Origin of the sequence: Streptomyces griseus subsp. griseus (assembly GCF_000720255.1) — a bacterium.
Classification (GTDB): Bacteria; Actinomycetota; Actinomycetes; order Streptomycetales; family Streptomycetaceae; genus Streptomyces; species Streptomyces griseus_I.
This window is the reverse complement of record NZ_JOJE01000011.1, coordinates 55,637-113,307: the sequence shown is the minus strand read 5'-3', so window position 1 is coordinate 113,307 and position 57,671 is coordinate 55,637. Positions and strand designations below refer to the sequence as shown.

The 57,671-nt window shown below is 70.2% G+C and carries 50 protein-coding genes, 1 tRNA gene and 1 pseudogene (2 of these 52 running past the window's edge); 24 read left to right on the top strand and 28 right to left on the bottom strand.

The annotated features are described in order from the left end of the window. Positions 1-669, top strand: partial view of an IclR family transcriptional regulator gene (locus IG99_RS16930; protein WP_324606135.1) — the 3' portion only. Its footprint begins 69 nt before the window's first position; the window shows 669 of its 738 coding nt (coding positions 70-738); the start codon falls outside the window, past its left edge; it ends in the stop codon at positions 667-669. A 99-nt stretch (positions 670-768) separates the two neighbouring features. Next, on the top strand, positions 769-1,206 hold the full coding sequence (locus tag IG99_RS16925; protein ID WP_037674817.1) for an SsgA family sporulation/cell division regulator: 438 nt from the start codon (positions 769-771) through the stop codon (positions 1,204-1,206). 104 nt (positions 1,207-1,310) lie between these two features. Here the strand turns inward: IG99_RS16925 and IG99_RS16920 are convergent, their stop codons facing one another. After that, positions 1,311-2,951, bottom strand: coding sequence for a YibE/F family protein (locus IG99_RS16920; RefSeq protein WP_037674815.1), 1,641 nt, complete (start codon positions 2,949-2,951; stop codon positions 1,311-1,313). A gap of 241 nt (positions 2,952-3,192) precedes the next feature. On the opposite strand from IG99_RS16920, the gene thiC reads away from it, so the two are divergent. Then, a complete protein-coding gene (gene thiC / locus IG99_RS16915; protein ID WP_037674813.1) occupies positions 3,193-4,977 on the top strand; it encodes a phosphomethylpyrimidine synthase ThiC in 1,785 nt (594 codons plus the stop codon). A 102-nt stretch (positions 4,978-5,079) separates the two neighbouring features. Here the strand turns inward: thiC and IG99_RS16910 are convergent, their stop codons facing one another. The 3 genes from IG99_RS16910 to IG99_RS16900 form a co-directional block, all read right to left on the bottom strand. Then, entirely contained in the window at positions 5,080-5,949 is an 870-nt protein-coding gene (locus tag IG99_RS16910) for a membrane protein (RefSeq protein WP_037674812.1), read from the bottom strand. Between the two features lie 193 nt (positions 5,950-6,142). Next, on the bottom strand, positions 6,143-7,228 hold the full coding sequence (locus tag IG99_RS16905; RefSeq protein ID WP_037674810.1) for a metallophosphoesterase: 1,086 nt from the start codon (positions 7,226-7,228) through the stop codon (positions 6,143-6,145). A gap of 225 nt (positions 7,229-7,453) precedes the next feature. Beyond that, positions 7,454-8,566: a LacI family DNA-binding transcriptional regulator gene (locus IG99_RS16900; protein ID WP_078947753.1), complete on the bottom strand. Its 1,113-nt coding sequence runs from the start codon at positions 8,564-8,566 to the stop codon at positions 7,454-7,456. A 399-nt stretch (positions 8,567-8,965) separates the two neighbouring features. On the opposite strand from IG99_RS16900, the gene hisC reads away from it, so the two are divergent. From hisC to IG99_RS16875, 5 genes are all read left to right on the top strand, one after another. Then, the gene (hisC, locus tag IG99_RS16895) at positions 8,966-10,045 is read left to right on the top strand and encodes a histidinol-phosphate transaminase (RefSeq protein WP_037674807.1); all 1,080 of its coding nucleotides are present in this window, start codon (positions 8,966-8,968) and stop codon (positions 10,043-10,045) included. 132 nt (positions 10,046-10,177) lie between these two features. Continuing rightward, positions 10,178-11,689, top strand: coding sequence for a cytochrome ubiquinol oxidase subunit I (locus IG99_RS16890; RefSeq protein WP_037674805.1), 1,512 nt, complete (start codon positions 10,178-10,180; stop codon positions 11,687-11,689). A gap of 20 nt (positions 11,690-11,709) precedes the next feature. Then, a complete protein-coding gene (cydB, locus tag IG99_RS16885) occupies positions 11,710-12,714 on the top strand; it encodes a cytochrome d ubiquinol oxidase subunit II (RefSeq protein WP_037674803.1) in 1,005 nt (334 codons plus the stop codon). A 12-nt stretch (positions 12,715-12,726) separates the two neighbouring features. Next, complete coding sequence (cydD, locus tag IG99_RS16880; RefSeq protein WP_037674801.1) at positions 12,727-16,353, top strand: thiol reductant ABC exporter subunit CydD; 3,627 nt, start codon at positions 12,727-12,729, stop codon at positions 16,351-16,353. Between the two features lie 91 nt (positions 16,354-16,444). After that, positions 16,445-17,500 (top strand): M23 family metallopeptidase, encoded by a 1,056-nt coding sequence (locus IG99_RS16875; protein WP_037674799.1) that lies wholly within the window; start codon positions 16,445-16,447, stop codon positions 17,498-17,500. Between the two features lie 23 nt (positions 17,501-17,523). Here the strand turns inward: IG99_RS16875 and IG99_RS16870 are convergent, their stop codons facing one another. The 4 genes from IG99_RS16870 to IG99_RS16855 all read right to left on the bottom strand — a co-directional run bounded on the left by IG99_RS16870 (position 17,524) and on the right by IG99_RS16855 (position 21,821). Next, positions 17,524-18,396 carry an HAD-IIB family hydrolase gene (locus IG99_RS16870; protein WP_037674798.1) on the bottom strand — a complete coding sequence of 291 codons (873 nt, stop codon included), beginning with the start codon at positions 18,394-18,396 and terminating at the stop codon, positions 17,524-17,526. A gap of 78 nt (positions 18,397-18,474) precedes the next feature. After that, positions 18,475-19,377, bottom strand: coding sequence for an LLM class flavin-dependent oxidoreductase (locus tag IG99_RS16865; RefSeq protein WP_037674796.1), 903 nt, complete (start codon positions 19,375-19,377; stop codon positions 18,475-18,477). 41 nt (positions 19,378-19,418) lie between these two features. Further along, complete coding sequence (locus IG99_RS16860) at positions 19,419-19,877, bottom strand: hypothetical protein (protein WP_037674794.1); 459 nt, start codon at positions 19,875-19,877, stop codon at positions 19,419-19,421. 183 nt (positions 19,878-20,060) lie between these two features. Continuing rightward, complete coding sequence (locus tag IG99_RS16855) at positions 20,061-21,821, bottom strand: SDR family oxidoreductase (protein WP_037674792.1); 1,761 nt, start codon at positions 21,819-21,821, stop codon at positions 20,061-20,063. Positions 21,822-22,079: 258 nt separating this feature from the next. Between IG99_RS16855 and IG99_RS16850 the strand changes: the two genes are divergently transcribed. The 5 genes from IG99_RS16850 to IG99_RS16830 all read left to right on the top strand — a co-directional run bounded on the left by IG99_RS16850 (position 22,080) and on the right by IG99_RS16830 (position 25,923). Beyond that, positions 22,080-23,054: an ABC transporter ATP-binding protein gene (locus tag IG99_RS16850; RefSeq protein WP_037675169.1), complete on the top strand. Its 975-nt coding sequence runs from the start codon at positions 22,080-22,082 to the stop codon at positions 23,052-23,054. After that, positions 23,044-23,952, top strand: coding sequence for an ABC transporter permease subunit (locus IG99_RS16845; RefSeq protein ID WP_037674789.1), 909 nt, complete (start codon positions 23,044-23,046; stop codon positions 23,950-23,952). The genes IG99_RS16850 and IG99_RS16845 overlap by 11 nt, the downstream gene beginning before the upstream one ends. Then, complete coding sequence (locus IG99_RS16840) at positions 23,949-24,860, top strand: ABC transporter ATP-binding protein (protein ID WP_037674788.1); 912 nt, start codon at positions 23,949-23,951, stop codon at positions 24,858-24,860. The genes IG99_RS16845 and IG99_RS16840 overlap by 4 nt, the downstream gene beginning before the upstream one ends. Positions 24,861-24,870: 10 nt before the next feature. Next, entirely contained in the window at positions 24,871-25,590 is a 720-nt protein-coding gene (locus IG99_RS16835) for an ABC transporter permease subunit (protein ID WP_037674786.1), read from the top strand. 93 nt (positions 25,591-25,683) lie between these two features. Then, on the top strand, positions 25,684-25,923 hold the full coding sequence (locus IG99_RS16830; RefSeq protein WP_037674784.1) for an SGM_3592 family protein: 240 nt from the start codon (positions 25,684-25,686) through the stop codon (positions 25,921-25,923). A 196-nt stretch (positions 25,924-26,119) separates the two neighbouring features. On the opposite strand, the gene IG99_RS16825 is transcribed toward IG99_RS16830, so the two are convergent. The 9 genes from IG99_RS16825 to IG99_RS16785 all read right to left on the bottom strand — a co-directional run bounded on the left by IG99_RS16825 (position 26,120) and on the right by IG99_RS16785 (position 36,072). Next, positions 26,120-26,932, bottom strand: coding sequence for an HAD family hydrolase (locus IG99_RS16825; protein WP_037674782.1), 813 nt, complete (start codon positions 26,930-26,932; stop codon positions 26,120-26,122). After that, a complete protein-coding gene (serS, locus tag IG99_RS16820; RefSeq protein ID WP_037674780.1) occupies positions 26,929-28,206 on the bottom strand; it encodes a serine--tRNA ligase in 1,278 nt (425 codons plus the stop codon). Before serS ends, IG99_RS16825 begins: the two co-directional genes overlap by 4 nt. 527 nt (positions 28,207-28,733) lie before the next feature. Further along, positions 28,734-29,666 (bottom strand): prephenate dehydratase, encoded by a 933-nt coding sequence (gene pheA / locus IG99_RS16815; RefSeq protein WP_037674778.1) that lies wholly within the window; start codon positions 29,664-29,666, stop codon positions 28,734-28,736. Positions 29,667-29,756: 90 nt separating this feature from the next. Then, the gene (efeB, locus tag IG99_RS16810) at positions 29,757-31,040 is read right to left on the bottom strand and encodes an iron uptake transporter deferrochelatase/peroxidase subunit (protein ID WP_037674777.1); all 1,284 of its coding nucleotides are present in this window, start codon (positions 31,038-31,040) and stop codon (positions 29,757-29,759) included. An 8-nt stretch (positions 31,041-31,048) separates the two neighbouring features. Further along, positions 31,049-33,046, bottom strand: a complete 1,998-nt coding sequence (locus tag IG99_RS16805) for a copper resistance CopC/CopD family protein (RefSeq protein ID WP_037674775.1) — start codon at positions 33,044-33,046, stop codon at positions 31,049-31,051. Positions 33,047-33,059: 13 nt separating this feature from the next. After that, on the bottom strand, positions 33,060-33,527 hold the full coding sequence (locus IG99_RS16800) for a copper chaperone PCu(A)C (protein WP_234311869.1): 468 nt from the start codon (positions 33,525-33,527) through the stop codon (positions 33,060-33,062). Further along, positions 33,524-34,186: an SCO family protein gene (locus IG99_RS16795; protein ID WP_037675165.1), complete on the bottom strand. Its 663-nt coding sequence runs from the start codon at positions 34,184-34,186 to the stop codon at positions 33,524-33,526. Before IG99_RS16795 ends, IG99_RS16800 begins: the two co-directional genes overlap by 4 nt. Positions 34,187-34,287: 101 nt before the next feature. Further along, positions 34,288-35,022: a YcnI family copper-binding membrane protein gene (locus IG99_RS16790; RefSeq protein WP_037674773.1), complete on the bottom strand. Its 735-nt coding sequence runs from the start codon at positions 35,020-35,022 to the stop codon at positions 34,288-34,290. A gap of 174 nt (positions 35,023-35,196) precedes the next feature. Continuing rightward, the gene (locus IG99_RS16785; protein WP_037674772.1) at positions 35,197-36,072 is read right to left on the bottom strand and encodes a hypothetical protein; all 876 of its coding nucleotides are present in this window, start codon (positions 36,070-36,072) and stop codon (positions 35,197-35,199) included. Positions 36,073-36,324: 252 nt separating this feature from the next. Here IG99_RS16785 and IG99_RS16780 point away from each other — a divergent pair, with 252 nt between their 5' ends. The 3 genes from IG99_RS16780 (at position 36,325) to IG99_RS16770 (ending at position 38,697) form a co-directional block, all read left to right on the top strand. Then, positions 36,325-36,774, top strand: coding sequence for an ATP-binding protein (locus tag IG99_RS16780; protein ID WP_037674770.1), 450 nt, complete (start codon positions 36,325-36,327; stop codon positions 36,772-36,774). Positions 36,775-36,848: 74 nt separating this feature from the next. Next, entirely contained in the window at positions 36,849-37,805 is a 957-nt protein-coding gene (locus tag IG99_RS16775) for an intradiol ring-cleavage dioxygenase (protein WP_051865476.1), read from the top strand. 64 nt (positions 37,806-37,869) lie between these two features. After that, positions 37,870-38,697 carry a triphosphoribosyl-dephospho-CoA synthase gene (locus IG99_RS16770; RefSeq protein ID WP_037675160.1) on the top strand — a complete coding sequence of 276 codons (828 nt, stop codon included), beginning with the start codon at positions 37,870-37,872 and terminating at the stop codon, positions 38,695-38,697. Positions 38,698-38,734: 37 nt separating this feature from the next. Here the strand turns inward: IG99_RS16770 and IG99_RS16765 are convergent, their stop codons facing one another. Next, positions 38,735-40,207, bottom strand: coding sequence for an aminopeptidase P family protein (locus IG99_RS16765; protein ID WP_037674768.1), 1,473 nt, complete (start codon positions 40,205-40,207; stop codon positions 38,735-38,737). Positions 40,208-40,295: 88 nt separating this feature from the next. Then, entirely contained in the window at positions 40,296-41,801 is a 1,506-nt protein-coding gene (locus tag IG99_RS16760) for a PP2C family protein-serine/threonine phosphatase (RefSeq protein WP_078947752.1), read from the bottom strand. Between the two features lie 504 nt (positions 41,802-42,305). Between IG99_RS16760 and IG99_RS16755 the strand changes: the two genes are divergently transcribed. Both IG99_RS16755 and IG99_RS52010 read left to right on the top strand, forming a co-directional pair. Next, a complete protein-coding gene (locus IG99_RS16755) occupies positions 42,306-42,971 on the top strand; it encodes a bifunctional DNA primase/polymerase (RefSeq protein ID WP_037674765.1) in 666 nt (221 codons plus the stop codon). Positions 42,972-43,026: 55 nt separating this feature from the next. After that, a complete protein-coding gene (locus IG99_RS52010) occupies positions 43,027-43,797 on the top strand; it encodes a hypothetical protein (RefSeq protein WP_037674763.1) in 771 nt (256 codons plus the stop codon). A 277-nt stretch (positions 43,798-44,074) separates the two neighbouring features. On the opposite strand, the gene IG99_RS16745 is transcribed toward IG99_RS52010, so the two are convergent. From IG99_RS16745 to IG99_RS16735, 3 genes are all read right to left on the bottom strand, one after another. Continuing rightward, a complete protein-coding gene (locus tag IG99_RS16745; protein WP_037674762.1) occupies positions 44,075-45,043 on the bottom strand; it encodes a DUF5926 family protein in 969 nt (322 codons plus the stop codon). A gap of 487 nt (positions 45,044-45,530) precedes the next feature. Continuing rightward, positions 45,531-46,169 carry an ATP-binding protein gene (locus IG99_RS16740; protein ID WP_037674761.1) on the bottom strand — a complete coding sequence of 213 codons (639 nt, stop codon included), beginning with the start codon at positions 46,167-46,169 and terminating at the stop codon, positions 45,531-45,533. Positions 46,170-46,366: 197 nt separating this feature from the next. Beyond that, positions 46,367-47,203, bottom strand: coding sequence for a glycerophosphodiester phosphodiesterase (locus IG99_RS16735; protein ID WP_037674760.1), 837 nt, complete (start codon positions 47,201-47,203; stop codon positions 46,367-46,369). A gap of 321 nt (positions 47,204-47,524) precedes the next feature. Between IG99_RS16735 and IG99_RS16730 the strand changes: the two genes are divergently transcribed. After that, on the top strand, positions 47,525-49,102 hold the full coding sequence (locus IG99_RS16730) for a S1C family serine protease (RefSeq protein ID WP_037674758.1): 1,578 nt from the start codon (positions 47,525-47,527) through the stop codon (positions 49,100-49,102). A gap of 113 nt (positions 49,103-49,215) precedes the next feature. Here IG99_RS16730 and IG99_RS16725 read toward each other — a convergent pair whose 3' ends face one another. After that, the gene (locus IG99_RS16725; RefSeq protein WP_078947751.1) at positions 49,216-50,802 is read right to left on the bottom strand and encodes an MFS transporter; all 1,587 of its coding nucleotides are present in this window, start codon (positions 50,800-50,802) and stop codon (positions 49,216-49,218) included. A gap of 168 nt (positions 50,803-50,970) precedes the next feature. Between IG99_RS16725 and IG99_RS50300 the strand changes: the two are divergent. After that, a pseudogene (locus IG99_RS50300) lies at positions 50,971-51,126 on the top strand (ribonuclease BN); the annotation flags it as partial. A 59-nt stretch (positions 51,127-51,185) separates the two neighbouring features. On the opposite strand, the gene IG99_RS52380 reads toward IG99_RS50300, so the two are convergent. Continuing rightward, positions 51,186-51,347 (bottom strand): DUF7848 domain-containing protein, encoded by a 162-nt coding sequence (locus IG99_RS52380; protein ID WP_463607314.1) that lies wholly within the window; start codon positions 51,345-51,347, stop codon positions 51,186-51,188. A 221-nt stretch (positions 51,348-51,568) separates the two neighbouring features. On the opposite strand from IG99_RS52380, the gene IG99_RS45490 reads away from it, so the two are divergent. The 4 genes from IG99_RS45490 (at position 51,569) to IG99_RS48745 (ending at position 54,409) form a co-directional block, all read left to right on the top strand. After that, on the top strand, positions 51,569-52,624 hold the full coding sequence (locus IG99_RS45490) for an ice-binding family protein (protein ID WP_078947750.1): 1,056 nt from the start codon (positions 51,569-51,571) through the stop codon (positions 52,622-52,624). An 858-nt stretch (positions 52,625-53,482) separates the two neighbouring features. Further along, a complete protein-coding gene (locus IG99_RS16715; protein WP_037674756.1) occupies positions 53,483-53,731 on the top strand; it encodes a hypothetical protein in 249 nt (82 codons plus the stop codon). Between the two features lie 169 nt (positions 53,732-53,900). Beyond that, positions 53,901-53,987, top strand: a tRNA-Ser gene (locus IG99_RS16710). 275 nt (positions 53,988-54,262) lie between these two features. Next, complete coding sequence (locus IG99_RS48745) at positions 54,263-54,409, top strand: hypothetical protein (protein WP_158973193.1); 147 nt, start codon at positions 54,263-54,265, stop codon at positions 54,407-54,409. A gap of 489 nt (positions 54,410-54,898) precedes the next feature. Here the strand turns inward: IG99_RS48745 and IG99_RS16705 are convergent, their stop codons facing one another. From IG99_RS16705 to IG99_RS16690, 4 genes are all read right to left on the bottom strand, one after another. After that, positions 54,899-55,573, bottom strand: a complete 675-nt coding sequence (locus tag IG99_RS16705) for a hypothetical protein (protein ID WP_234311868.1) — start codon at positions 55,571-55,573, stop codon at positions 54,899-54,901. A 270-nt stretch (positions 55,574-55,843) separates the two neighbouring features. Further along, positions 55,844-56,392 carry a DinB family protein gene (locus tag IG99_RS16700; protein WP_037674752.1) on the bottom strand — a complete coding sequence of 183 codons (549 nt, stop codon included), beginning with the start codon at positions 56,390-56,392 and terminating at the stop codon, positions 55,844-55,846. A 330-nt stretch (positions 56,393-56,722) separates the two neighbouring features. Beyond that, entirely contained in the window at positions 56,723-57,157 is a 435-nt protein-coding gene (locus IG99_RS16695) for a hypothetical protein (protein ID WP_037674750.1), read from the bottom strand. Positions 57,158-57,168: 11 nt separating this feature from the next. Then, on the bottom strand, positions 57,169-57,671 hold the 3' portion of the coding sequence (locus tag IG99_RS16690) for a bifunctional DNA primase/polymerase (RefSeq protein ID WP_037674748.1). It continues 427 nt past the right edge of the window; the window shows 503 of its 930 coding nt (coding positions 428-930); its start codon lies off the right edge, out of view; the stop codon is at positions 57,169-57,171.

Below are 57,671 nucleotides of genomic sequence, written 5' to 3'. Positions count from 1 at the left end.
GCCAAACAACTGGCGCGCGAGACCGGCCTCGCGCTCCCTACGGCCTACCACCTCCTGCGCACCCTCGTTCACGAGGGCTATCTGCGCCGTGAGAAGGGGCTGTTCTTCCTCGGTGAGGCGGCCGAGCGGCTGAGCAGCAGCGGGGCGGCGCAGAAACGTCGCAGCACGGTCACCGACGCCCTCGCGCGCTGGCGCGATTCCCTCGGTGTGCCTGTGTACTACGCCGTCTACCGCGAGGGCGAGATCGAGGTCATGTGCGTCTCGGACACCCCGGCCAACCCGGCGGTGGAGGAGTGGGCCGACTTCCGCGAGACCGGTCACGCGCACGCCGTCGGGCAGTGTCTGCTCTCCCAACTCGACGAGAACGCCCGCCGCGACCACCTCACCCGCTACCCGGTGCAGTCCCTGACGCCGTACACGGTGCGTGACGGCCATGCCCTGATCCGGCGGTTGGAGCGCATCCGGCGGATGGAACCCGTGGTCGAACGACAGGAGTACGCGCTGGGGACGGTGTGCGCGGCCGTCCCGATCACGTTGGGCACCACGGCGGCGACGGTGGCTGTCTCTCTCCCCTCCCATCAGGCCGACCGGTTGCTTCCCGTGGTGCACCGTCTCCAGGACGAGATGGGACAGCTCCTGGGGTCGCTCGCACTCTCTATCACTATCTGAAAACTCACTCCTTGTGATCTCCTGTGTACGTTCAGCAAGATGCCACCAAGTGTCAGGGGTTCATTCCCGGCCAGTTGACGGCAGATGACAGGACAGGCGATGCGCGAGTCCGTACAGGCAGAGGTCATGATGAGCTTTCTCGTCTCCGAGGAGCTCTCATTCCGTATCCCGGTGGAACTGCGGTACGAGGCCTGTGATCCCTATGCCGTACGGCTGACCTTCCACTTGCCCGGCGATGCACCGGTGACCTGGGCGTTCGGGCGCGAGCTGCTGATTGACGGGGTGGGTCGGCCGTGCGGCGAGGGTGACGTGCGGGTTTCGCCCGTCGAACAGGACTCACTGGGCGAGGTACTGATCCGCCTTCAGGTCGGATGCGATCACGCGTTGTTCCGCTCGTCCACGGCGCCGCTCGTGGCCTTCCTCGACCGCACCGACAAGCTGGTACCACTGGGCCAGGAAGGTGCGCTCGGCGACTTCGACGCGCACCTCGACGAGGCCCTGGACCGCATCCTGGCGGAGGAGCAGAGCGCCGGCTGAGGGGGCTTGCGGCCATGGCGGAGGCGGAACGCTTCAGCTGTGGGCGGGGGGTCAGCAGGAACGCTTCTTCTTTCAGGGGTGGCGCGGGGCAGCGCCCCGGCACCTCAGCGCTTGCGCCGCCGCCCCCTCGCGCCACGCACCGGAATCGGCCCGGTGTCCGCGGTGGCCGGCACCATCGGTACCGCCTCGCCCGCCCGGTCCGCCGAGACGACCAGGGCCGCCAGCGCCGTGGTGACCGGAACCGACGCGACCAGACCGATCGATCCCACCAGCGTGCGCACGATCTCCTCCGCGACCAGCTCACTGTTGGCGACCGTACCGACGCTGCTCTGCGCGATCGAGAAGAGCAGCAGCAGCGGCAGCGCGGCGCCCGCATAGGCGAGGACGAGCGTGTTGACGACCGAGGCGATGTGGTCGCGGCCGATGCGGATACCGGCGCGGTACAGCCCTCGCCAGCCCATCGTCGGGTTGGCTTCGTGTAGCTCCCAGACCGCCGACGTCTGGGTGACCGTCACGTCGTCAAGGACACCGAGCGAGCCGATGATCACGCCCGCCAGCAGCAGACCGCTCATGTCGATCTCGGGGTACAGGCCGTGGATCAGACCGGTGTTGTCGTCGGTGTTCCCGGTGAGCGCGGCCCAGTCGATGAACACCGAACCGAGGACGCCGATCAGCAGCAGCGAGATCAGCGTGCCGAGCACCGCCACGGAGGTCCGGGCGGACAGGCCATGGCACAGGTACAGGGCGGCCAGCATGATGGCGCTCGACCCGACCACTGCCACGACCAGCGGGTTCGAGCCCTGGAGGATCGCGGGCAGGATGAAGAAGTTCAGCACCAGGAAGCTGATGGCCAGCGCGACCAGCGCCATCACACCACGCAGCCGACCTACGACCACGACGGCGAGGGCGAAGATACCCGCGAGCACCGTCATGGGGAGGCGGCGGTTGACGTCCGTGACCGAGTACTGCAGGTCCTTCGGAGCCGAGGGCTCGTAGGCGACGACGACCTTCTCGCCCTCGCTCAACTGCCGTGACTGGTCGGGCTGGATGATCTCCGTGAACGTACGGCCCTTGTCGTCGCCCGTGACGACCCGGATCGTCGCCTTCTTGCAGGTGCCGTCCGCCTGCTGCTGGGCGGAGGAGCCCTCGGCGGTGGAGGTGTCGCCGGTCGGGCTGCCCCCCGAGGCGTTCACCGACTTGCAGCTCACGCTCTCGACCTTGGCGACCGTGGCCTCCTGGGTCTGCCGGTCGAAGCCGACCCCGGTGCGCTCGTGCGCCGGGGCGCCTCCGGGCCACAGCACGGCGAGCCCGACCACCACCGCCGCGGCGAAGGGGATGAGGATCGCCGCGATGACCTTGCGCAGGTGCTTGGAGACGGGGGTGGCCGGACCGTGGCTGTGACTGTGCGAGTGACCGTGACCGTTGCCACCGTGCCCGTGCCCGTGCCCGTGCCCCTGCCCCTGCCCCTGCCCCTGCCCGGGTCCGTCGCCGTGCCCGTGCCCTTGCCCGTGGCCGTCCCCGTGGTCACCCGGGCCGCGGCCGTCGCCGGGGCCATGCCCGGGGCCGCCGCCGGTGTTCCCGTGGGCCCCGTGCTCGTTCCCGTTGGCGAAGTCGTAGTCCCAGCCACTGCCCCGGCCTGGCCCGCCGCCGTAACCAGCCTCGCCCCCACGGCCGTTGCCGCTTCCGTCGCCAGGTCGGCGAGGCGGCTCCTGCGGCGGGAACGGGTACTGCTGTCTCGTGGTCACCGCCCGATCATCGCAAGAACGGCCGAGGCCCACTGTTCACCGCGCCACAAAGGACGCTAGCGTGGAGGCACCTTTGCACACGCGGGAGCTCGGAGCACCGGGCTGAGAGGACGCTGACCTCCGTCTTTGCGATGTTTCACGTGGAACACGTGATGTTCCCCATGAAACGCCGCCCGATGGAAGCCGCTGCGTCGACCGCCGAACCTGTTACCGGGTAATGCCGGCGTAGGGAGTAGGTCTCATGACCAACAAGGACGCGCGCACGCCTGCCTCCACGGAGAATTCTGCCGACGGGGAGGCCGGGAAGTCCATCGGCTGGCACAAGGCGTACGTCGAGGGCTCACGCCCCGACCTGCGGGTGCCGGTCCGCCAGGTGCACCTCACCAACGGGCAGACGGTGACGCTCTACGACACCTCCGGCCCGTACACCGATCCACTGGCCGAAACCGACGTCCGCAGGGGCCTGCCCCCGCTGCGGGAGAACTGGATCACCGCCCGCGGTGACACCGAGGAGTACGCGGGGCGTCCCGTCCGTCCCGAGGACGACGGGATCAAGCACACCTCGCCGCGTGGCGGGCTGCGCAACCTCGACGCGGTCTTCCCCGGACGGCCCCGGCAGCCGCGCCGCAGCCGTGACGGCAAGGCGGTCACGCAGCTCGCGTACGCGCGCCGGGGGGAGGTCACACCCGAGATGGAGTACGTGGCCATCCGGGAGAACGTCTCGCCAGAGGTGGTGCGAGAGGAGATCGCGGCGGGCCGCGCGGTGCTGCCGGCCAACGTGAACCACCCGGAGATCGAGCCGATGATCATCGGCAAGCGGTTCCTGGTGAAGGTCAACGCGAACATCGGTAATTCCGCGGTGACCTCCTCCATCGAGGAGGAGGTCGAGAAGATGACCTGGGCGACCCGCTGGGGCGCCGACACGGTCATGGACCTGTCCACCGGCCGCAACATCCACACCACTCGGGAGTGGGTGCTGCGCAACTCCCCCGTCCCCATCGGCACGGTCCCGCTCTACCAGGCACTCGAGAAGGTCGACGGCAGGGCCGAGGAGCTGACCTGGGAGATCTACAAGGACACGGTCATCGAACAGGCCGAGCAGGGCGTGGACTACATGACGGTCCACGCGGGTGTCCGCCTGCCGTACGTCCCGCTCACCGCCAACCGCAAGACCGGCATCGTCTCCCGTGGCGGCTCGATCATGGCGGCCTGGTGCCTCGCGCACCACAAGGAGTCGTTCCTGTACGAGAACTTCGAGGAACTCTGCGAGATCCTCGCCGCCTACGACGTCACGTACTCGCTGGGCGACGGTCTGCGGCCGGGCTCGATCGCCGACGCCAACGACGAGGCGCAGTTCGCGGAGTTGCGCACGCTCGGGGAACTCAACACGATCGCCAAGCGTTTCCACGTACAGACCATGATCGAGGGCCCGGGACATGTCCCGATGCACAAGATCAAGGAGAACATCGACCTTCAGCAGGAGATCTGCGATGAAGCTCCGTTCTATACGCTCGGCCCGCTGACCACGGACGTCGCGCCGGCGTACGACCACATCACCTCCGGCATCGGTGCCGCGATGATCGCCTGGTGGGGCACGGCCATGCTCTGCTACGTCACGCCCAAGGAGCACTTGGGCCTGCCCAACCGTGACGACGTCAAGACCGGCGTCATCACCTACAAGATCGCCGCCCACGCGGCGGACCTGGCCAAGGGGCACCCGGGTGCGCAGGAGTGGGACGACGCGCTGTCCGACGCCCGCTTCGAGTTCCGGTGGGAGGACCAGTTCAACCTGGCTCTCGATCCGGACACGGCGCGCGAGTTCCACGACGAGACGCTGCCGGCCGAACCCGCCAAGACGGCTCATTTCTGCTCGATGTGCGGACCGAAGTTCTGCTCGATGAAGATCTCCCAGGACATCCGCCGTGAACACGGTGGCAGCCGCAAGGAGGTCGAGGAGGGGATGGCCCAGAAGTCGAAGGAGTTCGCGGCCGCGGGCAACCGCGTGTACCTCCCGTTGGCCGACTGACGGAACTCCTCGACGGACCCGGTGCGTTCAGGAATGGCCGGAAGCCGACGGTTTGTCGGGTGTGCGGCTTGCGCTCCCCTGGGCGGGGGCGCAAGCCGAGGGTTACTCCGGAGGGTGTTCCGGGCCCCCGAAGTCCGGGCTGGTGTAGTCCGGACTCGAGAAGCTCGGGCGCGGGCCGCGGACGCCGTCGTCGGCGGGGCTGGTGAAGCCGGGTCGACCGTATCCGAGGTGCGGGATGCGGCCGGTCGGCGTCGGCGGGGCCGTGCGGTGCAGCGCGGACATGCTGCCGGGGTCGGCGAGGGCCTCCCGCAGGAACGGCAGTATGCCGCGCTCCAGGAGGGCCTCGCGCCAGGCGTCCCTGGCCCGCGTCACCTCCTCGCTCAGCTCGCCGTACGCATCGATCGTCGGTGAGGGCTGGTTGCGCAGGGCGGTGAGCAGCAGCCCGACAGTGGCGACGAGGATCGCCGCCGCGGTCATGGCGCCGAACACCCAGCCGGCGGTGATCAGGGTTTGGGCGAACGCCGGTTCGGGGTCGAGCATCTTCAGGATGTAGCCCACGAGCAGGAAGATCGCCGCGGCGGTTCCCGCGAGGACGGGAGCCAGGACCGCGACGACGGCGATGGCGCCCGCGCCGGAGGCCTCGGCGACCTCGCCCACGGTGGCGGCGAGCCCCATCGCGCCCGGCTCCGACTCCGCCGAGCCGGCTTCGCGGGCCGACGACGGGGTGGACGGTTCCGGATGGCGCAGTTCCTCGCGGACCTTGACGTAGTGCTGGTACTCGGTCGCCGCGGCCGCCGTGATGAGTGCGGTGGCGTTGAGCGCCATGGTGCGCAGTTGTTCGGGGTTGAGCCGCTGTCCGACAGCGGTCAGTTCCGGGCGTTGTGGTGCGGAGCGCAGCGCCTCGTCGAGGATCCGCTCGTACTCCTGGCGGTCCTCACTGTGCAGGTGCTGCGGAACGCTGTTCATGTGCATCCCCCGATGCTCCGTAGGGCTTGGGGCTCGCATGCCAACGAGCCGTCGGGCAGAAACGGAGGGGAGCCTGCTACGGATAAGGCGATGGTAGAGCGGTGACGGCACACGTTGACAGGGGGTTTGCCGAAATTGGCCCCTGGCCTGCGCCGTCACCCGCCCTTCCGACGTCGGGGGACGCCTGCCCCGGGAAGGTTCAGATATCCAGGGGAAGTTGCTGGACCAGCAGCTTTCCGGCCATGGTCACCCCGCCGTCCATCGCGATGGCCAGCCCGTCGGCGTAGACGTGCGGTCCCTCGACCACGGGACCGGAGGAGTCCTCGCCCTCCTCCGAGCCGACCTCGCCGAGCAGGTAGGGGATGGGGCTGTGGCCGTGAACGATGCGGGTGCCGCCGTACATGTCGAGCAGGGAGCGCACGGCGTCGGCACCGCCCTCGTCGCGGAAGGAGAACCGCTTGGTGAACTTGCGGAACAGGTCCCACACCTCGTCCGCGTCGTTGCGCGTGAGCGTCTCGCGGATGGTGTCGTTGACCGCCTCGATGGAGTCGCCGTAATCGAGGTAGGCGGTCGTGTCGGAGTGGACGAGCAGATGCCCGTCGACCTCTTCGACCGCGTCGAGCCGGGCCATCCACTGCAGGTGGTGGTCCTGGAGGCGGTCCATGTCGGACTTCTGGCCGCCGTTGAGCAGCCAGGCCGCCTGGAAGGTGGCGGTGCCCGCGCCGGAGTTGACGGGCGTGTCGCCGAACCGCTTGGCGCCGAGCAGCAGCAGCTCGTGGTTGCCCATGAGGGCCTTGCAGTAGCCGCCGGCCGCGGCGGCCTCGGCGGACAGCCGCATCACGAGGTCGATGACGCCGATGCCGTCCGGGCCGCGGTCGGTGAAGTCGCCGAGGAACCACAGCCGGGCGGTGCCGGCGCTCCACTGGCCCGCCGCATCGATCAGGCCCTTCTCCTGAAGGGCAGCCACGAGCTCGTCGAGGTAGCCGTGCACGTCACCGACGACGTACAAGGGGCCCTGGCCGGTGGCGGACTGCGGGGCCGCGGCGAGGACCGCCGGGTCAACCGTCACCTGGAGTGTGTCACCCCGGTTGATGACGGGCAGATCGCGCTGCGTCGGGGTGTACCCGTCCGGGTGCTCCACAGGCTCCTCGACCGGGCGTACCGCGTCGCCCGGGTGCGTGCTGTGGTCGTACGGACCGGTCTCGTGGACGTATGCGGGCACCCGGAAGTCGCGCACCGTCGCCGTGCGCTCCACCTCGGGTCCCTGACCGGCCCCCTGAGTCATCAGACCCCTCCACCATCGCGCCGCATCTGCACCGCATTGGACTGCCTGGTCGCAGCGGCCCGCGGTGTCGTGGGCCCATCATAGGAATGCGGATCGCGCCGTGTGATGACCCAGGGGTGGTGAATCGAAGCCGAGCTCCCTTTCATCGCGGCATTCGCCCCGATTGGGCCGGGCTTCGTCCACTCCTGGGCACAGTCCGCCCACATCGCGGCCCACACCCTCGCGCTACTCCTCCTCGGGTGCCCGGGGCGGGCTGACCGTCGTCCGCGGGGGGCGACGCTGGGAGGAGGTGCGCACGATCAGCTCGGTAGGTATCACCTGCTCGACCGGTTGGTCCGACTCGACCCCCTCGATGGCGTCGATGAGGAGCTGGACCACCGCCGTGCCGATGCGGCGCGGCTTCAGCGAGAGCGTGGTGACGGGCGGCTCGGTGTTGGCGTACACGGTGGACTCGCTGCAGCAGACCAGCAGAAGGTCGTCCGGGACGCGCAGCCCGTAGCGGCGGGCGGCGGCGAGCAGGTCGGTGCCGTTGGGGTCGAACAGCCCGTAGACCGCGTCGGGGCGGTCGGGGCGGGCGAGCAGCCGGTCGGCGGCGACGGCTCCCGCGCACGGATCGTGCGCCGGGTAGGCCTCGTAGACCGGATCCTGTCCCACGCGCTCGCACCAGCGCAGGTATGCGGTGGTCGACAGGTGGGTGTACGTGTCGGTCGTCGTGCCCGTCAGCAGGCCGATGCGGCGGGCGCCGGCGTCGGCCAGGTGGTCGAGGATGCCCAGGACGGCGGCCTCGTGGTCGTTGTCGACCCATGCCGTGACCGGGAGCGCTCCGGCCGGGCGGCCGTCGGAGACGACGGGTAAGCCCTGTCGGACCAGTTCGCTGACCACCGGGTCCTGGTCGGAGGGGTCGATGACGACCGTGCCGTCCAGGGCGACGTTCGACCACACGTCGTGGCGCGAGGTCGCCGGCAGGATGACGAGCGCGTAGCCGCGGGCCAGCGCGGCCGACGTCGCGGCGCGCGCCATCTCGGCGAAGTACGCGAACTCGGTGAAGGTGAAAGGTTCATCCCCGTACGTCGTCACGGTCAGGCCGATGAGGCCCGACTTGCCGGTACGGAGGGTTCTGGCCGCGGCCGAGGGGCGATAGCCCAGCCGGTCGGCGACCTCACGGACATGGCGTCGGGTGGCGTCCGGGAGCCTGCCCTTGCCGTTGAGGGCATCGGAGACGGTCGTGATGGAGACCCCGGCGGCGGCGGCCACGTCTCTGATGCCCGCCCGGCCCGGCCGGCTGCCTCGGCGTGAGGTTTCCGCGCGGCTCACCTGGTGCTTCCCTGCTGCTGTCATGGCGAGCCGATAGTAGGGCTCATGCGGTGGGGTAGGGCGGACGCATATGCACGCGTTGACAGGCACGTTTCTGCATGGTCGTCAGGCGTCAACTACCTTTAAAATAAAGGCTGTTGAACGTTTCACACACAAGACGTGGCGTGGTAGCACGCATGAGCCTGCCAACTCTCTGATGTTTCGAAGAGGTCTCAACTCACCTTGACGAGGGATGCGCGCCACGGAGTGAGCTACCGGCGCATAGATATATGTACGGCGCGCCCCCGGATTGGTACGCCTTCGTACGGTGATGCCCCTGATGCCGACGAGACCGACGGCGATTGCCGCTCGCCAGTACGCAGCGGCGCTCAATCCTCATAGGGTGAGAAGCATTGGAAGCCGGTGGTCATGAGGAGGACTGCGGTGAGCGAGACGAGTCCCAAGCTGCGCGCCGAACTGGAGGGAATCCCCACCTACAAGCCGGGCAAGCCCGCTGCGGCCGGCGGTCCGGTGGCGTACAAGCTGTCCTCCAACGAGAACCCCTATCCGCCCCTGCCCGGTGTGATGGAGACCGTGACGGCGGCTGCCTGCAACTTCAACCGCTACCCGGACATGGCGTGCACGGGCCTGATGAACGAGCTGTCCGAACGCTTCGGCGTCCCGCTCTCCCACCTGGCCACCGGAACCGGCTCGGTCGGTGTGGCCCAGCAGCTGGTCCAGGCGACCTCCGGCCCCGGTGACGAGGTGATCTACGCCTGGCGCTCCTTCGAGGCGTACCCGATCATCACGCAGATCAGCGGCGCGACGTCGGTGCAGGTGCCGCTGACGCCGGGCGATGTGCACGATCTGGACGCGATGGCCGAGGCGATCACCGACCGGACCCGGCTCATCTTCGTCTGCACCCCCAACAACCCGACGGGTACGGTCGTGAAGCGGGCCGAGCTGGAGCGGTTCCTGGACCGGGTGCCCGGCGATGTCCTGGTCGTCCTCGACGAGGCGTACCGGGAGTTCATCCGCGACCCCGAGGTGCCCGACGGCGTCGAGCTGTACCGGGAGCGTCCCAACGTCTGTGTGCTGCGGACGTTCTCCAAGGCGTACGGTCTCGCCGGGCTGCGCGTCGGCTTCGCGATCGCCCATGAGCCGGTCGCGGCGGCGCTGCGCAAGACGGCGGTGCCGTTCGGGGTGAGCCAACTCGCGCAGGAGGCCGCGATCGCATCACTGCGCGCCGAGGACGAGCTGCTCGGCCGGGTCGGCTCCCTGGTGTGCGAGCGCGCGCGAGTGGTAGAGGCCCTGCGTGCCCAGGGCTGGACGGTGCCCGAGACCCAGGCCAACTTCGTGTGGCTGCGACTGGGGGAGCGCACGGTCGACTTCGCGGCGGCGTGCGAGCAGGCCGGCGTCGTGATCAGGCCGTTCCCCGGCGAGGGCGTGCGGGTGACGATCGGGGAGACCGAGGGGAACGACATCTTCCTCAAGGCGGCGGAAGCGTTCCGCAAGGATGTGTAGTTCCTGGCTTGTGTGATCTGGGTCCCTGTTTCACGTGAAACAGGGACCCCCCTTTGAGCTGCCCCAGACAGGTGCTGCATAATGGCTTGTGAATGTGAACGCATTCACAAGCGTGAGGTAAGGAGCGGCGACGTGGACCTGGCTTTGGCGCCGGAGACCCTGGCGCGCTGGCAGTTCGGCATCACGACCGTCTACCACTTCCTGTTCGTCCCCCTGACGATCTCGCTGGCCGCCCTCACGGCCGGCCTCCAGACCGCCTGGGTGCGTACGCAGAAGGAGAAGTACCTCAGGGCCACCAAGTTCTGGGGCAAGCTCTTTCTGATCAACATCGCGATGGGAGTGGTCACCGGGATCGTGCAGGAGTTCCAGTTCGGCATGAACTGGTCCGACTACTCCCGCTTCGTCGGCGACATCTTCGGTGCCCCGCTCGCCTTCGAGGCCCTGATCGCCTTCTTCTTCGAGTCCACCTTCATCGGTCTGTGGATCTTCGGCTGGGACAAGCTCCCCCAGAAGATCCACCTGGCCTGCATCTGGATGGTCTCGATCGGCACGATCCTGTCGGCCTACTTCATCCTCGCGGCCAACTCGTGGATGCAGCACCCGGTCGGCTACCGGATCAACAAGGAGAAGGGACGGGCCGAACTCACCGACTTCTGGGCCGTCCTCACCCAGAACACCGCGCTCAGCCAGGCGTTCCACACCCTGTCCGCGGCCTTCCTGACCGGCGGCGCCTTCATGGTCGGCATCGCGGCCTTCCATCTCGCCCGCAAGAAGCACGTCCGTGAGATGAAGACCTCGCTGCGGCTCGGACTGGTCACGGTCGTGATCGGTGGCATGCTCACCGCGATCAGCGGTGACGTCCTGGGCAAGGTGATGTTCGAGCAGCAGCCGATGAAGATGGCGGCGGCCGAAGCCCTGTGGGACGGCGAGGCACCGGCGCCCTTCTCGGTCTTCGCCGTCGGTGACGTCGACAAGGGGCACAACAAGGTCGCCATCGAGATACCCGGCCTGCTGTCCTTCCTGGCCAACGACGACTTCAGCTCGCACGTGCCCGGTATCAACGACGTCAACAAGGCCGAACAGGAGAAGTTCGGGCCGGGCGACTACCGGCCCAACATCCCGGTCGCCTACTGGGGCTTCCGCTGGATGATCGGCTTCGGCATGACGTCCTTCGCGATCGGCCTGGCCGGACTGTGGCTGACCCGCAAGAAGTTCCTGCTGCCGCAGCACCTGCGGGTGGGCGACGACGAGGTGCCGCACCTGGTGCTGCTGCCCGGGGGGAAGGCACTCGGCCCGACGCTGACGAAGTGGTACTGGCGCATCGCGATCCTCACCCTGGGCTTCCCGCTGATCGCCAACTCCTGGGGCTGGATCTTCACCGAGATGGGCCGCCAGCCGTGGGTCGTCTACGGCGTGCTCCAGACCCGCGACGCGGTCTCCCCCGGCGTCTCCCAGGGCGAGGTCCTCACCTCGCTGATCGTCTTCACCGCCCTGTACGCCATCCTCGCCGTCGTCGAGGTCAAGCTGCTGGTGAAGTACGTCAAGGCCGGGCCCCCCGAGCTCACCGAGGCCGACCTCAACCCGCCCACGAAGATCGGCGGCGACTCCCGTGACGCCGACAAGCCGATGGCCTTCTCGTACTAGGCCGAGGGAGCTGCACAGTCATGGAACTGCACGACGTCTGGTTCGTCCTCATCGCCGTCCTGTGGACCGGCTACTTCTTCCTGGAGGGGTTCGACTTCGGAGTCGGCGTCCTCACCAAGCTGCTGGCTCGTGACCGGCTCGAGAAGCGAGTGCTGATCAACACCATCGGCCCCGTCTGGGACGGCAACGAGGTGTGGCTGCTGACGGCGGGCGGCGCGACCTTCGCCGCGTTCCCCGAGTGGTACGCCACCCTGTTCTCCGGCTTCTACCTGCCGCTGCTGGTGATCCTGGTCTGTCTGATCGTGCGGGGCGTCGCCTTCGAGTACCGCGTGAAGCGGCCCGAGGAGAACTGGCAGCGCAACTGGGAGACGGCGATCTTCTGGACCTCGCTCATCCCCGCGTTCCTGTGGGGCGTGGCCTTCGGCAACATCGTGCACGGCGTGAAGATCGACCAGAACTTCGAGTACGTCGGCAGCGTCGGGGACCTGCTCAACCCCTACGCGCTCCTCGGCGGACTGGTGACGCTCACCCTCTTCACCTTCCACGGGACGGTCTTCACGGCGCTCAAGACCGTCGGGGACATCCGGGAGCGGGCACGGAAGCTGGCCCTGAAGATCGGCGTGGTCACCGCCGCGCTCGCGCTGCTCTTCCTGCTGTGGACCCAGGTCGAGAGCGGTGACGCCAAGAGCCTGGTCGCCCTGGTCGTGGCGGTGGGCGCCCTGGTCGCGGCCCTGGTGGCGAACCAGGCGGGTCGCGAGGGTTGGTCGTTCGCGCTCTCCGGTGTCACCATCGTGGCCGCCGTGGCGATGCTCTTCCTGACCCTCTTCCCGAACGTCATGCCGTCCTCGCTCAACGCGGACTGGAACCTCACGGTCACCAACGCCTCGTCGAGCCCGTACACCCTGAAGATAATGACCTGGTGCGCCGCGATCGCCACGCCGATCGTGATGCTGTACCAGGGCTGGACCTACTGGGTGTTCCGCAAGCGGATCGGCACGCAGCACATCGCCGAAGCCACTCACTGAGGTGTGTTTCACGTGAAACCGATCGATCCACGTCTCCTCCGGTACGCCCGGGCCACCCGTCGCTTCCTGGTGGCGGTCGTCGGTCTGGGCGCCCTCGGGGCGGGACTGGTCATCGCGCAGGCGATGCTCATCGCCGAGGTGGTGGTCGGCGCGTTCCAGCACGGAACGCCGGTCGCCGGACTGCGCACTCCCCTGCTGCTGTTGGCGGCCGTGGCGATCGGTCGCGCGCTGGTCTCCTGGCTCACCGAGCTGGCGGCCCACCGTGCGAGCGGGGCGGTGAAGTCGGAGCTGCGCGGCCGGCTGCTCGAGCGGGCCGCGGCTCTGGGCCCGGGGTGGCTGAGCGGGCAGCGGACCGGATCGCTGGTGGCTCTTGCCACGCGGGGCGTCGACGCCCTCGACGACTACTTCTCGCGCTATCTGCCGCAGCTGGGGCTCGCGGTGGTCGTGCCGGTGGCGGTGCTGGCGCGGATCGTGACCGAGGACTGGGTCTCCGCCGCGATCATCGTGGGCACACTGCCCCTGATCCCGGTTTTCATGATGCTGATCGGCTGGGCCACCCAGTCCCGCATGGACCGTCAGTGGCGGCTGTTGTCCCGGCTCTCCGGGCACTTCCTGGACGTGGTCGCAGGGCTGCCGACCCTGAAGGTGTTCGGGCGGGCCAAGGCGCAGGCCGAGTCGATCAGGCGCATCACCGGCGAGTACCGCCAGGCGACCATGCGGACCCTGCGGATAGCCTTCCTCTCCTCCTTCGCGCTGGAGCTGCTGGCGACGCTCTCGGTGGCCCTGGTCGCCGTGACCATCGGTATGCGGCTCGTCCACGGCGAGATGGACCTCTACATCGGCCTGGTCGTCCTCGTGCTCGCTCCCGAGGCGTACCTGCCGCTGCGGCAGGTCGGCGCGCAGTACCACGCGGCGGCGGAGGGGCTCGCGGCGGCCGAGGAGATCTTCGCCGTCCTGGAGACTCCAGTGTCGGCTTGCGGCACGACCGTCGTACCGGCGGGCGGGCTGGCCTTCGAGAGCGTTACGGTCCGCTTCCCCGGGCGGTCCGTGGACGCCGTGTCGGACGTGTCCTTCACCGTCGGTGGAGGAGAGACGGTGGCGCTGGTCGGGCCCAGCGGTGCGGGCAAGTCCACACTGCTGAACGTGCTGCTGGGGTTCGTGCGGCCCAGCGAGGGGCGGGTGCTCGCCGGGGGAGTGGATCTCGTCGAGGCAGACCTGAAGCAGTGGCGGTCACGCATCGCGTGGGTGCCGCAGCGGCCGCACCTGTACGCCGGGACGATCGCCGAGAACGTACGGCTGGCCCGTCCCGACGCCGACGACACCACCGTCCGCCGGGCGCTGGCGGACGCCGGAGCGCTGGAGTTCGTCGAAGCCCTGCCCGCCGGGGCGGAAACCGTGCTCGGGGAGGACGGGGCCGGACTGTCCGCCGGGCAGCGGCAGCGGCTCGCGCTGGCGCGGGCGTTCCTCGCGGACCGGCCCGTGCTGCTGCTGGACGAGCCGACGGCCGCGCTGGACGGGGAGACGGAGGCCGAGGTCGTGGCCGCGGTGCGGCGGCTGGTGGCCGGGCGGACGGTGCTGCTGGTGGTGCACCGGCCGGCGCTGCTGGGAGTGGCGGACCGGGTGGTGCGGCTGGCGGAGGCCGAGGTGCCCCGTCTCACCGACGCCGAGCGCGGTGAGCCAAGGGGCGCTGACTCCGAGGCCGGCGGTTTCCGGGCACGTACGGGTGCGGTCGGCCAGGTGAGTCGCGAGCCGGTGGACAGCGGGTCCGTCGTAGGCGCGGCCGACGAGCCGGTGGGCGGTGCCTCCGTCGTCACCGCGGGCCAGGGGCCTGTGACCCGCGCGTCCGCAGACTCGGCCGGCACGGAGCTCCCCGCGACCGCAGGGCGCGTCCTCGCGCGGGTGCGTGCCATGTCCGGGGCCGGACGCGGGCGGCTCGCGCTCGCGCTGCTGCTCGGGAGCCTGGCGCTCGGCAGTGCCGTAGGACTCATGGCCACCTCCGGGTGGCTCATCTCGCGCGCCTCGCAGCAGCCGCCCGTGCTGTATCTGATGGTGGCCGTCACGGCGACGCGGGCCTTCGGCATCGGGCGGGCCGTCTTCCGGTACGCGGAGCGGCTGGTCTCGCACGACGCGGTGCTGCGGATGCTGGCCGACACCCGGGTCGCCGTGTATCGCCGGCTGGAGCGACTGGCGCCCGCCGGACTGAGCCGGGCCCGGCGCGGCGACCTGCTGTCACGGCTCGTCGCCGACGTGGACGCGCTGCAGGACTACTGGCTGCGCTGGCTGCTGCCCGCAGGTGCCGCCGTCATCGTGTCGGCCGGGTCGGTGGCCTTCACGGCGTGGCTGCTGCCCGAGGCGGGCGCCGTGCTCGCGGTGGGGCTGCTGGCGGCCGGTGCCGGCGTCCCGCTGGTCACCGGTGCCGTGGCACGGCGCGCCGAGCACCGGCTCGCCCCCGCCCGCGGGGTGCTCGCCACCCGTGCGGCCGACCTGCTCACCGGCACCGCGGAGCTGACCGTCGCAGGTGCCCTGCCCGCCCGTACCGAGCAGGCGCGGCGGGCCGACGCCATGCTCACCCGGATCGCCTCACGGGGTGCCACGGCCACCGCGCTCGGCGACGGACTGACCGCTCTGGTCTCCGGCCTCACCGTCGCCGCCGCCGCGCTGGTGGGCGCCCAGGCGGTGGCCGACGGGCGGCTGGGCGGCGTGGCCATGGCCGTCGTCGTCCTCACCCCGCTCGCCGCGTTCGAGGCCGTCCTCGGGCTGCCGCTCGCCGTGCAGTACCGGCAACGGGTGCGCAGGAGCGCGGAGCGGGTGTACGAGGTCCTGGACTCCCCCGAGCCCGTACGCGAGCCGGAGCGGCCCCGGAAGGCACCCGTGTCGCCGTTCCCGCTCGTGGTCAAGGGCCTGGCCGCCCGGCACGCCGAGCAGGAGCGGGACGCCCTCGCCGGGTTCGACCTGACGCTCGATGCGGGGCGGCGGATCGCCGTGGTCGGGCCGTCCGGGTCCGGCAAGACGACGCTCGCCCAGGTGCTGCTGCGCTTCCTGGACGCGGACGCCGGCACGTACACGTTGGGCGGTGTGGACACGAAGGCGCTGAACGGCGATGACATACGGCGGCTCGTGGGGCTGTGTGCGCAGGACGCGCACCTCTTCGACAGCTCGGTGCGCGAGAACCTGCTCCTGGCGAAGAAGGACGCCACCGAGGACGAACTGCGCGGCGCGCTCGACCGGGCCCGGCTGCTGGAATGGGTCGACAGCCTGCCCGACGGACTCGACACGCTGATCGGCGAGCACGGGGCACGGCTCTCCGGTGGGCAGCGCCAACGCCTGGCGCTGGCCCGCGCTTTGCTCGCCGACTTCCCCGTGCTGGTGCTGGACGAGCCGGCCGAGCACCTCGACCTGCCGACCGCCGACGCGCTCACCGCCGATCTGCTGGCCGCGACCGAGGGCCGTACGACTCTGCTCATCACCCATCGGCTGGCCGGTCTGGAGGCGGTGGACGAGGTGATCGTGCTGGACGGGGGGCGGGTCGTGCAGCGCGGCTCCCACACGGAACTGGCCGCGGCGGAGGGGCCGCTGCGGCGGATGCTCGAGCGGGAGGAGGAGGCGGAGCTGTTGGTGGGTGCGCGCCGTCCACGGTGAGCCGGGGACTGAGCCATCCGGGCGGGGTGGTTCCCCCAGGCGTACGACTTGAACGGGCGGGAGCCCACCGGGCTGGGTCACGATCGCTGACATGCGCTCATTTCGCCGCCATCCATGGCTCATTGCGGTACTGGTGTGTGCGGCGGCGGTGCTCGCGGCCCGGCCCGCGACCGGCGACGGGGATGCCGGGTATGGCTCCGAAGCCGACCTCAGTGTTCAGGTGTCGAAGCTGTACGCGGACGCGGCCGTGGCCACGGAGCGGTACGAGGAGGGGCGCCACGCGGCCGACGTGCAGGCGGCGGAGGCCAAGCGGCTGGAGCGGCTCCTCGACCGCGAGCGCCGGGAACTCGCGGTGCACCACGAGGAACTGGGCCGGATCGCCCGCGCGCAGTACCGCGACAGCGGCGGCCTTCCGGTCGCCGCGCAGATCATCCTCGCCGGCAGCCCGGACGAGCTGATGCGCGGTCAGCAGGTTTTCTCCCGGCAGAACATGGCCGTTGCCAACGCCCTCGGCAAGAGCCGCCGTGCCGAGGCCCGGCTCAGCGCGGACGAGAGGAGGGCGGCGACCGCGTGGCAGACGCTGGAGCGGCGCAGGGCCGAACTCGACGGCATCAAGAAGGGCATCGAGGAGAAGCTGGAACAGGCGCGGTGGCAGCTGCAGGGGCAGGCGAACGCCTCGGTCGCGGCCGGATCGTGCCGTGGTGCCGCCCGTCTCGAACAGCCGCTGACGCAGTTCACGACCGCGTGGGTGGCGCCGGTCGAGGGGTATGAACTGTCCGCCGGCTTCGGCAGCGGCGGTGCGCGCTGGGCGCACCGGCACACCGGGCAGGACTTCGCCGTCCCCATCGGGACCCCGGTGCGGGCGGTCGGGCCGGGCCGTGTGCTGAGGGTGTCGTGCGGGGGTGCGTTCGGCATCGAGATCGTGGTCGAGCACGACGGCGGCTACTACACGCAGTACGCCCATCTCGCCGCCGTCACCGTCGACCAGGGCGACCGCGTGGCCACCGGGCAGTGGATCGGACAGTCCGGCACGACCGGCAACTCGACCGGCCCGCACCTGCACTTCGAGGTGCGGGTCACGCCGTACCTGGGGTCCTCGGTGGACCCGGTGCCGTGGCTGAGGGAACGCGGGGTGTCCGTCGGATGAATCGGGCCGGGGCGCTCAGAGCCCTACAGCCGCTCCGCCAGCATCCGCTCGATCACGACCGCCACCCCGTCCTCGTTGTTGGCGACCGTCCGTCCTGAGGCGGCGACCAGCACGTCGGGGTGCGCGTTGCCCATGGCGTACGACTGTCCCGCCCAGGTGAGCATCTCGACGTCGTTCGGCATGTCGCCGAAGGCGACGACCTCCTCGTGGGAGATGCCGCGTTCGGCGCAGCACAGAGCGAGTGTGCTGGCCTTGGAGACGCCGGGCCCGCTGATCTCCAGCAGGGCGCTGGGGCTGGACCGGGTGACATTGGCGCGCTCGCCGATGGCGAGGCGGGCCAGGGTGAGGAACGCGTCCGGGTCGAGCGTGGCGTGGTAGGCGAGGATCTTGAGCACCGGCTCGGCGGAGCCGGGACCGTCGGGGGCCAGCAGATCCTCGGCGGGCGCCAGCTCGTCCGGTATCTCCATGTGCAGCTTGGGATAGTCCGGTTCCTGGTGGAAGCCGTACGTCTGCTCCACCGCGTACACGGTGCCCGGCGCGGCCTCGCGCAGCAGCCGTACGGCGTCCAGCGCGTTCTCCGTGGCCAGCTCCCGCACCTTCACGAACCGGTGGGCGCCGGGGCCGCCGTGCAGGTCGACCACGGCGGCGCCGTTGCCGCAGATCGCCAGGCCGTGACCGTGGACGTGGTCGCTGACGACGTCCATCCAGCGGGCCGGGCGGCCCGTGACGAAGAACACCTCGATGCCCGCCTCCTCGGCGGCGGCGAGCGCGGCGACGGTGCGGGGGGAGACCGACTTGTCGTCGCGCAGCAGGGTGCCGTCGAGATCGGTGGCGATCAGCCGCGGCGGAACCGGGCCGGTGGTCGGGGTCTCGGGCTGTCGAGTCGCTGAGGTCACCCGGCCATTCTCGCTCAGATCATCCGCACGGCCGTGCGAGAGGCCTCACGGATGAGCCCGGACGACCGGTTGCCGAGGTCAGCGCAGCTGTGCGAGGGCCTCCATGGCGATCCGCTCGAAGACCTTCTCGTCCGCGGCGAAGTCCGAATCGGGGATCGGCCAGTGGAGCACGAGCTCCGTGAAGCCCAGCTCCTGGTGTCGCCCGGCGAAGTCGACGAAGGCGTCCAGGGACTCCAGCGGTCGGCCCCGGTCCGGGGTGAAACCGGTGAGGAGGATCTTGTCGAGCTCGTTCACGTCCCGGCCGATCGTGGCGCAGGCGTCCGCCAGCTTCTCCGCCTGCCCGCGAATGGCCTGAACCGACTGTTCCGGGGTGCCGTTCGCATACAGCTTGGGATCCCCCGTCGTCACCCAGGCCTGTCCGTGCCGAGCGGCGAGCGCCAGTCCCCGCGGGCCGGTCGCGGCGACCGCGAAGGGCAGCCGGGGCCGCTGTACACAGCCCGGGATGTTCCGGGCCTCGTGCGCCGAGTAGAAGTCGCCCTCGTACGACACCGAGTCCTCGGTCAGCAGCCGGTCGAGCAGCGGGACGAACTCGCCGAACCGGTCGGCTCGCTCCCGTGGGGTCCAGGGCTCCTGGCCGAGTGCGGTGGCGTCGAAGCCGGTGCCGCCCGCCCCGACACCCAGGGTGACCCGGCCGCCGGAGATGTCGTCCAGGGAGATCAGCTCCTTGGCGAGGGTCACCGGGTGCCGGAAGTTCGGCGAGGTCACGAGCGTACCCAGCCGCAGCCGCTCGGTGACGGACGCGGCGGCGGTCAGTGTGGGGACAGCCCCGAACCAGGGGCCGTCACGGAAGCTGCGCCAGGACAGGTGGTCGTAGGTGTACGCGGTGTAGAGGCCGAGCTGCTCGGCACGCGTCCATGCCGAACGGCCACCCTCGTTCCAGCGGCGGTACGGAAGGATCACGGTGCTCAGACGCAGACTCATGCTCCGAGCGTATGCGGACGACCATGTTTCACGTGAAACAGTCACCGCACGCGACTGCTCAGCCACGGGCTGAGGTTGATCATCGACAGGTACTCCTTGTGCGTCCGGTCGCCGGGCAGCGGCACGATGAGGAAGTAGCCGGGCGGGAAGCGGCGCGCCCTCACCCACGCGAGGTCGGCGAGAAGGGCGCGAACGAAGGCGGGCACGTCGTCGCGCGGGACGTCCGGGCATTCCACGCCCTCCACGGTGATCAGTGCGTCGTCCTCCGGATAGAGCCGGACGCTCAGCCGGGGCAGACCGCCGAACTCGACGTGGGCCTCATGGGGCAGGGAGCCGTCCGGATCGGCGGTGACGCCGACACCGGCGGCGCTGCGGCGCGAGGTCCGGTCGGCGCCGATGTCATGGATCACCTCGATCTCGCGCGCGTAGGCGACGGCGAGCGCCCGGAGAGCGGTGACGGCGGACTCCGTGGTCGGAAAATGGTCCATACCACTGATCATGCCGGACGGCCCGGCAATGCGACTCAGGAAACAGCAGATGCCGCACCGTCGCGGGGTGTGGGGCGCGAGACGCGGATCACGCTTTTTGGTTTGCCTCCGAGGTTTGATCCACAAGCAACTGCGGTTATCCACAGGCTGATTGGCCGTTCTGTGGACAACTGCCTTTTCAATCAAGGGGTTTCGCTACCAGGGCGGCTCGGCCCGCGCCAGCGCCCTGAGCGCCCCCGGCGCCCAACGCGACAGGAACCGCGCTCCCCGCGCCTCCGGAGTCACCGGCACCACCGCCTCATTGCGCACGACCGCGCGCAGGATCGCCTCGGCCACCTTTTCCGGCGGATAGTTGCGCAGGCCGTAGAGACGGGCCGCACGCTTCTGACGGCGACGCTCCTCCTCCGCGTCGACTCCCGTGAACCGTGCCGTCGAGGTGATGTTGGTGTTGACGATGCCGGGACAGATCGCCGTCACACCGATGCCCCGCCCCGCCAGCTCCGCGCGCAGGCACTCGCTCAGCATCAGCACCGCCGCCTTGGAGGTGCTGTAGGCGGGCAGCGCCCGGGAGGGCTGGAACGCGGCCGCCGACGCCGTGTTGACGATGTGGCCGCCCTGGCCGCGCTCGGCCATCTGCCGCCCGAACAGGCGGCAGCCGTGGATGACACCCCAGAGGTTGACGTCCAGGACCCGCTGCCAGTCCTCGGACGTCGTGTCGAGGAAGGAGCCGGACAGACCGATACCGGCGTTGTTCACCAGCACGTCCACCACGCCGTACTCGGCGGCGACCCGCGCGGCGAGCTTCTCCATGGCGCGCTCGTCGGAGACGTCCACGGCCTCGGGCCAGGCCTCCGGCGCACCCATGAGCCGCGACGCCTCGGCGGTACGGGCAGCGCCCTCGGAGTCCCGGTCGACCGCGATCACGCGCGCGCCCGCCTCCGCGAACGCCAGCGCCGTGGCCCGCCCGATGCCGCTGGCCGCCCCGGTGACCAGGACGAGCTGTCCGCCGAAGCGGTCGGCGTACCGGCCGCTCGTGGCCGGCCGCTCCGGCGTGCCGTCCTCGACCGAGATGACGAACTCCGTGATCCAGGAGGCCAGCCGGTCCGGGCGCGTGCGCGGGATCCAGTGCCCCGCGGGCAGCGTGCGGCGGGTCAGCCGCGGCACCCACCGCTCCAGGTCGTCGTAGAGCCGCTCCGACAGGTACGCGTCCCCGAGCGGCGTGATGAGCTGCACCGGCACGTGGGCGTGGGCGTCGGTGCGGGGCCTGCGCAACCGGGACCGTACGTTGTCCCGGTACAGCCAGGCGCCGTTCGCCGCGTCCGAGGGCAGGGAGGAGGTCGGGTAGGCGCCCACGGGCACCTGCTCGAGGCGCTGCAGGATCCGCGGCCAGCGTTTGCCGAGCGGGCCGCGCCAGGCGGCCTCGGGGAGCGCGGGGGTGTGCAGCAGGTAGACGTACCAGGACTTCGCGCCCTGTCCGAGCAGCTGCCCGACCCGGCGCGGGGTGGGCCGACGGACGCGCCGGGCGATCCAGTGGCCGAAGTGGTCGAGCGAAGGGCCGGACATCGACGTGAAGGACGCGATCCGGCCCGCCGTGCGGGCGACGGTCACGAACTCCCAGGCCTGCACCGAACCCCAGTCGTGCCCCACCAGGTGCACCGGCCGGTCCGGGCAGACCGCGTCCGCGACGGCCAGGAAGTCGTCCGTGAGCTTCTCCAGGGTGAACCCGCCGCGCAGCGGGCGCGGTGCCGTGGAACGGCCGTGGCCCCGGACGTCGTACAGGACGACGTGGAAGCGGTCGGCCAGTCGCGACGCCACCTCGGACCACACCTCCTTGCTGTCCGGATAGCCGTGCACCAGGACGACCGTCGGCCGGGAGGGGTCCCCCAGCTCCGCCACCCGCAGCTCGATGCCCCCGGTCCGCACCCGGCGCTCCCGGGCCCCCTCCAGCACCGTCACATCTCCTCCGTCCAGCGCCGCGCCGACCGGACGGGCCGCTCCCGCCCCGGCGGCGCTCCTGCCCGTCACGCGACCGGCCCGAATCTGGCAGTTGTTAGAGGAAGCGTCAATAGGCGCGTCGCACTGGGGAGTGGAGGCCCCGCGTAGCTCTCAGGCACGGCATCCCCTACGGGCCCGTACGACTCCAGGCTGACGTGAAGACGGCTCTGGGGTCTGACGACTGGAGTGGTCCGCGTCACTACCTTCTACAACGTGACTGTGATCGCGACCGAAAGCCTGAGCAAGCGGTTCCCCCGGGTGACCGCGCTTGACCGGCTCTCCGTCGACGTCGGGCCCGGGGTGACCGGACTCGTCGGAGCGAACGGAGCCGGCAAGTCCACACTGATCAAGATCCTGCTGGGTCTGTCCCCCGCCTCCGAGGGCCGCGCCGAAGTGCTCGGGCTCGACGTCGCCACCAAGGGCGCGGACATCCGCGAACGGGTCGGTTACATGCCGGAGCACGACTGCCTGCCACCCGATGTCTCGGCCACCGAGTTCGTCGTGCACATGGCCCGCATGTCCGGCCTGCCGCCCACCGCCGCCCGTGAACGCACCGCGGACACCCTGCGCCATGTCGGCCTCTACGAGGAGCGCTACCGCCCCATCGGGGGCTACTCGACCGGCATGAAACAGCGCGTCAAGCTCGCGCAGGCCCTGGTCCACGACCCGAAGCTGGTCTTCCTCGACGAGCCGACCAACGGCCTCGACCCGGTCGGCCGCGACGAGATGCTCGGCCTGATCCGCCGCATCCACACGGACTTCGGCATCTCCGTCCTGGTCACCTCGCACCTGCTGGGCGAACTCGAACGCACCTGTGACCACGTCGTCGTCATCGACGGCGGCAAACTCCTGCGTTCCAGCTCCACCACCGACTTCACCCAGACCACGACCACCCTCGCCATCGAGGTCACCGACACCGACGAGCACCCCGACGGCACCCGCGCGATGCGCGACGCGCTTCTCGCGCGCGGTGCCGACCTCCAGGACGGCGCCACCGGGCTGCCGGGCGCAGGTCACGTCCTGCTGCTCACCGCCCAGGGCGAGGAGACCTACGACCTGGTGCGCGACGTCGTGGCCGACCTCGGCCTCGGCCTGGTCCGCATGGAACAGCGCAGGCACCACATCTCGGAGGTCTTCACCACCGACACGGACCACGACGCGAGCCGGAAGGAGGCCGTCGGCCATGGCAGTTGAGCACCCGGTCACCACACCCTCGGGCGACCAGACCCGGATCCACAACATCGGCTACCGCAGTTACGACGGCCCCCGCCTCGGCCGCGCCTACGCCCGCCGCTCCCTGTACTCGCAGTCCCTGCGCGGCGCCTACGGCCTCGGCCGCTCGGTCAAGTCCAAGGTGCTGCCGATGCTGCTGTTCGTGGTGATGTGCGTGCCCGCCGCCATCATGGTCGCCGTCGCGGTCGTCACGAAAGCCAAGGAACTGCCGCTGGACTACACGCGCTACGCCATCGTCATGCAGGCTGTCATCAGCCTGTACGTGGCCTCGCAGGCGCCCCAGTCCGTCTCGCGCGACCTGCGCTTCAAGACCGTGCCGCTGTACTTCTCGCGGCCGATCGAGACCGCCGACTACGTGCGGGCGAAGTTCGCGGCGCTGGCCTCGGCGCTGTTCGTCCTCACCGCCGCGCCGCTGCTCGTGCTCTACGTCGGCGCGCTGCTGGCGAAGCTGGACTTCGCCGACCAGACCAAGGGATTCGCACAGGGACTCGTCTCCGTGGCACTGCTCTCACTGCTCCTCGCCGGCCTCGGCCTGGTCATCGCGTCGGTGACCCCGCGCCGCGGCTTCGGCATCGCGGCCGTCATCGCCGTCCTGACCATCTCCTACGGCGCGGTCTCCACCCTCCAGGCCATCGCCGACGCGCAGAACAGCTCCGGCGCGATCCCCTGGATCGGCCTCTTCTCGCCCATCACCCTCATCGACGGCGTGCAGTCCGCCTTCCTCGGCGCGAGCTCGGCGTTCCCCGGCGGCATCGGCCCGTCCAACGGCGAGGGCGTCGTCTACGTCCTCGTCACCCTGGGCCTCATCGCCGCCTGCTACGGCCTCCTGATGCGCCGCTACCGGAAGGTGGGACTGTGACCACACTCTCCATCGACCATGTCTCCCGCTGGTTCGGCAACGTGGTCGCCGTCAATGACATCACCATGACCATCGGCCCCGGCGTCACCGGCCTGCTCGGCCCCAACGGCGCCGGAAAGTCCACCCTGATCAACATGATGGGCGGTTTCCTGGCCCCTTCCACCGGCACCGTCACCCTCGACGGGCAGCAGGTGTGGCGCAACGAGAAGATCTACCAGCACATCGGCATCGTCCCCGAGCGGGAGGCGATGTACGACTTCCTCACCGGACGCGAGTTCGTCGTCGCCAACGCCGAGCTGCACGGCCTGGGCGCCAAGGCCGCCCAGAAGGCGCTCGCCACCGTCGAGATGGAGTACGCGCAGGACCGGAAGATCTCCACGTACTCCAAGGGCATGCGCCAGCGCGTGAAGATGGCGAGCGCCCTCGTCCACGACCCCTCCCTGCTGCTGCTCGACGAACCCTTCAACGGCATGGACCCGCGCCAGCGCATGCAGCTCATGGACCTGCTGCGGCGCATGGGCGACGAGGGCCGCACGGTGCTCTTCTCGTCCCACATCCTCGAAGAGGTCGAGCAGCTGGCCTGGCACATCGAGGTCGTCGTCGCGGGACGGCACGCGGCCAGCGGCGACTTCCGCAGGATCCGCCGGCTGATGACCGACCGCCCGCACCGCTACCTGGTGCGCTCCAGCGACGACCGCGCCCTCGCGGCCGCGCTGATCGCCGACCCGTCGACGTCCGGCATCGAGGTCGACCTGGCGGAGGGCGCGTTGCGCATCCAAGCCGTCGACTTCGGCCGCTTCACTGCCCTGCTGCCGCGCGTGGCCAGGGACCACGGCATCAGGCTGCTCACGGTCTCGCCGTCCGACGAGTCCCTCGAGTCCGTCTTCTCGTACCTGGTCGCGGCGTAGGAGGCCGAAGATGTACGACCCCACAGTCGCCCGGCTCACCTATCGAGCCCTGCTCGGCCGTCGCCGGGCCCTCATCCTCGGCGCTCTGCCGCTGCTGCTGATCGTCATCTCCGTGGTCGTGCGGGCCCTCGCCGGGGCCGACGACCAGACGGCGTCGGACCTGCTCGGCGGGCTCGCGCTCGCCACCATGGTGCCGATCATCGGTGTCATTGCGGGCACCGGCGCGATCGGACCGGAGATCGACGACGGTTCCGTGGTGTATCTGCTGTCCAAGCCGGTGAAACGGCCGACGATCATCTTCACCAAGCTGATCGTGGCGATCGCGGTGACGATGGTCTTCTCGGCGCTGCCCACACTGATCGCGGGCTTCATCCTCAACGGCAACGGCCAGCAGATCGCCGTCGCCTACACGGTCGCCGCGCTGGTCTCCTCCATCGCCTACGCCGCCGTCTTCCTGCTGCTCGGCACGGTGTCCCGGCACGCGGTCGTCTTCGGCCTCGTGTACGCGCTGATCTGGGAGGCCCTGTTCGGCTCCCTGGTGCCCGGGGCGCGCACGCTCAGCGTCCAGCAGTGGTCGCTGGCGGTCGCCCACAAGGTCGCCGGCGGAGACCTGGTCACCTCGGACGTCGGGCTGACGACGGCGACGGTGCTGCTGGTCGTCGTCACCGTACTGGCCACCTGGTACGCCGGACAGAAGCTGCGGTCGCTGACGCTGGCGGGCGAGGAATAGCAGCCCCGCGGGGAGCAACAGCCCCTTTACTCACGGGGACTTCACGACGGCTCGGGAACACTGGGCAAAGGCATGCGGGACGGGAGGAACGGGATGGCCGAGGAGACACCTCAGTACGACGGTCGCGGACAGCTCGGGGACACGTGGGACGGCCTCGTCCTGGACGAGGACTTCATACGGTCCGCCGAGAGCTCCGAGCCGTCCGCCCGGGCCCGCATGCTGGCCGCCCGTTGGCGGGCCGAGCAGCCCGAGCCGCAGCCCTGGCGTTCGGACGAGCCGCCTGCCGGCTGGTTCTTCAGCAAGGCACGACGGCGAAGGTGGCGGCGCCGTTGATCGCCGTGGGTGCCGCCAGCGGTTCCGGCGGATCATGCCGCAGACGCGGGGTCTGGCCCGCCCACCTGCGGCGTTGTCGTCGGTTGCCGACTCCCCCACGCTCGGCTTCGCTCGCGCGGGGGCATCCCCACGACCCAGCTCACCTGGGTCGATGAGTCACCGCTGCCTTCCTGCGACCCGACCCGCAGGACAGCCCCTAGCCCAGCAACCGCTCCAGCACCACGGCGATCCCGTCCGCCTCGTTCGACAGGGTTTCCTCGTCCGCCACGGCCTTCAGCTCCCCGTGGGCGTTGGCCATCGCCACGCCCCGAGCGGCCCACGCGAACATCGGGATGTCGTTGGGCATGTCACCGAAGGCGATCGTGTCGTCCGCCTTCAGGCCGAGGCGGCGAGCGGCCAGGGAGAGGCCCGTGGCCTTGGACAGCCCGAGGGGCAGCAGCTCGACGATGCCCTCGCCGGCCATGGCGACGGTGACGAAGCCGCCCGCGGCCCGGCGGGCGGCTTCCGCCAGCTCGTCGTCCGACAGCTCCGGGTGCTGTATGTAGATCTTGTTCAGTGGAGCGGCCCACAGGTCGGACACGTCGGTGAACGGCGTCGCCGGGAGCGCGCCGGTGACCGCGTAGCCGGGGCCGACCAGCACCGCGCCGTCGAGGCCGTCGCGGCTCGCCGCGAGGTACAGCGGGCCGACCTCCGCCTCGATCTTGGCCAGCGCCACCCCCGCCAGCTGGCGGTCGAGTGTCACCGAGGTGAGCAGGCGGTGCTCGCCGGCGTGGTAGACCTGCGCGCCCTGTGCGCAGACCGCGAGGCCGTCGTAGCCGAGGTCGTCGAGGATGTGCCGGGTCCAGGGGGTGGCGCGGCCGGTGACGACGATGTGGGCCGCGCCCGCCGCGGTGGCCGCGGCGAGCGCCTCACGGGTGCGCCGCGAGACCGACTCGTCGGAACGCAGCAGCGTCCCGTCGAGGTCGGTCGCGATGAGCTTGTACGGGAAACCCGAGGCGTCCTGGCTCACTTGGCCACCGGCTCCAGGACCTCCCGGCCGCCGAGGTAGGGACGCAGCACCTCGGGCACACGTACGGAACCGTCGGACTGCTGGTGGTTCTCCAGGATCGCCACGATCGTGCGCGGTACGGCGCAGAGCGTGCCGTTGAGCGTCGCCAGCGGCTTGACCTGCTTGCCGTCACGGACGCGGATCGACAGCCGACGGGACTGGAACTCGGTGCAGTCCGACGTCGACGTCAGCTCGCGGTACTTGCCCTGCGTGGGGATCCACGCCTCGCAGTCGAACTTGCGGGAGGCCGAGGCGCCGAGGTCACCGCTGGCCACGTCGATGACGCGGTAGGGCAGCTCCAGCGAGTTCAGCCACTGCTTCTCCCAGGCCAGCAGGCGCTGGTGCTCGGCCTGCGAGTCCTCGGGGGCGACGTACGAGAACATCTCGACCTTGTCGAACTGGTGGACGCGGAAAATGCCTCGCGTGTCCTTGCCGTGCGAGCCGGCCTCGCGGCGGAAGCAGGGCGAGAAGCCCGCGTACCGCAGGGGGAGGCGGTCGCCGTCGATGATCTCGTCCATGTGGTACGCCGCCAGCGGGACCTCGGACGTGCCGACCAGGTAGAGGTCGTCCTTGTCGAGATGGTAGACGTCCTGGGCCGCCTGGCCGAGGAAGCCGGTGCCGGCCATCGACTGGGGGCGCACCAGCGCCGGGGTGAGCATCGGCGTGAAGCCGGCCGCCGTGGCCTGCGCGATCGCCGCGTTCACGAGCGCCAGCTCCAGCAGGGCACCCACTCCGGTCAGGAAGTAGAACCGCGAGCCGGAGACCTTGGCGCCGCGCTCGACGTCGATGGCACCGAGGATTGAACCGAGCTCCAGGTGGTCCTTGGGCTCGAAGCCCTCCGCGCCGAAGTCACGGATCGTGCCGTGCGTCTCCAGCGTGACGAAGTCCTCCTCGCCGCCGACGGGCACCTCGGGGTGGACGAGGTTGCCCAGCTGGACCAGGAGCCGCTGGGTCTCGGCGTCCGCGGCGTCACGCTCGGAGTCGGCAGCCTTGACGTCGGCCTTGAGCTGCTCCGCACGCTTGAGCAGCTCGGCCTTCTCGTCGGCGGAGGCCTTGGGGATGAGCTTGCCGAGCGACTTCTGCTCGGCACGCAGCTCGTCGAAGCGGACGCCGGACGACCTGCGCCGCTCGTCGGCAGACAGGAGGGAGTCGACGAGCGCGACGTCCTCTCCACGGGCGCGCTGGGACGCGCGCACACGGTCGGGGTCCTCACGGAGCAGGCGAAGGTCAATCACGTGGTCAAGGCTACCGGTGAGAGCCGGCGCGCTACGACTCACTATTGCCGAACACGAGCTGCGGCCCGTTATGGGTTAATTGCCCTCTGTGTCCCCGCCTGTCAATAAAAGGTGTCTCATTCCCTGGAACGGGTCAGTGCGTCGGCGGGGCGTTGACTCGATTTCCTTGTGGGGAGCGGGACTTGGGCGGTTGTCGTCCACAGGAATCCACAGCCCGGGAAAGTTATCCACAGGGTGTGCGAAAGATCTGTGGATACGGAAAGTGATCATTCCGAATCGGACATGACGGACGAAGAATTCCCGATCCAAACCACCTCGGGCCCCACTTTCGGGTGGAAATAGGTCGCCCTAAAGGCTTGATCGCAGGAAACGGGTGGACGAGGGGGAGGTGGGTGACTGTGGACGGGCCAGTAGTCCGTAGGGCGATTTGTCGACTGAATCACGCTTCGTTGTCGACTTGTCCCCAGGTCGAGAAGCTGGCCTGTGGATAACTCCTGTGGATAACGAAAATCGGCAGGTAGGACCGGTCAGAACCGGCCGTCCTGGCACCGCGCCACCCAGTCCGCAGCGGTCACGAACTCGCTGTCCGACGTTCCGAGACGGGGTGCGCTCACACCGTCCGGGCCCACGTCCGCACGCGGGTACGAACCGAGGTAGCGCACTTCCAGGCAGATCCGCTTCAGCCCCATCAGCGCCTCCGCGACGCGACGGTCCGAGATGTGGCCCTCCGCGTCGACGCAGAAGCAGTAGTTGCCGATACCCGCGCCCGTCGGCCGGGATTGGAGCAGCATGAGGTTGATGCCACGCGTGGCGAACTCGCCCAGCAGGTCGCGCAGCCCACCCGGGTGGTCGTCGCGCTGCCACAGTACGACCGACGTCTTGTCCGCGCCGGTCGGCGCCGCGGGCCGGGCGGGCCGCCCCACGAGCACGAACCGCGTCTGCGCGTTCTCGGCGTCGTGGATCTCCGTCTCCAGGGCCTGAAGCCCGTACCGGGCGGCCGCGAACTCGCCGGCGAACGCGGCGTCGTAGCGGCCCTCCTGGACCAGGCGCGCGCCGTCGGCGTTGGAGGCGGCGGACTCCCAGAGGACGTCCGGGAGGTTCGCCTTGAGCCAGTTGCGGACCTGCGGCTGGGCAGCCGGGTGCGCGGTGACCGTCTTGATGTCCGACAGCTTCGTGCCCGGTCTGACCAGCAGCGCGAAGGTGATGGACAGCAGCACCTCGCGGTAGATCATCAGCGGCGCGCCCGCGACCAGCTCGTCGAGCGTGGTCGTGATGCCGCCCTCGACGGAATTCTCGATCGGCACGAACGCGGCCTCGGCCTCACCGGCTCGCACCGCGTCGAGGGCGGACTGCACGGACACGTACGGGATCAGCTCCCGGGTCGCCGCTTCCGGAAGCGTGCGCAGGGCGACTTCGGTGAAAGTGCCCTCGGGACCGAGATACGCATAGCTCGCTGGCATGCCCTCACCCTAATGGGCCCGCGGAAACACGCCCCCCGCGTTTCACACAGGTGGACGCTCCGGGCCGGCACCCACCGGCCGACGGACGCCTCAGCCCTCCAGCAGCCGCTGCCCCACGTACTCGCCCTCCGCCGCCCCGCCCGGCACCGCGAACAGCCCGCTCGACTCGTGCCGGATGAACTTGGACAGGGCGTCCCCGCGGTCGAGCTTGCGCTGCACGGTGACGAAGCCGCGCAGCGGATCCGCCTGCCAGCAGACGAACAGCAGGCCCGCGTCGGGCACGCCGTCCGCGTCGAAGCCGTCGTGGTAGGAGAAGGGGCGCCGCAACATCGCCGCGCCGCCGTTCTGGTCGGGCCGGGTGATTCGCGCGTGCGCGTTGATGGGGACGACCAGATCGCCCTTGGCGTCGGTCTTCTCGAGGTCCATCTCGGTCGTCTCGGTGCCCCCGGACAGCGGCGCCCCGTCGACCTTGCGGCGCCCGATGACCTGCTCCTGCGCCGTCACCGACAGCTTCTCCCAGTCGTCGAGGAGCATGCGGATCCGGCGTACGACGGCGTAGGAGCCGCCCGCCATCCAGGACGGGTCGGCCGAACCCGACGCCGGTACGAAGATCCGTTTGTCGAAGTCGGTGTCGGTCGGCTTGGGATTGCGCGTGCCGTCCATCTGGCCCATCAGGTTGCGGGCCGTCATGGGGTGGGAGGTGGCGCCCGGCGACCGGTTGAAGCCGTTCATCTGCCAGCGGACCCGGGCCGCGCCGCCCGCGTCCTTCTGAATCGCGCGCAGCGCGTGGAAGGCGACCAGGGCGTCGTTCGCGCCGATCTGCACCCACAGGTCACCGTTGCTGCGGGCCTTGTCGAGGTGGTCGGAGGAGAAGTCAGGCAGCGGGTCGAGGGAGACCGGGCGCTGCTTCTCCAGGCCGGTACGGGCGAAGAAGCTGTAGCCGAAGCCGAAGGTGACCGTCAGGGCGGACGGACCGGCGTCCCGGGCCACGTCCGTGTCGTCGTGGGCCGCAGACTCCCCCGCCATCAGCCGCCGCGCCGTGTCCGACCAGCGGCGCAGCAGCGCGGCCGCCTCCTTGCGGCCCGCGCCCGCGGCGAGGTCGAAGGCCACCAGGTGGCCCCGGGCCTGGAGGCCCTGGGTGATGCCGGGCTGATGTTTCCCGTGAAACATCACCCGGTCGGCACCGACCGAGGTGAGCGGTGTCGTCGCCGCGGAAGGGGCGGCGGCGTACCCGACGGCCCCGCCGGCGGCGCCGAGCACGAGCCCAGTGGCACCGGCGGTGCTCAGCAGTTTCCGCCGGGAGAGGCCCTCCGCGGCAGACCCCTCCACAGGGGTCTCAGGGGTACGGGCCTCCGGAATGGACTGGTCAGCCATGGTGCGGTTCAGCCGATCTGCGCGTTCTTCGAGACGGTCGTCTGGTCGATGTCGGAGGTCCGTACGGTCACGGCGACCTTCCATTCGCCGGCCATGGGAATCTGCACTCCGTTCGCAGCCCAGTGGCCGGTGGTGATGTGGTCGGGGGTGACGGGCAACGGCCCGATCTTCTTGGCTTCGAGTGTGAAGGCGACCTTCACCTCGGGGACGTCGAAGGCCCGGCCGTTGGGCCGTTGGACGTAGACGTGCATCTCGTTGCCGCCGACCCGGGCGGGGTCGAGGTCGATGCTGACGACGCCCTTGCCGTCCGTGCCGCCCGTGTCGAACGACATGTCCAGGGTGAGGGCACCCGCGGTGGACCCGTCCGACGACGAGGACGACGAGGACGAGGACGAGGTGGCCTTGGCGGCCGCCTCCTCCGTACGACCCGGCTCGGTGGACGTCAGCACGGTGGTGACCGCCAGCAGGACAACGGCGACGCCGGCCTCGGCCAGCACGGAGCGGCGCAGGCCGAAGCGGTGCGGGTCGGCGTCCCGGAGCTTCTTCTGTCGCGCGGTGTCGACGGCGGCGCGCTGCCGGGCGAGCTGGGCGGCACGGACGGAGTCCTCGACGGCTTCAGAGTCCTCGGCGGATGCGGAGTCCTCGGCGGACGAGGAAGGGTCGTCCGACTCGGAGCCGGCGGCCGGCGTCGCGTGCCTCGGCTCGGAGTCTCCCGAGGGCGTGGCGACGTCTGCCTTCTCCACAACCTCCGCCTCGACCGCCGTGGAGGCTTCCGCACCCTCCGACAACCGGCCCGTCCACCGGCGCGAGATCCACGCGATGCCGACGAGCAGCACCACGAGCCCGATCTTCACGCACAGCAGTTGTCCGTATCGTGTCCCGGTGAGGGCCGACCAGGAGCCGACCTGGCGCCACGACTGGTACGTCCCGGTCGCGACCAGTGCGAGGACGCTGCCGAAGGCGACACGGGAGAACCGGCGTACGGCCCCGGCCGGCAGCGGGGTGTCGGCGGGCGCCCGGTACAGCGCGACGAGCAGGGCGGCCAGTCCCCCGAGCCAGGCGGCGACGGCCAGCAGATGGACCACGTCGACCGGCATGGCGATGCCCGCCTGGAGTCCGACGGAGGCGTGCTCGGCCATCGCCCAGCTCGCCGCGAGCCCGGCGGCGACGACGGTCCCGCCGATGGCGAGCCCGAACGTCAGGTCCCTCTTCTCCTCGTCCTCGCGTTTGTCATACGCCCCGAAGAGCACCGCGATGAACAGCGCGGCCGCGGCGAGCAGCAGCAGCCGGGAGACCAGCGCGGCGCCCGTCTTGGTCTGGAGCACCTGTCCGAGCAGGTCGAGGTCGACGATGTCGCCGACCTTGCCGGAACCGGTGTAGGAGCCGCGCAGGAGCAGCAGCATCAGCGTGGCCGCGGTGAGCGTGACCCAGCCGCCGACGACGAGCCGCTGCAGGGCCCGTACCCCGCTGCCGCGCTGCCAGCAGCCGAGCACGAAGGCGGCCCCGCCGACCAGCACGATGAAACCGGCGTACGACAGGTACCGCCCGAACCCGTACAGCCAGCCGACGACCCCGCCGCCCGCCTCCCGCGGTGAGACCGACACGGTGGTCTGTGAGGGCGCGCCGACGGAGAAGGTGTAGGCGCCGGAGACCGGATGGCTGTCCTCGGACACCACCTGGTAGGTCACCGTGTACGTGCCGTCGGGCAGCCCCGAGTGCAGCTGCACGGCGTACGTCGTGCCGCTCACGTTGGACGGTTTGCCGGTGTCGACGCGCTTGCCCTTGGGGTCGAGGACGCGCAGCGAGGCGTCGTTCGTCGCGACCTTCTCGGAGAAGGTCAGCGACACCTGGGTGGGTGCCTTGTCGACCACCACCCCCTGCGCCGGGTCGCTGCCGGTGAGCGCGGCGTGCGCGGAGGCCGGCCCGGCGCCTGCGAGCAGCGCGCCGGTGACGGCCAGGAACAGCAGCACCAGCATCCGGACGCGGGGGGCGATGGTCTGCGGCATGGTGGTCCCTCCCTCAGTGTCCGGTCTCGGGGTTGTACGTGGGCGACTTCACCGGCATCTCGACCGTGATCGGCCCGGAGTCGGCGAAGTGCAGCTCGACGGTCACCTTCTCGCCCTGCATCGGCCTGTGCTTCAGCTTGTCGAACATCAGGTGGTTGCCGCCGCTCTTGAAGACGAGCCGGCCGTGCGCGGGGACGGCGAGGGAGGTGACCTCCCGCATCGACGACCCCACGGTTTCGTGCACGGTCACGCTGCCGGCGGCGTCACTGGTGACGGAGGTCAACTCGTCCTTCGTACCGCCGTCGTTGGCTATGGTCAGGAAGCCCGCGGCCATGGAGTCCGAGACCGGCTGCGGCATGTAGGCGGCGCTGACGGAGAGGTCCGCCTTCGCATCGCCGGAACCGGAGCCGGAGCCGCAGCCCGCGAGGATCAGGGCCGCGGTGGGCACCGCCAGGTACCTCACGGGCTTCACGGAGTTCACGGGTTCTCACCCTTGATGATCTTGGGCAGGTCCTTCGTGTACTCATCGACGGTGGCCTCCTCGTCGTACAGGAGGTAGCCGCCGTCGTTCTTCGGCGAGAAGGCGACGACCTGGGTGCCGTGCGTCGAGACCGTCTTGCCGTTCTTGTCCTTGTGCGGTGGCTCGATGGAGATGCCGAGCGTGCGGGCGCCGGCCTGGATGGTGGCGAAGTCGCCGGTCAGGCCGACCACCCGCGGGTCGATGCCCTTGAGCCACTTGCCGAGCGCGGCCGGGGTGTCCCGCTCGGGGTCGGTGGTGATGAACACGACGCGCAGCTCGTCCTGCTCGGCCTTGGGCAGCTGCTTCTTGGCGACGGCGATGTTGCTCATCGTCAGCGGGCAGACGTCGGGGCAGTTGGTGTAGCCGAAGTAGATCAGCGTCGGCTTGCCCGCGGTCTCCTTGCGGAGGTCGTACTTCTTGCCCTGGGTGTCGGTGAGGACCAGGTCCGGCTTCTTGAAGGGCTGGTCGAGCACGGTCACGGCGCCCTGCGAGCTCTCCTCGGAGACGGCGGCGACAGGGCTCTTGCCGCTGTCGTCGCTGCCGCAGGCGGAGAGGGTGAGGGCGGCCGCGGCGAGCAGGGAGGCCGCGGCGAAGGCCTTCTTGTGCGTCTTGTACGTCATCTTCGTCTTGTGCGTTCGGTGCGTTTTGTGCGTCTTGTGCATGGAGAGTGGTCCCAGGTGTATGAGCTCGGGCGACATCAGGCGGAGGTGCGGCGCCGACGTCAGGCGGAGGTACGCCGGCGGCCGGCCACCACGCCGTACGCCGTGCCCAGCACGCCGACGACGATCCCCACGATGCCCAGGACGCGGGCGGTGGTGTCGCTGCTGTCGCCGGAGTCGGCGGCCTCGGCGGCGGCCGGGGCCTCCTTGGACTCCTCGGCGGCGTCCTCGGCGGCTCCCGAGCCGTGGTGGCCGTCCTCGGAGGCGGCGGCCAGCGCGAGCACCGGCGCCGGGTTCTCCGGCTCCTCCGCACCGTCCTCGGGCACCTCGATCCAGCGCACGACCTCCTTGTTGTCGTAAGTCTGGATCGCCTTGAAGACCAGCTCGTCGGTGTCCTCGGGCAGTGCGCCGATGGAGAGCGGGAACTTCTGGAAGTAGCCGGGCTCGATGCCCTTGCCGGTCGCGGTCCACGTCACCTTGGTGACGGCCTCGGAGATCTTCTTGCCGTGCGACTCGATCGGCTTGGCCAGCTTGGACCTGGTGACCACGACCTTCCAGCCGTCGACCGGCTGCGGCATCACCGAGGCCAGCGGGTGGTCCGTCGGGAGGGTGACCTCGAGCTTGGTGGTCGAGGCGTCGTCCCGCTCGTTGGGGACCTTGAAGTCGACGACCGCGTAACCGCCCTTCGCCGCCGTGCCCTCCGGCTGCACGCTGACGTGCGCGAACGCGGGGGCGGACAGGACGAGGACGGCCGAGCCGGTGAGGGCACCGACGGTGGCGATACGAGAGACCTTCATGGAAAGGAGCACTCCGCTTCGAGTGTGGACCGGTGTTGTCCGGTGGTTTCTGACGAGGAAGAGGGGTACGCGCGGCTGTCGGTCACAGTCCGGCGCGCACGTGTGCGTGCCGCACGACGGCGGCCGGCCCCTTCTCGTCGACTCCCGTGGGAGCGAAGCGGTGGTCGCGTCGTGTCAGGCAGCGAGGGAGAGAGCGGCGCGGGGAGGGCCGCGCCTGATGACGGTGTGCTGGATCGCGTCGGTCGGCGGGGCCGACGGTGTGCCGAGCAGGGCGGTGCGCGGTACGCGCGGTCCCGCCTCCGGGGCGGCTGGAAGCCCCGCGAGCAGGGCGCGCACCAGCGCGAGCGCCCCGCGCAGCGACCGTACGAGCGCCCCTTCCGCGACACCCTTGGCAACGTCCTGCGCGGAGAGGTCGAGCAGCCGCAGCAGGGCCATGTCGCCGCGTCGCAACAGCCAGCCGACGGCGAGGGCCGCGAGGAGGTGGGCGAGCAGCATCGGCAGGGACGGCAGCAGCGACTCCGACGAGCCGGCGGTGGCCAGGGCGTCCGCCGGGTGGTGCGCGGCGCTCATGTCCATGCTGTCGTAGATCCGCGCGTCCACGAGGATCTTGTGCGCCCGCGCGGGGCTGATCGCCGCCGCGGTGGTCCCGCACACGAGCCGCGCGGCCCGCGCGACCATCTCGGCGTCGGACATCGAGGACATCGCCGGCATCGACGAGGTGGAGGTGGACGCGGCGGACGCGGAGGACGCGGACATCGCCGCGGTGCCGACGGCGTGCTGTCCGAGCCCGAACAGCGTGTGCAGCACCGTCTGCCCGGCCGCGAGCAGCGCCGCGATTCCCGCCAGCGAGCGCTCCCGCCCGGCGAACGGCGCCACGACCACGAGGACCCCCAGGAACCCCGCGCCCAGCGTCCACAGCGGGACGGTGGCGCAGGAGGCGAGCGTGTGCCCGGCCGCGGCCAGCACGACGCAGACCGCGGCGAACATCGCGGCCCGCAGCAGCCGGAGATCGCCTCCGGAGTGCGCTGCGCGCTGGTGGGGGACAGTCATGGCGGGCTCATCATCGCACCAGCGCCGTCTCCGCCGTACGGCAGGCCCGCAACATTCCTCACGGTCCGCAAGATTCCGCGAGGCCCGGAAGATCACTCCGTGGGGCAGTGCTGCAGGTGAGCGCCTACATACACCGATTCAGCCACTCGGTACATCCCCCATATGGGCGGCATCACTACAAATTCACGCTTACACACGCGGAGTGGTGGCAATACGTATCGGTATGTCGAGCCGCAGCCAGGAGGCTGGAGCATGAGCATCTGGTGGTCACTCCATCTGCGGCGTGAAGCTGCGAGTGTGCCGCTCGCCCGGCGCCTGCTGCTCGGCACGATGGAGACCGCGGGCGTCGACCCCGACATCTCCTACGACCTCTCCGTCGCCCTCAGCGAGGCCTGCGCGAACGCCGTCGAGCACGGCGGTAACACCGCGCCCGAAGGCTGCTCGGAGGCGTACCGCGTCACCGCCTACCTCGACGGCGAGAAGTGTCGTATCGAAGTCGCCGACTCCGGCCCGGGTTTCCTCGGTGACGACAGGCCCGTGCGCCCCGTGCACGACGAGGCCGAGAACGGCCGGGGCCTCTACCTCATCCGCGAACTCGCCGATCACGTCCAGATCGGCAACAAGCCGGGACTCGGCGGCGCGGTGGTGATCTTCGACAAGATCCTCAAGTGGAAGAAGGACGCCCCGCTGATGGCCGTGTGAGGGTCTGCGTCTCACAGGTCACCCACAGCGTCCGCCCATGCCCCTGACGGCCGGCGTTCCTAGATTTCATGCCCATGACGGGAAACCACAGGGACACCTCCATCACTCGGCGCCGAGCCCTCACGGTCACGGGCGGCACGGTCGCGGCGGGCGGACTCGCCGTCGCCGGCTACCAGTCGGCCTTCGCCGACACCGCCACCGAATCCACGGCGAGCACCTCGGCCTCGGCGAGCGCGACCTCGACCAGCGGCAGCTGCATGACGCTGATGTCGAGCGTCACCGAAGGGCCGTACTACCTCGACGGTGCCTTGGTGCGCAAGGACATCACCGAGGGCAAGAGCGGCGTACCGCTGACGCTGCGCCTCACGGTCGTCGACGCCACCGACGGCTGCACCCCGGTCTCCGGCGCGGCCGTGGAGATCTGGCACTGCGACGCCTGGGGCTACTACTCCGGCTACACCACCGCCAACCCCGGCGGCTCCGCGCCCGCCGAGAGCGAGGACGGCTCCACCGCGAACGACAGCACCTACTTGCGCGGGTACCAGATCGCCAACGCCAACGGGGTCGTCAAGTTCGAGACGATCATCCCCGGCTGGTACAACCCGCGCACCTGCCACATCCACCTCAAGGTCCACACCGGCGGCCAGAAGGAGGACGGCACCTACGAGGGCGGCAAGGTCAACTACACCGGACAGCTGTTCTTCGACGACGACATCGTCGAGGCGATCTTCGCGCTGGAGCCGTACGCGAAGCACAGCGGCAGCTACACCGAACTCGCCGACGACATGGTCTACGACGGCGGCGGCGCCTCCAGCGGCCTGCTCACCCTCGAACTCGTCCACAAGAAGGACCCCTCCAAGGGCTACAAGGGCCATCTCACCCTCGGCGTCGACCCCGACGCCGAGAACACGGGCGCGGGCGGCGGCGGTGGCGGCGGCACACCCCCGAGCGGCGCCCCGAGCGGCGCCCCCACGGGAGCGCCCCCGAGCGACGCGCCGACCGACGCCCCGTCGGCCTCACCGTCGTCCTGAGGGGGTACGGCGATGAAGTGCAGAGCATGGCCATGAGAGGGGTACGGCGATGAGGGAGACGGCGATGACCAGCCGTGCGGACCAGGCCCTGGCCCAGGCCGCCGTGGCCGCCCTGACCGGACAGCTGGCCCTGGTTCCCAAACCGGGACTGCCCGATCCTCGCGACCTCACCGCCCGCGTCACCCGCCGGGACCACCGCGCCCTGCGCTGGTCGGCCAAGGCGCTCGCGCCCGGGCTCACGGCGATGGCGGCGGCCGCCCGTCGCACCGGTGAGCCCACGCCCCGCCTCCGCGCGGAGCTCGGTGCGATCGGCCGGTGCGCCGAGCACTCGGTGGGCCTGGCCGGCGGCGGTCACCGGGGCGCCCTGTGGGCGCTGGGCCTGCTGGTCGCGGCGGCCGCCCTCGAACCCGGCGCCCGGGGCCGCGATGTCGCCGCGACCGCCAAGCGCATCGCCGCCCACCCCGACCGGGCCGCGCCGCGCCGCCCGTCCCGGGGCTCGACGGTGTCGGCGAAGTACGGCGCCGCCGGCGCCCGCGGCGAGGCCCGCGCCGGATTCCCGCACGTACGTCGAGCGCTGGACGCGCTGGCGACGTCCCGCGCGGTCGGCGCGACCGAACCCCAGGCCCGCCTGGACGCCCTCCTCACCGTGATGTCCACCCTCCAGGACACCGAACTCCTCCACACCGCGGGCCCGATGGCCCTACGGCACGTCCAGGCAGGCGCCCGCGAGGTCCTGGAAGCAGGCGGCACGGCAACGGAGGAGGGCACGGCTGCCCTGGCCGCCCTGGACACGGACCTCACCGAGAGGGGCTGGAGCCCGAGGGGCAGCGCAGGCCTACTGGCGGGAGCACTGTTCCTGGACTCACTGCCGGTGATGATCAAAGAGGCGTGAGTACCGCGCCCCTTTCAGGGGCGCGGGGCTGTGACATTCAGACCTGGCCACCCCGCAGCGAAGCCATCCACGCCTCGACCTCATCGGAACGCCGAGGCAGCCCAGCCGAAAGGTTCCGGTTTCCTTCCCCCGTCACCAGAATGTCGTCCTCGATCCGCACCCCGATCCCCCGGTACTCCTCCGGCACGGTCAGATCATCGGCCTGGAAGTACAACCCCGGCTCCACGGTCAGCACCATCCCGGGCTCCAACGTCCCGTCGACATACGCCTCCACCCGCGCCGCCGCACAGTCGTGCACGTCCATCCCGAGCATGTGCCCCGTCCCGTGCAGCGTCCACCTCCGCTGAAGCCCGAGCTCCAGCACCCGCTCCACCGGCCCCTCGACCAGCCCCCACTGCACGAGCCGTTCGGCCAGCACCCGCTGTGCCGCGTCGTGGAAGTCACGGAACTTCCCGCCCGGCCGCACCGCCGCGATACCGGCCTCCTGGGCGTCGTACACGGCGTCGTAGATCTGCCGCTGGATCTCGCTGAAGCGGCCGCCCACGGGCAGCGTGCGGGTGACGTCGGCGGTGTAGTACGTGTGCGTCTCGACGCCCGCGTCCAGCAGCAACAGGTCACCGGAGCGCACGGGCCCGTCGTTGCGCACCCAGTGCAGCGTGCAGGCGTGCGGTCCGGCGGCGGCGATCGTGCCGTAGCCGACATCGTTGCCCTCCACGCGCGCCCGGAGGAAGAACGTCCCTTCGATGTAGCGCTCGGAGGTCGCCTCGGCCCTGTCGAGGACCTTCACCACGTCCTCGAAGCCCCGCACGGTCGAGTCGACGGCCTTCTGCAGTTCGCCGATCTCGAACTCGTCCTTGACCAGGCGCGCCTCGGACAGGAAGACCCGCAGCTCCTCGTCCCGCTCGGCGGTGACCTTGTCGGTCAGGGCGGCCTCGATGCCGGCGTCATGACCGCGCACGACCCGCACCGGCCCGGTCGCCTCGCGCAGCTGGTCCGCCAGCTCGCGCACGTCGGAGGCGGGGATGCCGTGCAGCGTCTCGGCCTCGGTGAGCGAGTGCCGGCGGCCGACCCACAGCTCGCCCTGCCCGGAGAGCCAGAACTCGCCGTCCTCGCGGTTGGAGCGCGGCAGGAGGTAGATCGTCGCGGAGTGGCCGTCGGAGGTCGGCTCCAGCACGAGGACACCGTCCTCGGTCTGGTTGCCTGTCAGGTACGCGTATTCCACGGACGCACGGAAGGGGTAGTCCGTGTCGTTGGAGCGGACCTTCAGGTTGCCCGCGGGGATCACCAGGCGCTCGCCCGGGAAGCGCGCGGAGAGCGCGGCACGGCGGGCGGCGGTCTCGGCGGCTTGGGCGATCGGCTCCAGGTCGCGCAGCTCGGTGTCGGCCCAGCCGGACTTCATGTTCTCGGCGAGCTCGTCGGACACGCCCGGGTACAGGCCGTTCTTCCGCTGCTTGATCGGCTCTTCGCTCTCGTCCGGGGTCTCCGTAGTGAGCTCGTCGGCCACGGTCATCCTCCTCGATACGGCACTGGACCATCCCCATCGTACGGTCGTACGGAAGGGGACCGAGGGCGGAATGACCTGGTACGCCCGCGTCCGGCTACTCGAAGCGCGCAGCCAGCAGGACGACGTCCTCCGCGCCGTCCGTGGCGTCGAGACCGTCCGGAAGCACCGTCCGCAGGACGTGGTCGGCGACGGCGTCGGGGTCGCGGCGCAGCGCCTTGGGCAGGCCGGCGGCCGCCGCGTGCAGCCGGGCGAAGGCGCGGTCGACGGTGTCGCCGGTACGGTGCAGCAGCCCGTCGGTGTACAGCAGAACCGTCTCTCCAGCTTCCGCCTCGAACTCCACGCTGGGCGCCTCCCAGCAGGCGAGCATGCCCAGGGGCGCCGACACGGAGGTCTCCACGAACTCCGTACGACGCTCGCCGATCACCAGCGGGGGACTGTGCCCGGCGCCGGCGAGGGTGACCTTGCGCAGGGTCGGCTCGCAGTACGCGAACAGGGCGGTGGCGGAGCGCGCGGGCTCGGTGAGCCGCAGCAGCAGCTCCAGGTCGGACAGGACGGCGACCGGGTCCTCGCCCTCCATTACGGCGTACGCCCGCAGGGAGGCCCGCAGGCGCCCCATCGCGGCTACGGCGCTCGGTCCCGACCCGGTGACCGATCCGACCGCGAGGCCGAGCGCGGCGTCCGGCAGAGGCAGGGCGTCGTACCAGTCGCCGCCCCCGCGCGGGCCGGTGCGGTGCCGGGCGGCGAGCTGGACCCCGGCCACCCGGGGCAGCCGGGAGGGCAACAGTTCCTCGGACATGGTCGCCAGGCACGCGCGCGTGCGTTCGACCTCCACGAGCCGGGCGAGGTGCTGAGCCGCGTAGCGGGAGTACAGGCCGGCGAGATGGCGGCGGCGCTCGTCCGGCTCGGCGGGTTCGTCGTAGAGCCACACGGCGGCACCGAGGCGGCCGGTGGACTCGGTGGACAGGGGCAGCGTGTAGCTCGCGGCGTAACCGAGGCGCGCGGCGACCTCGCGGTGCCGGGGATCGAGACCGGCCTCGCCGAACAGGTCGGGCTGCGTGATTCCGTCCTCGCCGCAGGGCAGCCCTTCGAGGATCCGGCCGTACGACATGGCGCTGCGCGGCACGGTCTCGATGTGGCCGAGATCGGCTCTGCCCAGGCCCAGGCCGATGGTGCTGTCCGGCCCCAGGCCGTCGGCCGGTTCCAGTGCGACGAGACCTCGCCGGGCGCCGACGAGGGCGGCACCGGCGCGCAGCAGTTCCTGGAGGGCCTCGGCCAGTCGGTCCGTACGGGCCAGGCGTTCGGTGAGTTCGTGCAGGGTGGTGAGGTCGGAGACCCAGCCGGCGAGCCGGTCCTGGAGGAGGGCTCCGGCGCCGGGAGAGACCGGCGGTGCGGGCGGGGCTGTGGGCGCGGGCGCGACAGTGTGTGCGGGCGGGGGAACCGTTGAATCGATTCCGGCCACTTTCGGAGCATGGGGGGCGGTCATGGCGTCCGGCTTTCTGACCGGCGCGTATTGCTCAAAAGCATCGCAAACCCCCATGTGATTCCGCGCCGCTAGCAGTGTCTCCACATGTACACGCACTCGTGAGGGGATGTCCAGCATTGTCCTGCTGGGATTCCTGGTGTCCATGAGGTTCGAGTTGCTTTCCAAAGGGGACCCGTGAACCCCTTGCGGAAAGGCAAAGTTGGCTTAAAACTGACTCGGGTAACGGGTGATTGCGGTCGACTGGCCTTGCTCCACGGAGCGTCACAGCGGTCGTGTTGGGTACGTACTCGGTAAGGACCAGGGGTCGTCGGGAGCCACCCGGAACCCGGTGACCGACCCGGGCGTCTTAGCCACCGACGACCGTGCCCCATCCTCCCTCGGCGGAGGCGGAGAGAAATACGCGGTTCGGCAAAACGCCATACTTCGCCACCCCGCGCCACGCCCATGCTTTTGATGAACGCGGTATGGACGCGGACGTAGCCAGTGCTCGACCCATAGGGGTTCCCCTTGTCGCGGACAGGGGTGTGATGCGCCAACAGGTACGTCCAGTGAAGTGATCGACACATGGTGTGATGTGGCCCTCGGTGTTGCCAGCGGTGCAACGGAAAGGAACGAGCGCTCATGCGCGAGATCCTCGGAAAGCGACGCAGGCTCCTGTCCCAGCGCAGCGACGGGAGGCCTGAGTTGATCAGCGCGGCCCTGACCTTCGCGGCGGAATGGCAGTGGCCCGTACTCCCGGGCGTGGCGCCGGACCCGCAGGGCCGGGCCCGCTGCGGATGTCCCGACCCCGAGTGCACGGTGCCCGGTGCCCACCCCTTCGACCCCGGCCTCCTCGCGGCCACCACCGACGCGCGCATGGTGCGCTGGTGGTGGACCAACCGGCCTACCGCGCCGATCGTCATGGCCACCGGCGGCAGCGCGCCGTGCGCGGTCAGCCTGCCGGCCCTCGCGGCCTCCCGCGCCCTGACCGCCCTCGACCGTGAGGGCATGCGCCTGGGCCCGGTGATCGCGTCGCCGACGCGCTGGGCGCTGCTGGTACGGCCGTACTCCATGGAGCAGTTGGGCGAACTGCTCTACGCCAAGGATTTCGTGCCCGGCTCCCTCCGCTTCCACGGCGAGGGCGGCTACCTCGCGCTGCCGCCCTCCGAGACCGGCCAGGGCGAGATCCGCTGGGAGCGCGCGCCGCTGCCCGGCTCCGCCTCCCCCTGGGTGCCCGACGTCGAGGCCGTGGTGGACGCCGTGGTCGACGCCCTCACTCGTACGGGTGTGAGCGCACCCGAGTTGTAAGGGTGTCGGGCGCGCGCGGAGGGGGCGCCCGGTTTCGCTCGTTATCTTCCGCTGTATGAACCTTCGTCTGCTCGCCCTCGGGGGCGTCGCGGTGTGCGTCGTGGCGCTGCCGCTGGCCGTGGCGTCGGCTGGACCCGTGGGCGACGAAGGCTTCGTGGCCGACCGCGAGCAAGCGGCGGCCGCGGACGCTGCCGCCGGGAAGGCCGCGCGGAGTGCCGAGGTAAGTGCCGAGAACGGCGCCGAGGGCACTGCCGAGCGCTCCGGCGCGGATGACGGCCGGGACGACGCCCAGGGCAACGCCCGGGACAACGCCAGGGACACCGACGACGGCACCGCCGCAGATCCCGCTGACAGCACCGCCGACCACTCGCACCGGCGCGACGAGGACGCGGACGCCAAGGCGTCCCACGCCGGGCGCGGGCCCCGCCCCGGTCCCGTCCGCTCCCCGTTGCTGCTCGGGCTGGGTCTGGCCACCGCCGCCCGCTGCGGCCCCGAACTCACCTCTCCCGACGGCATCGAGGCGCAGACCTGCGTGCTGACCCAGGGCGAGGACACCTGGGCACGCACCTACTTCCGCAACGCGACCGGCGGTGCCCTCGACACCGTACTGAGCCTCATGGGGCCCGACGAGCGCACCGTGCAGACGCATTGCCTCGTGGGCGCCGAGGACGAGCCCGCAACGTGCGAGACGCCCCGGGAGCGCTCGCGCGGGCAGCTGGACGCCTACACGGCCGTAGCGGAGTTCGCGAAGGCGTCCGCGCGCGAGGGGGAAGGGTCGTTGCTGCTGCGGTCGGGGAACAACTCCGAGGCGCATACGGGCAGTTGACGTGCGGCGGCGCTCGGTGAACGGAGCCGCGCATGAAAAGACCCGGTTGCTGGCGACGGGGGATGCACCAGCAACCGGGCTACTCGAACGGTAACAAGAGATCCGCTCCACGCAAATTCGATCTCTTGTTTCCGTCGCCTATTCGGACACCGCCGTGCCGCCCGCACCTGTGTCGACTCCGCTGGTGCGAGGGGGAGTTGTGAGGGGTGTCACCGATTCCGGAGACGCGGTTCGTGCTGACCGACCGATCAGCACGAACGTGTCGCGGTGTCGGGCCTCAGCTGAGCGTGACCTGACGGTTGGTCAGGCCGCCGCGGGCGCGCCGTTCCTCGGTGGTGAGCGGTGCGTCCGAGGTCAGAGCGGTGGCGAGCCGCTCGGCGAACTCCGCGGCCGGCTTCTCGATGTCGTCCGCGCCGACCCCGCTCGGCAGGTCCCAGACCGGCACGGTGAGGCCGTGCGCACGGAAGGAGCCCACGAGCCGGGTGCCCTCGCCGAGGCTGGAGCGGCCCGCCGCGTGCAGCCGCGCGAGAGCGTCCAGAAGCTGCTCCTCGGAGTGCGGCATGACCCAGCGCAGGTGGTTCTTCTCCGGGGTCTCACACCAGTACGCGGAGTCCACACCGGTCAGCTTCACGGTCGGGATGGCCGCGGCGTTGGCCCGCTCCAGGGAGGCGGTCACCTCCGGTGTGGCGTTCTCCGAGTCCGGGACCCAGAACTCGAAGCCGCTGTGAACAACTGGCTCGAAGGCGCCTTCGGGGTCGAGCAGATCCTGAAGCCGCGGGCTCTCGGCGGGGGCGCGGCGGCCCTGCACCGGGGTGCCCGGCTCGGCGGTCAGCGCGCGCCGGAGGGTGTCGGCGAGGTCGCGGCTGATGTCGCCGGAGGACGTGTCGTTCTGCAGGCCGATCAGGACCGAGCCGTCGTCGCGACGCAGGGCGGGCCAGGCCATCGGCAGGACCGTGGCGAGGGTGACCGAGGGGACGCCCTCGGGCAGGCCGTCCTTGAGGGTCAGCTCGACGGTCGCGGCCGGCACCAGCTCGCGCAGTGCCACCCAGTCGCACTCGCCGGGCAGTCCCTCGAACGGGCGGTGCACCAGCTCGGTCGCCGCGTGAGCGGCCGCGCGGCCGTGGCAGGCCTTGTAGCGGCGGCCGCTGCCGCAGGGGCAGGGTTCGCGAGCGCCGACGACCGGGATCTCCGCCGCATCGCTGAGCTGCGGCCGCTTGGCCTTCGTCTGGGGTCGCTTCTTGGCCATCGTCGCTGTCTCCCGGTTGCGGCTCTCGTCTGTACGGGCGCGAGCCTAGTCGCTCGTACCGGAAGCGACGGGGACCTGTGGACAACATGCTGAGTCGTCCGGAACGCGGGGGTGGGGCGGGGCGGGGGCGGTGCCCGGGGCGGGCGGGACAGCGGGGTGTCGTTCCGTTGCCGGTCACCGCGCGGGCCGAAGGGACAGCGGGGCGTCGTCCGCGCGGCAGATGGGACGGCCGGGTGTCGGTCCGCGGGGCGGGCGGGACGGCTGGGTGTCGGTCTGCGGGGCGGGCGGGACGGCTGGGTGTCGGTCTGCGGGGTCGGACCGGGCCGATGGGCGCGGGCCGGTCAGGGGGCGGGCCGGGTCGGTCGAGCTCGGGCCGCGTCAGGGCTCGGGCCGCGTCACGGTTCTGGCCGCGTCAGGGCTCGGGCCGGTCGATCGGTTGCGGTTCGGACAGGCGAGCTCGGGGCGGGTCGGTTTCCGGGCGGCCGGGTCAGTCCATGTCTTCGAACGCGTCGGCGAAGTGCAGTTCCGGCATCGCCGCCACCGACGGGGCCGCGACCCGCGCGGCGAAGTCGGCGCGTCGGCAGCCGGCGTCCGGATCATGCACGTCCTCGTGGACGACGACCCAGACCGTGACCTCACCGCGGGCGTCGTCCCGGACGCCCCAGTCGTCGGCCAGCGCCGTGATGATGTTCAGCCCGCGGCCACCGTGCGCGGTGACCGACGGGGTGGCCGGAGCAGGGCGAGTGGGCCCACCGCCGTCCGTCACCTCGACCACGAGACGTCCGCCCGGGTCCACGCGCCACGCGGCCAGGACGTCACCGTCCCCGGCCAGGGCTTCACCCAACGGCCGACCGTGTTTGCAGGCGTTGCTCAACAGTTCGGAAAGGATCAGTACGGCATCGTCGATGACCGACTCCGACACGCCTCCGCTGCGCAACTGGTCGCGCATCCGGTGCCTTGCCTTCCCCACGCCCGCAGGGCCATGGGGTACGGCCATGCTCGACGACGTGGGCACCTCCTGTGCCACCACCAACGCCACCCCCGAGACCTCCTTCGCCCCACGCCACGGTGTGGATGCCCCATTGGCCTGTACCGGAAACCGGCCAATCCACGTCCGGTGACGCATTCGCAACGATCGAATACGAACCGAACGCGCCGGAGCACTCCCTGTAGTCGTGTGGCTGGATTTCTTCCATGTGGCCGAGACCAGAGGGTGCTGGAGTGTCACCTGTCGGGTCAAGGGTTTGTTCACAGGTTTCCGAGGTTTTTGGGACATGTGGGACTGGAGTGACTTGCGCGGGGTCGCCCCGACGGGCCGACACCTCAGCGGTCGAGCTGGCTGAGCACCGCGCGGGGGCGGTTGGTGATCAGGGCGTCGACGCCCAGACCGGCGCAGAGCTCGACGTCCTCCGGCTCGTTCACCGTCCACACGTGCACCTGGTGACCGGCCCGCTTCCACCGCTCGACGTACGCGGGGTGGTTGCGTACGAGCCGGATCGAGGGGCCCGCGATCCGCACCCCCGCGGGCAGGCGGCCGTCGCGCAGCCTGGGTGAGACGAACTGCATCAGATAGACCGTCGGCAAGGTCGGCGAGGCGGCCCGCACCCGGTGCAGGGAGCGTGCCGAGAAGCTCATGACGCGCACCGGCGACTCGGCGGCGGACGCCGGCGTGTCCAGCCCGAACCTCTGCAGAAGCAGCAGCAACCGCTCCTCGACCTGCCCCGCCCAGCGCGTCGGGTGCTTCGTCTCGATGGCCAGTTCCACCCGCCGCCCCGCGTCCGCGACCAGTTCCAGCAGCCGCTCCAGAGTGAGTACGGAAGTGTCCTCGCGGTCCTCCGGCCGGAACTCCCAGTCGGGCTCCTCGTCGCGCGTGCGCCAGGCTTCGCGCGCCTCTCGCGTCTTCCAGGAGCCGAAGTCCAGCGCGGTGAGGTCGGCGAGCTCCAGGGCCGAGACGGCTCCGCGGCCGTTGGACGTACGGTTGACGCGCCGGTCGTGCACGCAGACGAGATGGCCGTCCGCGGTCAGCCGTACATCGCACTCGAGGGCGTCGGCGCCGTCCTCGATCGCCTTCCTGTACGCGGCCAGGGTGTGCTCGGGGGCCTCCTCCGAGGCTCCGCGGTGGGCGACGACTTGAATGTGTTGCTGCCGTGCGTGGGTCACCGCGTCATGGTGCCACCGCGTTGGGGTACGCGTCCGACCGGAGGCGTGCTGATGCGCCAGGGACGCGTCGTCGCGGAATCTGAGAACGGTATGAGAACCGTCGGGGAGTTTCGGGGATGCGGCCCATGTGCCCTACATGTCCTATATAAGGAGTGGCCTTGGACCCACAGCCACCGCTTATGGTGCTCTGACGGCCCGTGGGAAAAGCTGACCGCATACAAGAGCACATGCACAGCTGCAGCGCGCCGGGTCGACGACGAGCGTGAACGAGCGTGACCGAGTGCGACCGAGGACAACAGCCGTGGATCGAGGAGAAGAGCTGTGAGCACCGAGAACGAGGGCAACCCGGTACCCCCGGCCCCGTCCGCACCCCCCGTGCCGGTGGCATCTCCCGCGGCTTCCCCGCAGGCAGCCGCGTCCGAGGGGGGCGCACCGACGCCACCCCCGAGCGCCCCGGGCGGACCGGAGCCGGCTCACCCCGGCCACCCTCCGACGTACGCGGCCGCCCCGAACGGCGGACAGCCCGCCGGGGCCGGCCAGCAGCCCCATGGCCAGCAGCCCCATGGCCAGCAGCCCGCCGCGCCTGACGCGGGATGGCCGCCCCCGCCGCCGGCCACACCGTCGTACGCGCCGGGCGGAGCCGGTGCGGGGTACGACGGATCGTCCACGGGCACGGGATACGACGGGTCGGGCACGGGGTACGACGGCCTGGCCGCCGGCGGTGCCGGTGGGGCGGGCGGCGGCTGGGGCGCCTCGTACCAGCAGACCTCGCCCGCGCCGAAGAAGGGCCGCGGCGGACTGATCGCCGGCATCCTGGTGGCCGCGCTGGTCGCGGGCGGCCTGGGCGGCGGCCTCGGTTACACGCTGGCCAAGAACGAGGACGGCACCGGCTCCACCACCGTCTCCGCCTCCACCAGCGGCGGCTCCGTCAAGCGCGACGCGGGCACCGTGGCGGGCGTGGCGGCCAAGGCGCTGCCGAGCACCGTCACCATCCAGGCGGAGTCCAACAGCGGCGAGGGCGGCACCGGCACCGGGTTCGTCTTCGACGCCGAGGGGCACATCGTCACCAACAACCACGTGGTGGCCGAGGCGGTCGACGGCGGCAAGCTGTCCGCCACCTTCCCCAACGGCAAGAAGTACGACGCCGAGGTGGTCGGCCACGCGCAGGGCTACGACGTCGCGGTCATCAAGCTCAAGAACGCCCCCTCGGACCTGAAGCCGCTCACCCTGGGCAACTCCGACCAGGTGGCCGTCGGCGACTCCACGATCGCCATCGGCGCCCCCTTCGGTCTGTCCAACACGGTGACCACCGGCATCATCAGCGCCAAGGACCGCCCGGTGGCCTCCAGCGACGGCACCGGCAGCCAGGCGTCCTACATGAGCGCCCTCCAGACCGACGCGTCGATCAACCCGGGCAACTCCGGCGGCCCGCTCCTCGACGCGCAGGGGAACGTCATCGGCATCAACTCCGCCATCCAGTCGACCGGCAGCGGCGGCCTGGGCGGCACCGGGCAGTCCGGTTCGATCGGCCTGGGCTTCGCCATCCCGATCAACCAGGCCAAGTACGTCGCCCAGCAGCTGATCAAGACCGGCAAGCCCGTGTACGCCAAGATCGGCGCGTCCGTCTCCCTCGAGGACTCCTCGAACGGCGCGAAGATCAGCGAGCAGGGCACCGGCGGCGCCTCCGCGGTCGAGTCCGGCGGCCCCGCAGCCAAGGCGGGCCTCAAGCCCGGCGACGTGATCACCAAGCTCGACGACCACGTCATCGACAGCGGCCCCACCCTGATCGGCGAGATCTGGACCCACCAGCCCGGCGACAAGGTCACGATCACCTACGAGCGAGGCGGCAAGACCCACACGGCCGAGGTCACCCTGGCCTCCCGAGTCGGCGACAACTGACGCCACCAGCCTGAACCCTCCTGACAACCGAAAGGCCGGCACCCGCGAGGGGTGCCGGCCTTTCGGTTTGCCGGGCTTGGTACTGGGCCGGTGCGGGGTGGCTGCGCTCGAGGTCAGGCCGCCAGTTCCTGTCCCTGTTCCTGCCCTTGGCCTTGTTCCCGGCCTTGTTCCCGGCCCTGTTCCTGGCCCTGCTCCTGACCCACTTCCTGTTCCTGGGACTCCGGATTGCGGTCCCGCATGACGAGCGTCGCCAGGATCGCTGCGGCGAGGACTCCGATCGCGCTGACCGTGAAGGTCGTGGTCATCGAGGCGGTGAAGGCCTCGCGGGCGGCGCGGACCAGGCTCGTGTCCCGACCGGCCACCGTCAGGGCGCCGCCGATGGACTGGCGGGCGGCCTCGGGGGCGTCCGCGGGCATCTCGGCGGCGTAGCCGCTGCTCAGCAGGGAGCCGAGGATGGCGATGCCGAGGGCGGTGCCGGCCTGCTGGATGGTGTCGTTGAGGGCCGAGCCGACGCCCGCCTTGTCCGCCGGGATGGTGTCCATCAGCGCGCCCACCGCGGCCGGCATCGCGAGCCCGGCGCCGAGACCGAGCAGACCGAGGGAGATCGCCGGGACGGTGAAGCCGGAGCCGGCGTCGACCGTGGTCATCAGCGCGAAGCAGGCGACCATCACCAGCATCCCGGACAGGATCACGAACCGGTTGCCGATCTTCGCGGCCAGCTTCACTCCCATGCCGTTGCCGATCAGCGCGGCGACGGCGAGGGGCAGGAAGGCGAGGCCCGCCTTGACGGGGGAGTAGCCGAGGACGAACTGCAGGTACTGGGTGAGGACCAGCAGCAGGCCGCCGTTGCCGATCTGGACCAGGGCCAGCGAGAGCGAACCGCCGCTGAAGTTGCGGTGCTTGAAGAGGACCAGCGGGACCATCGGGGAGGAGGTGACGTTCTCCCAGATCACGAAGCCGGCCAGGGCGACGACGGCGACGGTCAGGCTGACGGCGGAGCGGCCGCCGAACGCGCCGTGCGTCGGGATCTCGATGATCCACCAGACCAGAGCGGTCATACCGACCGCGGAGAGCACCGCACCCAGCGGGTCGGCCTTCTGCCAGGGCGCCTTGGACTCCGGCATCAGGGCCACACCGGCGACGATGGCGAGCACCACGACCGGGACGTTGAGGAAGAAGATCGAGTGCCAGGAGAAGTGGTCGATCAGCACACCGCCCAGGACCGGGCTGCCGACCAGCCCCAGCATCGACACCGACCCCCAGGCCGCCATCGCCTTGCCGCGCTCGTCCTCGTCGAAGACGGTGATGAGGATCGAGAGCGTGGACGGCATGATCAGGGCCCCGCCCACACCCATCGCGGTCCGTACGGCGATCACTTCGGCCGGGTTGGTGCAGAGTGTCGCGGCCAGTGAGGCCGCCCCGAAGAGCACCAGGCCGATCAGCATCACCCGACGGCGCCCGAAGCGGTCGCCGAGGCTGCCCGAGGTGAGCAGGAGGCCCGCGAAGACCAGGATGTAGGAGTCGAGGATCCACTGGGTGTCCTGTGCACTCGCCCCGAGGTCCTCGGTCATCGAGGGCACCGCGACGGTGAGCGCCATGCTGTCGATGGTCAGGACGACCGTGCTGAGGCACAGCACGACGAGGATCCACCAGCGACGCGGACTGCGTCCGTCCTTGCTGCTTTCGATGCGGGCTTCCATCGGTTTCCCTGCTTCCTTCCGGCCGGCCTGCGAGCACGATCACGCATTGCGCACGGCGTTCCCCAGTCGCGAACACTGTTCCCTGCGTTGCGAACACTGTACGCATGTTGGAACGCTGTACGCAACGCTTGAACGCCGTACGCACCAAGGGGATCGTCTTCTCGCCGTTTGATCGCCTCCAACGCCGTCACCTACGGACCTGTCCGAACCGTGCTGGTCATCCAGGCCTGGCTGGTCGGGGTGGGAGTCGTCGTCTTCGGCGGGGCGCTGGTCGGCCGACTCTGTACCAAGGACTCCCTCACGCGGCGCAGGCTCTGGAACGGCGCATGTGATGCGTATGTTCCCCCCAAAACAGGAGGGCCCCCTATGAGTCGGTTTACCGCCTACTCGTCGCGTGCTCGTCGATCGCGTCGAGAGTCTTCGCTGGGCGGCGACCTCTCCCCGTCCACAGCGCACTGCACGGCGTATGTCGTCGGCTCTGCGTCAGGCTCGCGATCGGGTTCTGGAGTCCACGTTTCGCGCCGTACGACTGCGCGCGAACTCACCGCTGTACTCCTGGGCCGACTCCCTTGCCCCGATGAGCCGGCCGAGCTGGTCGCCCGCCCGGAGTAAGGCAGTCAGCACCATTCGGCCCATCAATTCACGACTGGTTGGTCAATTCAAGCGAAGGCTCTCGTGGCAACCGTAAATCGATCCCTTCCTCGAATAATATGCCGCCGTCAGAGCCGCCGATGCAGGCACCACCCACACAGGAATTGGCCCCTCGATGACACTGAATATCCTTGGTGCGCCACGATGGCGCACCACGTCGCTATGGATCACGGCGGTAGTAACCGCGGTGATTGCCGCTGCTGTAATCGCGTTTTCACCGACACGCGCAGAAGCCGTTGCCACGGCTGTGCCTCTGGGGACGGCAGCCGATTTCGGAGTGCTGGCTGGTTCGACAGTCACCAACACCGGCCCGACGACCGTCGAGCGTAACGTCGGGGTGAGTCCGGGTTCGGCGGTCGTGGGATTCCCGCCCGGCGCAGTGCTGCCGCCCGGAACTATCCATGCTGCGGACGCCGTGGCCCTCCAGGCGCAGAACGATCTGACCACCGGGTACAACCAGGCCGCCGGACAGGCGCCGGACGTCACGTACACGGAAGACCCCGTGGAGCTCGGTGGTCAGACGCTGACTCCGGGCGTCTACAAGGCGCCCGTCAGAGCCCAGATCACCGGCACGCTCACCCTCAACGGCCAGGGCAACCCCAGTGCCGTCTGGGTGTTCCAGGTCGGTTCGACGCTGACGACGGCGTCCGCCAGCCGGGTACTTTTCACCAATGGCGCCAACCCGTGCAACGTGTACTGGCAGATCGGCAGCTCGGCCACTCTCGGTACGAACTCCACGTTCGTGGGCAACATCCTGGCCTTGACCTCGATCAGTGCCACCACGGGGACGACCATCAACGGCCGGCTGCTGGCCCGCAACGGTGCCGTGACGCTGGACACTGCGACGCCGACCCCCACGGGCACTGCGACGCCCACTCCCACGGGCACTGCGACGCCCACTCCCACGGGCACTGCGACGCCGACCCCCACGGGCACTGCGAGGGCAAGCAGCACGATGAGGGCAAGCAGCACGATGAGGGCAAGCAGCACGATGAGGGCAAGCAGCACGATGAGGGCAAGCAGCACGATGAGGGCAAGCAACACGATGAGGGCAAGCAACACGATGAGGGCAAGCAACACGATGAGGGCAAGCAGCACGATGAGGGCAAGAAGCATGATGGGCACGACACTCATTGGCCACACCTTCCGTCGTGGTCTGGGCGATAGCTGACCTGGCCATCGGCCTTGTGGGGCTTGCCTGGCTTCTGGCGTAGGGATCAGCACGGCAGGTAGTGCGACTCCCACTCGCCCTGCGGATTCGTCAAGCCGCAGCTGCGTCACGAGGGCGTCCCTTCCCGGAAGGCGAGTGCTCTGGGCTGCGGCCAGGAGAAGCCAGTGGAACCAACGGCGCGCGGCGGATCACCATCGATTCCGTCGCGCGCCGTAGGCGAAAGCTCAGCCCCCTATGGGGTCGGTGCGGGGCGTAAAGCCCTACGACGGAGGAAACGCCAGGTTGGCGGAGCACTGGGAGTGGTCTGTAAATAATCTGCCGATTGACTGTCGCCATGCCCGTTGGGCGACTTCATTGGCCGCCTGTGGTCCAGCAGCCGAGAGCGACTAGGACGGGCGTTCGAGCAGGCGCATGGGGGCAGGAGGACGTCGCCACTCCTCATGGATGTGTGATGGCTGATTCTGCGAAGCAGAAGGATGCAGGACTCTTTCTGTGTTTTTATTCCACGGAGCCATGGGTGGGCGTGGGAAACGGGGTCCCTTCTCCGATTCTCTGCATTTCTGTCACGGTGAGGGGAGCGGCTACACGGACTGTTTATTCGACGCCTTGTCGGCGTCCATGCACGTAGGTGTCCAGTCGCGGACGGATAAACGTGCCAGTTACCGCGAAGCTTGTCGAACTTCGTGGCGGTCCCGGGTGGACCAGGCGTGGGGCCTTTCCTTCTTTCGGTCTTCGAGGTCGGACCATTTGCTCGGAGCATTCGGGTGATAAGTATGACAGTCCGCCTTGAGAAGGGAAGTATGAGACTGCCAGCCTTCGCCGAGTCATTCGGCGCTCACTCACGTCAAGGAGACAGAAATGCGTCAAATCGCCAGCGTGCTGATCGCATCAGTGGCCCTTGTTGCGGCCCTCGGCTCCCCGGCAGTCGCCGACGATACAATCGTCGGTTTGATTCCCATCAAGGTGGACAACCCGAGCGTTCTGAACAACCCGAGCGTTCTGAACAACCCGAGCGTTCTGAACAACCCGAGCGTTCTGAACCCCAGCGTTCTGAACAACGCCAACGTTCCGACCAACGCTGACGTTGACCTTCTGAACCAGAGTTGAGAGGCCGGTGCCCCCGGCTTCGTCGGGGGTGCCGCAGCATGCCGTGTCTTGACGCTCCTGCCCACCCGGGGGCGAACAAAGTCAGTGGACCTCGTGTGGACCACGGCGCCCGCGAGACGCCTGGGGCCGGTACGCTGTACCCGCTCCGTCCCAGGTGGGCGGCAGCGAAGGTGGGTTGCCCGAGCGGCCTAAGGGAACGGTCTTGAAAACCGTCGTGGCAGCGATGTCACCGTGGGTTCAAATCCCACACCCACCGCATATGGACGGCCTCTGACCAGCCACCTCGGTCAGGGGCCGTCAGCATGTACAAGGACCGTCATCGCCCGGTGCAGTCGCACGCAGCGAGCGAGAGGCACGGTCGAGTCCCTCATGGCTCTGACCCCGCTGCGGGATGACGTCGGCCCCGCGCCCCATGCGTGCGGTTGCGGACACCGCGCATAGGGGTCTGATCTGCGGAAGCATCCGTAACGGAGCGGATCGGTTGTCGTTGAGCAGGCCGCTAGCACGAGCCGATCTTGAAGGGATTCTGCTGTGAACAAGCGCCTCACCACCCGCCTGGCCGTCATCCTCGGCGTCATCACCGCCTCCACCATCACTGGAGCCAACATGGCCGCAGCCGCTGGCTTGGGCGGCGGCAAGGGCGGCCTTCTGGGCCTCGGTCTCCTCGGCCTCCTGTAACCGCGCCAAGAAGACCGGCGGCACCCCAGTTGGCCGGTCGTGTCGGCCGCCGAGGAGCCGCTGGCAAGAGAGCCCGCCGGGTCTGGAATCGCCGGCTGAGACAGGCCGACAGAGGCGGCTCTCCGCGCACGCCACCCCACTGTTCAGATCGGTCAGGGGCCGTTCCCGGCGGCCTTCGGCGTCGAAGTGGGGTATGCCCTTGAGCCCGGGTGGCCTCACCCGCGTCGGGTGAGGCCACGGCCAGGCTCACGCACGGTCGTCGGCCTGGGCGGCCAACCGTAGGGTCCAGACGCCCCAGGCCACGTCGTGCTGCCGCTCGGGCAGCTCCAGCAGTGTGGATGCGCCCAGGCGATCGTCGCCGTGGAACTCGACGCGGTGGTCGGTGCCCGCGAGGGTGCCTGAAGAGCCAGGCCACCCGATTGTTCCATCTGCTTCCTGGCTTGCGGTCGGTTCACCAGCCGCGCTCGCCGGGCGGGCCTCGGGGTGCCGTCACTTCTTGTTCGCGTCGGCCAGCGCGCTCTTGACGGCTTGCTCGTCCTGGCCGAAGAGGACCTTTTCGAGGCTGGTGTCGTCCGAGCGGGAGAAGAGTTCGCCGAGCGCGATGTCCTCCTTGCTCAGGACGCGTCCGCACCATTCCCCCTGCGCGGTGGTGTGGTCGTCGAACGGTACGGCGGCGCCCTCGCCGAGGACGGTCCATTTGCCGCCCGTCCAGCGCAGGGCCAGGAGGTAGGTGTGGCCGGTCTCCAGGCGGGGGGCGTCCGCGGTCGTCACCTTGGTGCGGTTGCCGCTCTCCCGGTACACCTGCCAGCCGGCGGCCACCATGTCGAAGTCCTTGCCGAGCTCGCGCCGCGGGCTCTTGGCCGACCAGAGGACGTCGTCCGTACGGAACGTCACCTTGCGGTCGGTCCTGTAGCTGATCGCGCCCACCTTGAAGTCACGTCTGTTGGTGTCCTCCTCCGCCGTCGGCGTGGCCACGACGACGTGGTCCGCGTGTCCGACCCAGTCCTCCGCGGTCTGGGAGGGCAACTCGTCGTTGGCGATTCCGCAGCCGACCACCGTGTCCAGGCCGCCCTTGCCGATCAGGACACTGGCGGCGACTCCGGCGAGGGCCAGGCAGGCGGCGGCGGGCCGCCCCGTCAGGCGGTCGGGAAGTATGGATCGCATGGCCATCAGGACTCCTGAGCGGTGGCGAAGGCGGGACCGCAGCAGGTGAGGGCCTGCGAGCAGGCGCGTAAGTTCAACTGAGGACCCCCGTTCTCGGACAGAGCGCGGCCGGGAGGCACCCCACGGTGCCTCCCGGCCGTAGTGACTTTGATGTGACGTTGCTGTGGTGCTGGTGCTGGTGCTGGTGTTGCGACGATGAAGACGGTCGGGCGGGCACTTTGGTGGCCCTGCGGACCTGTGTCGCGTTGATCACGTCGTCGCCGACGACGGCTACCGGTGTTCGGTGCCCACCGCTGCCCGCAGGAGCCGCAACTGGCCGATCTCCGCAGCGTTCTTCATCAGCTCTGCGTTGGCCCAGGCGAGCGTGTCGGCCACCGTGTGGCCGGGGTCGTTCGGCCAGGGGAAGGAGGCTGTGGCGCCAAGGTCCGTGTCGCTGAGGTCGGCGAGGGTGGTCAGCCAGGCCGTGCGCAGGTCGCGCAGCAGGTCGGTCGTGGGCTTTCCGGGGCCGGGCCAGGCGACCTCGGTACGTTCCCGGGGTGGGTCGCCCCTCAGGTGGTCGAGGGTCACACCCCACCACCAGCCGATGTGCCAGCTCAGCCAGCCGATGGTCGGTACGGGGACCGGCTCGGGCTCGGTGTCGGCCCAGTCCGGTACCCAGGCGCCCTCGCCCTCGCCCTCGGCGGACCGGTGCATCGTCCAGCAGTGCGGTGCCGGTTCCCAGAGGAAGTCCTCGGGCGTGAGCCGGTCCAGGTGGTACTCGAACAGGGCCCAGGTCAGGTCGAACTGGCCGCGTAACAGATCGCATGGGGGAACGGTCATCGACCGACTCTCGCCGAGGAGAGGGGAGTTCTCCAGGCGTTTTTCGCCGAGCCGCCTGAGCCATCGTCGACGTATGAGTGATATCGAGGGTTTCGGAGGTGCATCCATGACGTACTTACAGGCCCGTTCCATGACGTACTCCCGTCGCATGCGCCGGGGCGCCGCCCGGGCGGCCGGTCTGCTCGCGCTCGCCGCGTTGCCGGCCTAAGGACGCCGAACGCCGCGACGCCCTCGTCGCCCTCGTCGCCAAGGCCGCCACGGTCGGCGTCGAAGGCCTGGCCCGTCGGCGGTAGGGGCGGTCGCCAGTAGAACCGTCCCGTCGGCCGGGACCTACAGCTCCTGGTCCCGCGCCAGTTCCTCCCACGCCACCCCCCGCAGTCCCGCCTCGGCGTCCTCGCCCGAGGGCGCCGTCGGTGACGTCTGGAACCACACCACCGTGAGCCACGAGCGGTAGAGGACCGGATCGTGTTCCGGGGCGATCGCCGCCGAGCGGAACGAACCGACGCACGCCACCGGGGGCAGGCTCTCCATCGGGCCGAAGGCGCCGGTGTACGCGTCCTCGGGCTGATCGCGCGGGGGCGTGACGAGGTGCACCGGGGAGTTGCGGTAGGTGTTCTCCGCCAAGGTCAGCAAACCCTTGATCAGCCTGTCGTTGAGGAAGCGGAACGGGTAGCCCTCCAGCATCCCGCCGTACGTTGAGGACAGTCGAAGTTCATCGAGGTCGATCGTGCGGCCGGAGGTCAGCGTGACGCGGGTCAGGGGCATGGGCGCACAGCTTAGGGGCGCGCTCCGTCCGGAGCTCCTGGTTCTTCCGAGCGGTGGCGGGTCATGCGTTTCGCCGACGCGATCGTGGAGCGGGCCTCGCGGGCGGTGAGGCCGGTGTGGATCGCGGCGTCGACGAGGGCGTCGGCGAGTTCCGGGCCGATGCCGTCCTCGTAGGCCCGGCAGGCGGCCCAGAAGAGGCGCGTGTTGCGCTGGCCCTGGTGCGCGGCGAGGACGAAGTGGAGCAGACCCTGCCCGTACCCGTGACCCAGATCCTTACCGTGACCGTGCCGGGTCCCGGGGCCCCCGGGGTGGCGGGGCGGTGGGAGCAGCAGGCGCAACAGCGCGGGAGGACAGGGCGCGGGGGGCAGGTGTGCGGTGCCGGGGGCGGTGGCGTAGACGCCGTGGTCGGTACGGGAGCCGGGGCCCACGAGGTAGCCGCCGGCGCCGCGGATGTCGATGCCGGGAGCCAGGCGGCCTGCCGAATTCGGTACGACGACGTCAGGGGGCCCGCTCA

Excerpts from the sequence above, each read along its gene's own strand:
- IG99_RS16925 (WP_037674817.1), top strand. The coding sequence starts at position 769 with ATGCGCGAGTCCGTACAGGCAGAGGTCATGATGAGCTTTCTCGTCTCC.
- thiC (WP_037674813.1), top strand. The coding sequence starts at position 3,193 with ATGACCAACAAGGACGCGCGCACGCCTGCCTCCACGGAGAATTCTGCC.
- IG99_RS16910 (WP_037674812.1), bottom strand. The coding sequence starts at position 5,949 with ATGCACATGAACAGCGTTCCGCAGCACCTGCACAGTGAGGACCGCCAG.
- IG99_RS16905 (WP_037674810.1), bottom strand. The coding sequence starts at position 7,228 with ATGACTCAGGGGGCCGGTCAGGGACCCGAGGTGGAGCGCACGGCGACG.
- IG99_RS16900 (WP_078947753.1), bottom strand. The coding sequence starts at position 8,566 with ATGACAGCAGCAGGGAAGCACCAGGTGAGCCGCGCGGAAACCTCACGC.
- cydB (WP_037674803.1), top strand. The coding sequence starts at position 11,710 with ATGGAACTGCACGACGTCTGGTTCGTCCTCATCGCCGTCCTGTGGACC.
- IG99_RS16875 (WP_037674799.1), top strand. The coding sequence starts at position 16,445 with ATGCGCTCATTTCGCCGCCATCCATGGCTCATTGCGGTACTGGTGTGT.
- IG99_RS16865 (WP_037674796.1), bottom strand. The coding sequence starts at position 19,377 with ATGAGTCTGCGTCTGAGCACCGTGATCCTTCCGTACCGCCGCTGGAAC.
- IG99_RS16860 (WP_037674794.1), bottom strand. The coding sequence starts at position 19,877 with ATGATCAGTGGTATGGACCATTTTCCGACCACGGAGTCCGCCGTCACC.
- IG99_RS16845 (WP_037674789.1), top strand. The coding sequence starts at position 23,044 with ATGGCAGTTGAGCACCCGGTCACCACACCCTCGGGCGACCAGACCCGG.
- IG99_RS16835 (WP_037674786.1), top strand. The coding sequence starts at position 24,871 with ATGTACGACCCCACAGTCGCCCGGCTCACCTATCGAGCCCTGCTCGGC.
- IG99_RS16830 (WP_037674784.1), top strand. The coding sequence starts at position 25,684 with ATGGCCGAGGAGACACCTCAGTACGACGGTCGCGGACAGCTCGGGGAC.
- pheA (WP_037674778.1), bottom strand. The coding sequence starts at position 29,666 with ATGCCAGCGAGCTATGCGTATCTCGGTCCCGAGGGCACTTTCACCGAA.
- efeB (WP_037674777.1), bottom strand. The coding sequence starts at position 31,040 with ATGGCTGACCAGTCCATTCCGGAGGCCCGTACCCCTGAGACCCCTGTG.
- IG99_RS16805 (WP_037674775.1), bottom strand. The coding sequence starts at position 33,046 with ATGCCGCAGACCATCGCCCCCCGCGTCCGGATGCTGGTGCTGCTGTTC.
- IG99_RS16795 (WP_037675165.1), bottom strand. The coding sequence starts at position 34,186 with ATGACGTACAAGACGCACAAGAAGGCCTTCGCCGCGGCCTCCCTGCTC.
- IG99_RS16790 (WP_037674773.1), bottom strand. The coding sequence starts at position 35,022 with ATGAAGGTCTCTCGTATCGCCACCGTCGGTGCCCTCACCGGCTCGGCC.
- IG99_RS16785 (WP_037674772.1), bottom strand. The coding sequence starts at position 36,072 with ATGACTGTCCCCCACCAGCGCGCAGCGCACTCCGGAGGCGATCTCCGG.
- IG99_RS16780 (WP_037674770.1), top strand. The coding sequence starts at position 36,325 with ATGAGCATCTGGTGGTCACTCCATCTGCGGCGTGAAGCTGCGAGTGTG.
- IG99_RS16775 (WP_051865476.1), top strand. The coding sequence starts at position 36,849 with ATGACGGGAAACCACAGGGACACCTCCATCACTCGGCGCCGAGCCCTC.
- IG99_RS16770 (WP_037675160.1), top strand. The coding sequence starts at position 37,870 with ATGACCAGCCGTGCGGACCAGGCCCTGGCCCAGGCCGCCGTGGCCGCC.
- IG99_RS16765 (WP_037674768.1), bottom strand. The coding sequence starts at position 40,207 with ATGACCGTGGCCGACGAGCTCACTACGGAGACCCCGGACGAGAGCGAA.
- IG99_RS16760 (WP_078947752.1), bottom strand. The coding sequence starts at position 41,801 with ATGCTGGACATCCCCTCACGAGTGCGTGTACATGTGGAGACACTGCTA.
- IG99_RS16755 (WP_037674765.1), top strand. The coding sequence starts at position 42,306 with ATGCGCGAGATCCTCGGAAAGCGACGCAGGCTCCTGTCCCAGCGCAGC.
- IG99_RS52010 (WP_037674763.1), top strand. The coding sequence starts at position 43,027 with ATGAACCTTCGTCTGCTCGCCCTCGGGGGCGTCGCGGTGTGCGTCGTG.
- IG99_RS16745 (WP_037674762.1), bottom strand. The coding sequence starts at position 45,043 with ATGGCCAAGAAGCGACCCCAGACGAAGGCCAAGCGGCCGCAGCTCAGC.
- IG99_RS16740 (WP_037674761.1), bottom strand. The coding sequence starts at position 46,169 with ATGCGTCACCGGACGTGGATTGGCCGGTTTCCGGTACAGGCCAATGGG.
- IG99_RS16725 (WP_078947751.1), bottom strand. The coding sequence starts at position 50,802 with ATGGAAGCCCGCATCGAAAGCAGCAAGGACGGACGCAGTCCGCGTCGC.
- IG99_RS45490 (WP_078947750.1), top strand. The coding sequence starts at position 51,569 with ATGACACTGAATATCCTTGGTGCGCCACGATGGCGCACCACGTCGCTA.
- IG99_RS16715 (WP_037674756.1), top strand. The coding sequence starts at position 53,483 with ATGCGTCAAATCGCCAGCGTGCTGATCGCATCAGTGGCCCTTGTTGCG.
- IG99_RS16705 (WP_234311868.1), bottom strand. The coding sequence starts at position 55,573 with ATGCGATCCATACTTCCCGACCGCCTGACGGGGCGGCCCGCCGCCGCC.
- IG99_RS16700 (WP_037674752.1), bottom strand. The coding sequence starts at position 56,392 with ATGACCGTTCCCCCATGCGATCTGTTACGCGGCCAGTTCGACCTGACC.
- IG99_RS16695 (WP_037674750.1), bottom strand. The coding sequence starts at position 57,157 with ATGCCCCTGACCCGCGTCACGCTGACCTCCGGCCGCACGATCGACCTC.